The sequence below is a fragment of the Pedococcus sp. P2_F6 genome (assembly GCF_056403675.1).
Genome location: NZ_JBFUEZ010000008.1, coordinates 57,672 through 113,592, shown reverse-complemented (window position 1 = coordinate 113,592; position 55,921 = coordinate 57,672). Strand labels below are relative to the sequence as shown.

Sequence of the window (55,921 nt, the reverse complement as noted above, 5' to 3'; positions counted from 1 at the left end):
CTGTGGCGGCGCCGCGGCCGTGCGCACGAGTGCGGTGAGGGCCGTTGGCGGGTTCTGGGCCGACCTGTTCCTCTACTACGAGGACGTCGACCTCAGCTGGCGGCTGCGGCGCGGCGGTTTCCGCGTCACCTACGTCGCGAGCGCTGTCGCCGTGCACCGGCACGGCGCATCGTCACACCACGGCAGTGACCGGTTCTACTTCTACAACCTGCGCAACCGGCTCGCCGTCCTGCTCGCCAACGCTCCCCTGTCGAGCCTCCTGGCGCAGGCCGCGCACCGTCGCGGGACGGATGAGGGTGAGGTGTCGCAGGGGCCTGCGCCCGAGCGACCGGCGCCGAGTACCCGGGTGCGTGCACGTGCCCTGGGGGGCCTGGTCCGCATGTTCCCCTCGGTCTGGCGGCGTCGCAGGAGCCTTCCGTCGGCTGCCGATAGGGTCGGCCCATGAAGGGGATCATCCTGGCTGGCGGTTCCGGCACGCGACTGCACCCGATCACACTCGGCATCAGCAAGCAGCTCATGCCCGTCTATGACAAGCCGATGATCTACTACCCGCTGTCGACGCTGATGATGGCTGGCATCCGCGAGGTCCTGGTCATCACGACGCCGGACGACCAGGGCCAGTTCCAGCGGCTGCTCGGGGACGGTTCGAAGTGGGGCATCGAGCTGTCGTATGCCGCGCAGCCCAGCCCCGACGGCCTGGCCCAGGCGTTCATCATCGGAGCCGACTTCATCGGGGACGACTCGGTCGCCCTCGTGCTCGGCGACAACATCTTCTACGGCACCGGCCTCGGCACCGCGCTGCGGTCGAACACCACGGTGAGCGGCGGCAACATCTTCGCGTACCACGTCACGGAGCCCTCGGCCTATGGCGTCGTGGAGTTCGCCGACGACGGCCAGGTGCTCTCGATCGAGGAGAAGCCGGAGCGGCCGAAGTCCTCCTACGCCGTGCCCGGTCTGTACTTCTACGACAACGACGTCGTCGAGATCGCGCGGAACCTCGAGCCGAGTCCGCGGGGCGAGCTCGAGATCACCGGGATCAACGACGCCTACCTCCAGCGCGGTGACCTCTCGGTCACGGTGCTCCCCCGGGGCACCGCGTGGTTCGACACCGGCACCTTCGAGGGGCTGATGGACTCGGCGCACTTCGTCCACGTCGTCGAGGCGCGCCAGGGGCACAAGATCGGCTGCGTCGAGGAGATCGCCTGGCGCAACGGCTGGCTCAGCGACGACGAGTTCGCCGCCCTGGCCGCATCGCTGGAGAAGAGCGGCTACGGCGCCTACATGTCGGGGCTGCTCGAGGAGAAGCGGGGCACGCTCTAGTGGAGATCCGACCGCTGAGGATCGCGGACGCGTTCGAGATCACGCCACGTCAGTTTCCCGACGACCGGGGTGTCTTCCTCGAGTCCTTCCGCGGGGATCGGCTGGCGGAGGTGATCGGGCACCGTCCGGAAATCGTGCAGACCAACGTGTCGGTCTCCTCGCGCGGCACGGTCCGTGGCATCCACTTTGCCGACGTCCCGCCCTCCCAGGCGAAGTACATCACCGCCCTGAGCGGCTCCCTGGTCGACTACATCGTCGACATCCGGGTGGGGTCTCCCACCTTCGGTCAGTGGGACTCGGTGCTCCTCGACACGATCGACCGTCGCGCGGTCTACCTGCCGGAGGGCATGGGGCACGCGTTCGCCGCGCTCGAGGACAACACCACGGCGATGTACCTCGTCACCGCTCCCTACACCCCGAGCCGCGAACACGGCATACACCCGCTGGACCCGGAGGTGGGGCTGCTGCTCCCCGAGGGGATGGAGACGCCGCTGCTCTCGCCGAAGGACGCCGAGGCGCCTAGCCTCGCCGAGGCCAAGGAGCAGGGACTGCTCCCGACGTATGCCGCGTGCCGCGAGTTCTACTCGTCCCTGGGCTGACTCCCGGAGCCGGCCGCAGATGGTCGATAGGTGGACTCCTCCGTTTGGTTGCATTTCACACCTACACACTTCGAAAACAACCACTGACCTGCACAATTGCCCAGAGGACACGGGTGTGGCTGACGTCGTGGTGTCAGGCGTTTGCCCCAATTGACGTTAAACTCACGATCGTTTGGGCCGACTACCAGCGGGAGGAGATCGGATGTCTGCCGTCCGTCGGGTGCGCCGTGAGCGCGCCAACCGCTGGATGTGGGCTCTGGTCGACGCAGGTGTCTGGGTCGTCGCGGTGTTCATGGCTGCGTGGCTGAGGTTCGACCTCCAGCTGGCGCCCACCGTCGCCCCACCCCTGCTGTGGTTCACCGCGGTCGCCGTCGTGGCCCAGCTCGGCTTCGGCACCTTCTTCGGGCCCTATGCCGTCGGCCACGACCGTGGCTCGTTCGAGGAGACCTACGACGTGGGCCGCACGGTGCTCCTCACGACGCTCGTCCTGATGACCCTGGTCTTCGGCCTGCACTTCGGACCCGTGCCCAGGAGCGTCCCCTTCACTGCCCCGGCCTTCGCCATGCTCGGCATGTTCGCGGCCCGCTTCATCATCCGCACGATGCGCACGAGCAGGGCTGCCAACGCCCCTGAGGAACAGCGGGCCATCGTGTTCGGCGCCGGCGAGGCCGGCCGCCGCCTCACGCGGAGCCTGATCCGCGACGTGGGCAGTGGCTACCAGCCGGTTGCCCTCCTCGACGACGACCGCGCCAAGGCCAGACTTCGCGTCGAAGGCGTCCGGGTGCGCGGGTCGCGGGCCGACATGGGAGGGGTCGCGGCCAAGTACGACGCGCAGACGTTGGTCATCGCGCTTCCGCGGGCCGAGGCCAGCACCATCCGTGAGCTCACCGCCCTCGCCGAGGACGCCGGGCTGAAGGTGCTCACCCTCCCGCCCGTCCGGGACATCATCGATGGCCGGCCGACCGCTGGGGACCTTCGCGACGTCGACGTCGCGGACCTCCTCGGCCGACGCCCGATCGAGCTCGACATGGCGGCCATCGCCGAGCAGATCGCCGGCAAGCGCATCCTCGTCACCGGTGCCGGCGGCTCGATCGGCTCCGAGCTGTGTCGCCAGATCGCGCGTTTCGGACCCGCCAAGCTGTTCATGCTCGACCGTGACGAGTCGGGCCTCCAGTCGACCCAGATGAGCATGCACGGCAACGGCCTGCTCGACAGCGACGAGCTCATCCTGGCCAACATCCGCGACGTCGAGGCCATGGACCACGCGTTCACTCGGGCCCGCCCCGACATCGTCTTCCACGCGGCCGCGCTCAAGCACCTGCCGCTGCTCGAGTCGCACCCGCTCGAGGCATGGAAGACCAACGTCCTCGGCACCATGAACGTCCTCGAAGCAGCCGCCCGGGTCGGGGTCGGCACGTTCGTCAACATCTCGACGGACAAGGCCGCCAACCCGATCTGCGTTCTCGGCTACAGCAAGCGGCTCGCCGAGCGAATCACCGCGGACTTCTCCCACCGGTTCCCCGGTCGCTACGTCTCGGTGCGGTTCGGCAACGTCTTGGGCTCACGCGGGTCGGTGGTCCACGCCTTCACCGCCCAGATCGAGCGCGGTGGCCCGATCACCGTCACCCACCCCGAGGTCGAGCGCTTCTTCATGCTGATCCCGGAAGCCTGCCAGCTCGTGCTGGAAGCCTCCTCCATCGGCCGCGATGGTGAGGTCATGGTGCTCGACATGGGCGAGCAGGTGAAGATCGTCGACGTGGCCAAGACCCTCCTGCGGATGTCCGGGCGGCGCGACATCGACATCGTCTACACGGGCCTGCGTCCGGGCGAGAAGCTCGGCGAGGAGCTGTTCTCCTCCACCGAGGAACGCAAGCCCACCACCAGCGTGTTGGTGTCCAGCGTCGCCGTGCCCTCCATCGACTGCTCAGATGTGTTGGAGGTGCGGCTGACCAGCCACAGGTCAGCAGCGGACTGGATGCGCAGGGAAGCGAATGGTCGAGCACCAATGGGTGCGATTATCTGATGGACCGAATCTTCCTCTCCAAGGCGGACATCACTGACGTCGAGGAGTCGTTCGTCCTCGATGCCATCCGCTCGGGTTGGGTGGCTCCGCTCGGACCCCACGTCGACGCCTTCGAAGCGGAGGTAGCAGAGCGTCTCGGAGTCGCCGGCGCCCTCGCCCTCTCGTCCGGCACCGCTGCCCTCCACCTGGCCCTGCTGCACGTGGGGGCCAAGCCAGGCACGGTCGTCGTGGTCTCATCGATGACATTCGCCGCGAGCGCCAATGCCGTCGCCTACACGGGCGCCGAGCCGGTGTTCGTGGACTCGCAAGCCTCCGACGGCAACGTCGACCCGACCCTGCTGCTCGAGGCGGTGGACACGCTCCGCCGCGAGGGCAAGCAGATCGCAGCGGTCATGACGGTCGACCTGTTCGGCCGTGCCGCCGACTACGCGGCCATCGTGGGCGGCCTCGAGGAACGCGAGATCCCGCTCGTCGAAGACGCAGCCGAAGCCCTTGGCGCCACGTACGAAGGGGCAGCGGCCGGATCCTTCGGTCGTGCGGCAGCGCTGTCCTTCAACGGCAACAAGATCATGACAACGTCGGGCGGGGGCATGTTGGTCAGCAACGACCTCGAGCTCCTCGACCGTGCTCGGTACCTCTCCACGCAGGCTCGCCAACCCGTCCCTTGGTACGAGCACACCGACATCGGCTACAACTACCGCCTGTCCAACCTGTTGGCGGCCTTGGGCCGAGGTCAGCTGTCTCGCCTCGACGACATGATCGCCCGTCGCAGGGAGATCCGGAAGACGTATGCCGCTGGATTGGCAGACGTGCCCGGCCTTCGCCTCCTGGGCGAAGATGGGCCGCGTGGCTCAGAGGCAGACAACTGCTGGCTCACCTGTGTGGTACTTGACCCTGACGAAGCGACCGCTAGTGCGGGCGATGTGATCGCCCATCTGGAACGGGAAGACATCGAGGCCCGTCACCTGTGGAAGCCGATGCACGCGCAACCGGTGTTCGCCCAGCAGCGCAGCTTCCTGACCGGGGTGTCGGACCGCCTGTTCGAAAACGGGATCACGCTACCCAGCGGCTCGATCCTGTCGGAGCCGGACGTGGAGCGCGTGATTCTGAGCGTGCGGCACGCGCTGAGGGCCTTGTGATCCACTGCCACGACGAGCGGTCGGCACCGAAAGGTTTGGTCTCGCCGGACATCTACTTCACCCCTGCCTATGGCGGCGTCGATGCCTCAGAGGCCAACGCCACGTGGGTCCTGCTGGAGATGTTCGACGGCGGGTGGCTGATCCCCCTTGCCGTTCGTTCCCTGGCAAATGGCTTGAAGGACGCTACATCGCCCTATGGATACTCCGGCGTCTATGCCGCCGAAACTCTGTCCGACCGCGACCTCGTCACTGCCTGGCGCGAGACCACCCGTGCGTTGTCTGACCTCCGGGTCGTGAGCGTCTTTCTTCGTCATTCCCCTCTCGTCGAGCAAGCTCCCCGAACCGCGAGCCAGGTCTCGGTGGTTGAGGACCACCCCACGACTGCGGTTGATGTCGGCCCCGATGAACGCATGTGGGAACGCATGGAAGGCCGCAGCAGGACCGCTGTGCGCAAGGCACTCAAGGCGGGATACACGAATGTCGTGCGCGCCGTGGCAGGCGAGGACCTGGTCGAGGGGAGCCCGTTCCGCACCCTCTACGAGAGCACGATGGCGCGCAGAGAGGCGGCGCCCTCGTACACATTCTCGGACGGCTACTACACCAAGTTGCGAGCAGCACTCGGTCCGAACTTGGCGATCTCCGAGGTCATCTCCCCTGAAGGCACGACTCATGCTGCTGCCTTGCTCATGCGACACGGTCGCTTCCTGCACTATCACCTGTCAGGTTCACAGGTCGAAGCAGCGCGGTTGGGTGTCAACAACCTCCTCCTTTGGGGAGCGCTCAAGTATGCGGGCACCATCGGCGTGACGCAGTTTCACCTCGGCGGCGGGGTCAGGGGCGAGGACGCCCTCTTCAAGTTCAAGCGGGCCTTTGGTGGACGCCGATTCACCTATTCGGCCACGGGACTGGTCGTGGATGAAGCTGCGTATGACGACCTCGTTGGGCGCTCCCGAGGTTCAGCTGCCCCCAAGGTGGACAGCCGCCACTTCCCGGCGTATCGAGCGGGAGGCTGAAATGCCTGGCCCCAACTCCGCTTACGCGAGGCACGTCAAGAGGCCCTTGGACGTCATCGGCGCCGTTGCTCTGATCGTGCTTGTCTCACCGGTCTATGCGACCTGTGCGCTCCTCATCCTGTTGACGAGTGGTCGACCGATTCACTTCCATCAAGTGCGGGCCGGCAGGCAAGGGGACCTCTTTCGAGTCCACAAGTTCCGCACCATGCCGGTGGGAACGGAGGCCAAGTCGAACAACTATCCGACCGCTGCGATGGTGACGCCGATCGGCAGCCTCTTGAGGAGACTGAGCCTCGACGAGTTGCCGCAGCTGCTCAACATCGTGAACGGCCAGATGAGTTTTGTAGGCCCACGACCGGCTCTTCCATCCCAGGTCGAGAGGTATTCGCCGCGACAACTGGGACGGTTGGAGGTCCGCCCCGGCCTGACGGGCCTCGCCCAAGTGCGACACAGGAACAGCGCACCGTGGTCTCAGCGGATTGAGTCGGACCTCGAGTACATCGAGACCCTTTCCTTCCGGCGTGACCTTCTCATCGTTGCGATGACCCTGCCCAAGGCCCTGCAGGGCGAAGGCGTCATCATCGGTCAGTCGGCCGTGGACGTGGACGACCTCAAGGACGGTCCACGCATGAAGAGCGGCCCTAATGGGTAGCGGTGACCCACAGGCGGCTCCTACGTCTTGGCCAACTGAGATCGGATCCGACTTCGAGCTCGTGGGCGGTGAGTACCTCACGAGGCCGGCAGGGGTCCTCCCCTGGGACGGCCCGCTCACCACATACGTTGCCAACGGCCGTCAGGCACTTTCGCTGACTGCAGAGTCGCTGTGGCGTCGCGGCCTTCGGACAATCCACGTGCCGGGTTACCTGTGCGACAGCATGATCGAGCCGTTCACAAAAGACTGGAAGGTTGTTGCACTTCCAACGACGGCCGACCTGGAAACGCCGCCTGACGCGGTCGGATCACTGAAGGCCTCAGTCCTCTTGAATGCCCCATACTTTGGACGCAGTCCTTCGAGTGACATGGTCACGGCATTGCGCACTGCTCGAAGAGCTGGTGTTGTGGTCGTCACCGACGAGACCCACAGAGTGCTGGACGAGCCCTGTATTGAAACGGATATTCGAGTCGCCAGCCTACGGAAGCTTCTCCCGGTATTTGATGGTGGCTACGCCATTGGGCTTCCCACCGAGGACACGCACGTCGGACCGTCGAACAGTGACGCAGTTGCCCAGCGACATAGAGCAATGAGCACCAAGACGGCCAACCTGTCCAAGCCCGGGCCACAAAGCAGCCACCTGGCCATGTTCCACGAGTCCGAGCGCGCGCTGACGGTCGACCTGACCCCTCGCGCGATGAGCGCGCCTACGCTAGACCTCCTCCGACGACTGAATCTGCCCGAGCTGGCAGTGCGTCGCCGCCAGAACGCCGAAGCACTCGTCAAGGCGCTGTCCCGGCAGTCAGCCCTCCGCGTCCTGAATCCACCGAGCGCCACAACCAACCCCTCGCATATCGTTCTGGAGGTTTCGGATCCACAAGCCCTCCGTGAGTGGCTGGCCAGAAGGCGGATCTACTGCCCGATTCACTGGCCGCCTTCGGAGCTACTGCCCCACAGATCAGACTGGCCCCAAAGGTTTCTCTCCGTCCCCATAGACCATCGCTACGGCGTGGAGGACATGCACCACATAGGCGCTGCAGTGCATGAGGGCCTTGAATCGCTCAAAGCCCCCCGAAAGACGAGGAGTCGCTGATGTTGGGCAAGTACGTTCGCCTTCGTCCCATCGAAAGCACCGACCAGGCATTCATCACCGACCTCAACAGCGACCCTGTGGTTCGCTCGAACGTGGTCGGTTGGGACTGGCCGACATCCCTGCAAGAACAGGAGAGGTGGTTCAGTTCACCCGGGCAGCCCAACACTCGGCGCTGGATGGTTGATCAGCTCAAGGGTGGGCCTATTGGACTCACCGGACTATGGGACATCGACTGGCACAATCGCACTGCCCTGACCGCCCTCAAACTGGGCGGGCACGACGCGATCCGAGGTCGTGGTTTCGGCACCGATGCGATCATGACGGTGATGGCCTTCAGCTTCTACGACGTCGGACTGCAGCGCATCCACAGTTCGATCCTCGCAAACAATGTCGCCTCATTGAGGGCGTACACAGAGAAATGCGGGTGGACCGTCGAGGGGACCGCTCGTCGGCATGTGTGGCGACACGGCGAGTACCAGGACCTCCTGTATGTAGGGATCCTCAAGGAGGAGTTCGACGCGCTTCCTGACGCAGCGGGCTACGTTCAGCGGCTCACTGACGGCACGACCCCGGACGATCCCTCGCTCCCGTGATAAACCGACGCAGTCGTCACCTGCGAACTTCGCGGGTGGCGTACTTCACCCAATGGTTCACCCCCGAGCCCGTTCTGATTCCGAGGTGGATCGCTGACGCGATGAAGGAGCGCGGACTAGACCTCCGAATCCATACCGGGATTCCCAACTTTCCTGACGGCCAGGTGCATCCCGGCTTTCGTGCACGACGATTCTCACGGGATCGCGCGGGGGGCCACAACGTGCTTCGATCGCCGTTGTACCCAAGCCATGATCAGTCCTCGCTGCGCCGCATCCTCAATTACTCTTCGTGGGCGTTCAGTGCGAGTCTGGGCGCCTTGGCGACATGTAGGGGATTTGGAGCCAGCGTCGTTTACAGCTCGCCCGCAACTGCCGCCCTGCCGGCCATGGTGGCGAAGGTGGCTCACAAGGTGCCGTACGTGCTGATCGTCCAGGATCTGTGGCCCGATTCGGTGACCTCGACGGGCCTGGTCGCGTCAGGATGGAAGCTGCGTCTGGTCGAGGCGGTGCTCGAGAGATTCACGCAGCTCGCCTACCGAATGTCCGCCCATGTGGCCGTGATCTCGCCCAGCATGCGTGGTGTCCTGGAGCAGCGCGGAGTGCCCTCGAGCAAGATCTCTCTGATCTACAACTGGGTTGATGAGACGGCCCTGCGACCCTGCTCGCCCGACCCTGACTTCAGGCCCAGCCTGGGCCTGACCAGCGAGTTTCTTGTCATCTACGGTGGAAATCTGGGCGCCGCACAATCTCTGGATGTCGCCATCGCCGCAATCGCGATGCTTCCGCCGGACGTGCACCTTGCCCTCGTCGGTGACGGAATCGAGAAGCCGAAACTCCAGGAGCTAGCTGCTCAGCGATGTCCCGGGCGGGTCCACTTCGTCCAGCCCGTCCCACCCACCCAGTTTGCCGGGATAATGGCCGCCGGAGACGTACAGTTGATTTGCCTACGGGATGATCCGCTCTTCGCGATCACGATGCCAAGCAAGGTTCAGGCCGTGCTCGCGGCTGGTCAACCTGTGGTCATCTCAGCTCGCGGAGATGCGGCGCGACTGGTTGACGACTCAGGTGCCGGGTGGTCCTCACACCCCGGAGATATCGAGGCCTTGTCGAGGAACATCAGTGCGGCCCGCGAAGAGGGTGCCGAAGCTTTGAGACAACGGGGCGCAGCGGCTCGGACCTACTACCACGCCCACCTGAGCCAGGAAATCAACGCCGGAGCCCTCGTGGCCTTGGTGAACCAGACCATGACGGAAGGACTTAGATCTCGTGGCTAGCCACATGCAGGGAGCGACCGTAGCGATCACGGGAGGGACCGGCTCATTCGGGTCGACGATGGCCAGACACCTTTTGACCGAGGGTGCCGAGACCGTCCACATCCTCAGTCGCGACGAAGCCAAGCAGGACGAGATGCGCAAGAGGTTCGGCGACTCGCGGCTGCGGTTCTTCCTGGGTGACGTGCGCGACCGTGAATCCGTGGCCAGCGCATTCGTGGACACCGACTTCGTCTTCCATGCCGCTGCACTCAAGCAGGTGCCCTCATGCGAGTTCTTTCCCGAGCAGGCTGTGAAGACCAACATCGTCGGTAGCCACAACGTCATAGAGGCGGCCGCGGCGGCCGGGGTGCGCTCCGTCGTCTGCCTCAGCACCGACAAGGCCGTCTACCCCGTCAACGCCATGGGGATGTCGAAGGCTCTCATGGAGAAGACGGCCCAGGCGTACGCCCGCAACAACCCACACTCGAAGACCACCGTCTCGGTGACGCGATACGGCAACGTGATGTACTCCCGCGGATCTGTCATTCCACTGTTCGTCCAGCAAATCGAGCAGGGTCGCCCCCTGACCATCACGGAACCGGGCATGACTCGCTTCCTCATGACTCTTCAGGAATCCGTTGATCTGGTGGAGTACGCCTTCACCCAGGCCGAAGCGGGTGACCTGTTCGTGCGCAAGGCTCCGGCGGCCACAGTCGAGGTGCTCGCCCGCGCAGTCGCAGCACTGCTTGGCCACGACGACCCCGAGATCAAGATCATCGGTACCCGTCACGGCGAAAAGCTCCATGAGACCCTCCTCAGCCGCGAGGAGATGCTCAAGTCAACAGATCAGGGCGACTACTTCCGGGTCCCCCTCGACGCACGGGGCCTCCAGTACGAGGTCTACGTCGAGGAGGGCGAGAAGGAAGCCGCCGAGGTCGACGACTACACGTCTGCCAATACCGAGCAGCTCGACGTCGAACAGACCAAGGCGCTGCTGCTGAAGTTGCCCGAAATGCAGCAGCTGCTGGGGGCCGTCGCCTGATGCGCATCGTCCTGACCGGCGCAGCCGGCTTTCTGGGGTGGCATACCAGGACCCGTCTGCGCGCCCTGACCGATCACGAGGTCGTCCCCGTCACCCGGGAGAGTTGGGACCAGCTCCCAATGCTGCTCCATGGTGCCGATGCGGTGATCCACATCGCTGGCGTCAACCGTGGCGAGCCGGACGACGTCGAGGCCGCGAACGTGCGGCTGGCGAGCGAGCTCGCGCATGCCGTGAGGGAGGCGGGTAGGCCCGTCCGCCTGGTATTCGCCAACTCGATCCAGGCTGGCAACGGGACACCGTACGGCACGGGCAAGAAGAGGGCTGGGGCCCTCCTGTCCGAGGCCGCCGCTGCGGTCGGCGGCCACTTCGTCGACGTGCTTCTCCCCAATATCTTCGGCGAGCACGGCAAGCCGGCTTACAACTCGTTCGTCGCGACCTTCGTCGATGCCGTGGTGCGTGGCGACCAGCCCCAGATGAACGACCGCGAGGTTTCCCTGTTGCACGTCCAGGGCGCCGCCCAGGAGCTCATGAACGGACTCGTGACGTCCAAGGCGACCCTCACGCCCGCCGCGACACCGACGTCAGTGGGCGAGGTCTTCGACCTGCTGAGCGAATTCCACGACCTCTACGCTTCGGGAGACATCCCGGTCCTGGACACAGCCCTGCGAGTGGACCTGTTCAACACTTATCGCGCGGCCCTATTTCCTGCCCACTACCCGATCGCGCTCACATCGCACTCGGACGAGCGGGGCCGCCTCGTGGAGACCGTTCGCGCCCATGGCGGACAGGGCCAGACCTTCGTGTCGACGACCCGACCCGGGATCACGCGCGGGGAGCACTTCCACCTGGGCAAGGTCGAGCGCTTCGCGGTGCTCAGTGGTCAAGCCAGAATCTCGCTGCGACGCGTGTTCCATGACGAGGTCGTGTCCTTCGACGTCTCGGGTGACGCCCCGACTGTGGTCGACATGCCCACAATGTGGGTGCACAACATCACGAACACGGGCGACACCGAGGTCACAACGCTGTTCTGGACCCACACGCTCTTCGACGCTAACAACCCCGACACCTACTGGGAACCAGTGGCTGACGTTGCAAAGGCAGACGCATGACGAAGGTGATGACAATTGTCGGGACCCGACCGGAGATCATCCGGCTCTCGCGGGTCATCGCCCGACTCGACGCAACCGTCGACCACGTGCTGGTCCACACTGGACAGAACTACGACTACGAGCTCAACGGCATCTTCTTCGACGAACTGGGGATCCGTAAGCCGGACCACTTCCTCGAAGTCGACACGTCGAGTCTGGGTCGAGTGCTGGGCGAGACCCTCATCAAGGCCGAAGAGGTTCTCCTCGAGGAGCAGCCGGATGCTGTTCTGGTCCTTGGCGACACGAACAGCTGCATCGCCGCGATCATGGCCAAGCGGATGCGAATTCCGGTGTACCACATGGAAGCCGGCAACCGTTGCTTCGACGAGAACGTGCCAGAGGAGACGAACCGGCGCCTCGTGGATCACGTCGCTGACTTCAACCTCGTCTACACCGAGCACGCTCGCCGCAACCTGCTCGCCGAGGGGCTGCACCCACGTCGCATACTCCTGACCGGGTCCCCCATGAAGGAGGTGCTGATGCACCACATGGAGCAGTTTGCCCAGAGCTCGATTCTCACTGACCTCGAACTCGAGCCTCAGCGCTACCTGCTCGTCTCGGCGCACCGAGAGGAGAACGTCGACAACCCCCTCCGTCTCGGCGCCCTTCTCGACTCCCTAGTCGCTGCCCACGAGCACTTCGCGGTCCCCGTCCTCGTCTCTACACACCCGCGGACCCGCCTGCGTCTCGAAGCCCTGGGGCGTGAACTTCCCGAGGGCCTGATCTTCCACAAACCTTTGGGGTTCATCGACTATGTCCGTCTCCAGCAGGACGCTCTGTGTGTGCTGTCAGACAGTGGGACCATCAGCGAGGAGTCGTCCGTCCTCGGTTTCCCCGCAGTCACCCTCAGGGACTCGATCGAGCGACCCGAAGCTCTCGACACTGGAGCAATCATCATGACTGGCCTCGACCCCGAGAATGTTGTCGAGGCGGTCAACGTCGTGATCACCGATCAGAGCGCCGGGCAGCACGTGCCTGCGGACTACGCCATCGACAACTGCTCCGAGCGCGCTGTTCGGTTCGTCCTGTCCACCCAAAGAAGGCACAGACAATGGCTGGGGCTGCGATGAGTAAGCGGGCCTGGACACACGCACGATTGCGCGAAGTGCGGAATCTGAGCTTCGCACTCGTCAAGAGGCGGCGAGGCTGGTCAAAGAGCTCGTTTGTGCACCCAAGCGCCCTCATTGCCAAGGGAGTAAGGGCCGAGGAGTACGTCTTTATCGCCCGCGGGTGCTCGCTCTGCCCGGGAACGTCCATCGGTCGATACACGATGTTCGCTCCTGGGGCCTCCGTGGTTGGTGACGACCATTTGTGGGACAACCCACGAGTCCCGATCCAGTTTTCTGGGAGACCAGCCCAGCGAGAGACGCGAATCGGCAGGGACGTCTGGATCGGCCAGGGCGCCATTATTTCGCGTGGACTCACAATCGGTGATGGCGCCATCATCGGGGCGGGATCCGTCGTGACGTCAAACGTCCCAGCGAGGGAGATATGGGCGGGCGTCCCGGCGCGACTCCTCCGCCGTCGATTTGAGAATGAGGAGTTCGACAGGGCCCACCACCTCATGACGCAAGGCCCCCTATCTGCTCCAGTGTTTGCTGCGTCGCAGGAGAAACTATGGGGCGCCCGTGAATAGTAACAACCATCCTGCGGCTCTGGTCGTTTATCAACACCTTCCGCATTACCGGTACGGCGTCTTCTCCGAACTCCAGAATTCGCATGAAATAACGTTTGCCTTTGCCTCTGACACCATTTCCCAAGAGGGCAACATCGCGTTGATACCTCTAGAAGCTATCAATCACCATATTCGTTTGCGCAACCTCTGGTTCGGCCCCATACTCTGGCAACGAGGCTTGCTCACTACAGTGGCCTTTGGGAACTACGACGCTTTTGTATTCCTCGGTGACTGGCGTTACGCATCAACCTGGTTGGCGGCAAGCGTCGCACGACTAAGACGCAAACGAGTGCTGTTCTGGACAATTGGGTGGCATAGGCTCGACAGCGGTCTTCGACGTTGGGTGCGCAACCGCTTCTATTGCCTAGGCAACCGCGTGCTGGTGTACGCCCCGCGAGGAGCAGCGCTTGGTGCTGCCTCCGGCTTCTCTCGAGGGCGGCTTACCGTCATTGGGAACAGCAGCTCGGAGGTACCTGCTGACACGGGCACAGGAGATGCTTCACGAATCGGCCAGCACAACACATCACCGATCATCGCTGTGGTCCGTCTGAATTCCTCGAAACGCCTGGACCTGCTCCTGCGGGCCGTGGCACAGATTTCCGAGGAACATCGTCCTTCTGTAACGCTGGTTGGCGACGGTCCGGAAAAGGAGAACCTCGCCCAGCTTGCCAAATCGCTTGGAGTTCTCCTTTGGATGCCGGGTCCAATACACGACCGAGAGTCCCTTGCCCAGTTCTACGCAAACGCACTCGTGTGCGTGATCCCCGAGGCCGCGGGGCTGACCGTAATTCAAAGTCTTCGATACGGCGTTCCGGTGGTGACGTGCGACAGACCCGACCTCCAGATGCCTGAGTATGAGGCTGTCATCGACGGAGTAAACGGCAGTCTCTACGCTGCAGGAGACGTCCAAGCGCTCACAGAGGCAATTAGTCGATGGCTCGATCCATCCGTGGATCGAGCAGCAGTGGCAGTTGAGTGTCGCGCGTCCTTGGAGGCCCTTTGGACTGTCGAGGCCAACGGGCGCAACGTCCTTAAGGCCGTGCTCGGGGAGGTGTCAAATGGCCACCGATGAGGCAAGAGGGAACTCCAAGCTTTCCGACCGAATGGCCATCGGCGCGCTTCTGTGGACTGTCTATTCTGGAGATCTGAAAGGGACGCCGCTCTTGTCGTGGCTTCCCATCGACGCGACGCTGTTGGGGGCGGCGGTGTTGGGCCTTATCGTCGTGAAGCGGTTGGTTGGCTCTCACTTGCGATTCCCTCCCGGCTCGGCTCCTACGATCTGTCTCTGGCTGTGCTTTCTTCCGGGCGTTGTTGTGGCCAGGGCCGACGGCGTGGATAGTTACAAGAGTCTTCTTCTCTACACAGTCACGCTCATGTGTGCTGTGGCTCCATCCTTCATCGTGCACTCGACCGACCAAATGATGAAATGGATTCGAGCTCAGGTTTGGATTGCCGTCGCGGTGGCCCCAGCGCTCTATCTCTTTCCCGCGACTGAGACTGCCGGGAACGTGGGAAGAATCAATCTGGAAGGTGGCACGAGCATAGCCATCGCCAGGATCTTGGCCAACGGTGCCCTTATTTGCGCCTTCTACGCACTAACCGCGCGCCTCACAAAACGACCCCTTTGGTGGGTGGCGTCCGGTGCCCTCGCTCTAGCCATGGCGCTCATAGGAAGTCGTGGCCCATTCGTGGCACTTATTGCCGCTGCCGTGGTCCTGATTGCCTTCGCAAAGATTTTTGCTCGACGACGTGTCATCGTGGTGGCAAGTGCCGCGGTCGCGCTGGTGCCGTTTCTATGGTACGTCTTTTCCAATGGTGGGACTGCCACATCCCGACTGGCGGCCGTGCTAACCGGAGACTCCTCCGACCAATCGCGCGCACTATTGTATTCAACTGCCGCCAATGCCATCTCGCAGCATCCTGAGGGTTTGGGCTGGGGAGGTTTCTCTCACCTGTCCGAGATCGCATCAAACTTCTCAGGGGAGTCCATTTATCCTCACGACATTGTCCTTGAGATTGGGGCAGAAGGCGGATGGATAGCACTCGCTGGCTTCCTGTTGGTGACCGGAATAGCTGGAGTTCGAGCTTGGCGAGAATCGGGCACGGCCATAGTGGCACTGACTATGACACTTGCGACCTTTTGGGGCGTCTCTGCTCTTTTTTCAAGTGATATTAATGGAAATCGGATGTGGTGGTCTTCACTGTCAGTCATGCTCGTTGCTGGCACGGCTTACCGCCATTCACGCCATATGCCTCAGGGAACCGAATCGCGGGTTAAGACATGAGGGGCATACTCATCGTCGAACCCGGTCATAGCGGCCATTTGTATGTCTACGTGAAACTGCTGGCCGAGTGGGCCAAGAGCCAGGGACTCAATCCGGTGCTATTGCTGCGAGAGGAGGGAAGAGGTTCACCCGAGCACTCAACCCACCTATCTGCCGTTATTCAGGAGGTCGAAGTTCACTACAAGTCGGCGATAAGCCTGAAGGATGTCAAGGCGACCGCCGAGAGAGTCGGTGCCGCGCACATCGTCATTCCGCATGGCGACCCTTTTGTGGGCCAAGCTCTGAAGATGTTGCGTTGGGACGGGACCCCCAAGACGACGCTCCTCATCATGCGTGATCCACGGTGGGAGCATCCTGGTTCGATACGCCGGAGGATCCGACTGATCGCCAAGCTCGCTGCGATTCGTCTCTTGAGTATGCGGCGACAGGTTGAGATTGTGTGGTTGCGAGCGCCGTGCTTTGCCCAGACTGCCAGGGAACGTGCGGCCCCGGACCCCGTTCTGGTTCCGCGAGACCACACGGCGGTTCACACGGGCGCGGCTCACGTACGCGGCAGGCTGGGGATGACTGACGACGTATTCTGGTTCGGGATGGTCGGCTCATTGACTCCGCGCAAGAATTTGTCGCTGGTCGTCGCCAGCCTTGAGGCCCTGTCACATCTCAAGCCGAAAGCGTTTGGCTTTGCGTTGATCGGACCACAACACTCGTCAATGCCGGACAGCCCGCAGGACATTGAGGCATTAGCACGCAATCTTCCTTTTCCCATGGTCATCGACAACCGTGTCCTTACTAATGATGAACTGAACGAAGCCGTGGCTGCCCTTGACTGCCTCGTTATGGCATATTCGTCTGAGGCCCCCAATTCAACCTTGGCCAAGTCGGTCGCCCTTGGAGTGCGGGTAGCCGCGGCCGGCAGCACCACCCTGGCTGGCTTCGTCAGCGACCTTGGTCGTGGCCCGACGGCAAAGTTGGACGTGGCCTCGCTGACCCCTCTCCTCATGGACCGCATGGACCAAACCGCCCCATCTGCCCGTGCAGACCTCGGGTGGGAGGAATTCTGCGCCACATTGATTCCACCGACGTCATGAGGCATGTGCGGGCGATACCCCGCTCCCTTATGAATGCGGGCATCCTCACGGTCGCGACCGTGGTTGCGCAGGCCCTCACAGCTGGGACGATGCTGTTGGTTGCGCGGGGTACCGCCGTCGCAGCGTTCGGCCAAGTCATGACAGTAATCGCCGTAACGACTGTCGCCAGTAATCTGCTCAATTTCGGAAGCAACGCTCTCGTGGTTCGAGAAATGTCAAGCGGCCGGTTCGATGCAGCCGAGTTCGCTTCGAGATTCGGGGGTAAGATACTCGCCGCCTTGAGCATCTCCCTAGTCCCGCTCGGAATTGCCGTGATTGACAAGGGATCCGAACGCCTTCTTATGGGCGGTGGGCTGCTCCTCGTGGCCCTCACAGCCAGTCAAATGAGCTTGACTCCCGTCTCGGCTTCACAACAGTTCGGTCGTCTCAGCCTGGTCATCATCTTGGACAAGGCCATGGCGCTTTGCTGCGTCTTGACTCTGCACCGGGCCGGTATTCGTAGCCCTGACGCGCTACCTTTTGCTCTCGCGGCCGGGGCAAGCGTCTCTTGCTTGTTAGCCATAGTCAGTTGGAGCTCTAGTCTGCATGGCTCCCTGGGCAGCCTTCTCCGTGGGCGAATTCGACTCACGAACCCTTGGAGCGGAGGTATCCATATTGGCGTCTCTTCCACCCTGCTGGCCCTTACACAGGCCGACGTGGCAGTCCTCAACATCATCGCGGGTGGACATGCCGCCGGCCTCTACTCTGGCGTGAATCGCTGGACCCAGCCCATGAACCTCGTGGCATCGTCCTACGCTCAAGCGCACTATCCCGAAGCCTCTGCCGCTGGTTCCAGCAGCACGGCTTGGCGAGAGATGGCGCGGGGGCGTTGGCTACTCGTACCATTGCTCGCCGGCGTGGGAGCTATTTGGTTCTCCGCTCCCAGCCTTGTTGTGTGGCTTCTAGGGGAGCAATACGCCGCATCGGCGAATGTGCTCCGGTTTCTCGCTCTTGGAACAGTGCCGGGGGCCGTAAATCAGATCCTCTATGCGTTCCTCAATGCACGTCGCCACGAACGGTCAGCTGCGCAGGCCGTCGCTGTCTCCGTCGTGCTCCAATTCGTGGCTCTCAGCGCGTTGGCGACGTATCTGGGCGCCAACGGCGCCGCCATCGCATATTGCTTGGTCCAAGTCATCATGTTGGTGATTCTTGGTCGCACCAGCCGCAGAGTCGTCGCAGCAGACCGAGACGTGGTTGACCTGCTCCGACCGCCGTCGCCCTGACGCACGGAGCCGAAATGGGGTTCGAACCCTGCGTCATTCCAGACGGTGGCCGAGCACACCCGCGGGCCCTTGGTGCTGAGATCGACAGTTCCAGGACCAAATGGGCCGCGTGCCTCACCCATGACCCGCTTGACCAAACTCGCAGTCAACCCGCCTAGCGGCGAGTCGTTGTGACCGTAGATCAGGGGCGTCGGGCAGTGCCGACCGGGCTGAGCCCCGGACAAGGCTGCGACTGGTCCACTCGGCCCGACGTTGCCGGGGGCGAGTAGCTCCAGACACGATCTGCCGTCCTGTCCGCGTAAGCGACTGCCCGCCCTTCCGTCAACATGCGAGGGACCCGCTGCTGCCGAGGAACTCCTGTCTAGATGAGGCCAGGCCCGTGCGCCCCAACAGAAGGGGGCGACAAGGGAGACTTGCGCCCGGGTGTACATGAGGCTGACCAACACACGGTGGACCACCTCAGGGCCAGACCTCACGCAGTCGAGCTGACCCGTTACTCTCGGCCATATGGTGTCGAAATGGCGAAAGACGGCTTCCTCAATCCGGCGACGTTCGCTCGGCATACGCGACACGCATACGACCCCATTCGCGACTCACCTCCCTGTGCTGGCCGGCCTCGCGACGATGGCACCGGTGACTCGAGTGCTGGAGTTGGGGAGCGGGCCCTACAGCACCCGCCTCTTCCTAGAGATCGCGGCCTTTCCCCACTTGGAGGCGCTGCGATCCTTCGAGGATGACCCAGATTGGGAACGGGTCGTGCGCGATGCAGCTGGAAACGATGCGCGCTTAACGTTGACGCTGGTCGACGCGGTACGAACTTCCGTGCCGCGTCCGTTGGAGGGCTTCGACCTGATCTTCATCGACGACTCGAGGACCTTTAGCGAAAGGGCACAGACCATCACCGCGGTGTGCGAGCAATCTCCTTCTGCTCCGCTGGTCGTGATCCATGATTTTGAGCACCGCGAGTATCGACGGGCGTCGAAGCCCTTCAAGCATCGATTCGTCTTCGACAGTTTTACGCCACAGGTCGGGGTCTGCTGGAATGACGCAGTCGTTGACATTCGCGCCTTGGAAGCCTTGCGCGCCACGATTACGGCAAATAACCATCTCGACCCCACGGATCAGGCGGGGTGGGCCCGTGTCTTCGAGCAAACTGCGAGATCGGCGTCCTAGCGCAGCGTTGCCACGGCTGCTGCCACCGCGTCAGTCACACCGGGCTCGAACACGCTAGGAACGATCTCGTCCGCGGTCGGCTCAGACACCAGGCTGGCGATGGCTGCCGCCGCCGCAAGCTTCATAGCCTCGGTGATCTGCGGCGCTCCTGAGTCCAGCGCACCGCGGAAGATCCCGGGGAAGGCCAACACGTTGTTGATCTGGTTCGGGAAGTCCGAGCGGCCGGTGGCGACCACCGCGGCATACCTGGACGCCACGTCGGGGTGCACCTCGGGATCGGGGTTGGCGAGCGCGAAGATGATCGACGACGGCGCCATCCGCGCGATCTCGGCTTCGGGCACCTGGCCGCCGGACACTCCGACGAAGACGTCGGCGCCCACCAGCGCGTCGCCGAGCGACCCCGAGAGGCCACGGGGGTTCGTCGTGGCGGCGAGCCGCCGCTTGTGGTCGGCGAGGTCCGGCCGAGCCGGGGACACGATCCCCCGGGAGTCGCAGACGACGATGTCGGCGACGCCGGCCCGAGCGAGCAGCTTGGTCACCGCGACACCCGCGGCGCCGGCTCCGGAGACGACCACCCGCAGCGACTCCAGGGTGCGGCCCACCACCTTCGCGGCATTCATCAGACCGGCCAGCACGACGATCGCGGTGCCGTGCTGGTCGTCGTGGAACACCGGGATGTCCAGCCGCTCCTGCAGCTGCCGCTCGATCTCGAAGCACCGCGGTGCTGAGATGTCCTCCAGGTTGATGCCGCCGTAGGTCGGCGCGATCCGCACGATGGCCTCGACGAGCTCCTCGACCGAACCCGTCTCCATGCACACAGGGACCGCGTCGACCCCGCCGAAGTGCTTGAACAGCACCGCTTTGCCCTCCATGACCGGCATCGCGGCGAGTGGACCTATGTCGCCGAGGCCGAGGACGGCCGTGCCGTCGGTGATGACGGCGACGGTGTTGCCGCGGGCTGTGTAGCGCGCGGCGAGTGAGGGATCGGCGGCGATCGCCCGGGAGACGTCAGCCACGCCCGGCGTGTAGAGCATCGCCAGGTCGACGCGGTCCCGCAGGGGCTGCGTGGCGTGTACCCCGAGCTTGCCGCCCTCGTGCGCCCGGAAGACCGGGTCGGACGGGTCGAACAGCGGAAACGACGGGAACGCAGACATGGACGATTCACCTCAAAGGAAGACAAGAAGATGCGTGGGGCACACCGCGCACGGATAGATCCGCGGTCGAACGACAGCCGGGTGTGGCCTCTCAGACGCAGAGCGCGGGGGTTACCCGCGAGTTCATGGTGGCACACCCGAGCGCCCGAAACCACCGTCGTAACGCGAGTGTGACCCGCATCGCGTGCCTCCTAGAGGCTACAAGGACGCGCGAGTCCGGACGAGCGGACATTTGCGCGACTGGCGTGGCTTCGCCACGGCTACGCCGGACGCCGCACCCGGGGCCTAAGAAATGGTCTCTCAAGATAGCGATAGCTCGCTGCCGCAAGCGCCAGGGCCGAGACGCCACCAATTGCGGCTACGGCAAGGAGGTTCATGTCCGGAAATGTCTGCCTTGTGATGAAAGCAATAGGAACCTGATGCCACAGGTAGACGCTGTAGCTTGATCGACCAAGAAACTCTAAGGGACGCCAACAAAGGAGAGTATTATTCCAGCTTGACTGTTGTCTGGTCCCAAACCAAATCAATGTGACAGTGGCAACCACGGCAAGAGGCAGTCCCGCCCAGCGGTAGATGGGGGAGTATTGGTTTGGCCCAAAAATCGTATATCCCAATAGGAATCCAAGCGCCGCGAAGGAGGCCATACTGGTCAACCGATCTGGCTTAGGCCTGGGCCCAGGTGCGGTTGGCTGGATGAGCCAAAGCGCGAGACTTGCTCCCACGAGGATCTCGGGGATCCTCGCCAAGGGTCCGTAGTAGAACCAACTTGGACTCTGTACCAAGGAGAACGCGAACATGACGGTAGCAACAACCATCAAGATCTTGGCAACGCTCCTGGGGCCCTCTGAGCGGCGTCGAAGGTATCCAAGAACCAGCGGCCAGGGAAGGTAGAACATCCACTCGATGGACAAAGACCAAGCGACGCCCAGCGGCCCGAACTCCAATGAACTTCCTGCATGAATCGGAGAAACCAGCTGAGACAAGGTGAGCGCGCTGGCAGTGAGCATTTCCATGGGCGAAAATGGTGAGCCGGGGAGCACAAGCGAGAGTGCTATTACGCCCAGACATGCGCCCACCAGCGCAGGATAGAGCCGCCTGACCCTGCGACTGAGGAACCTTCGCCATTCGCCAGGAATACTTGGAGACGGACCGTCCAAGCGTGGCCACAAAAGCAACGTTATGATGTATCCGCTCAACACAAAGAAGACGTCGACACCGATGTAGCCGCCGTACGCAATTGGAACCTGGGACGAGATCCAATGGACGATCAGCACCGAAATGATCGCAACTGCGCGAATCCCGTCCAGATATCCGATCCGATCACGACCCCGAGGGTGCCCCTCTTGAGGCCCCTCCACATCCGTGCTCACGGCATGGTTTGTGTCCGCTGCGTCGCCAGCTGTGTTGAGTTGCACGCCCAGATTATGGGGCCTACGCCAACGACCGGCGAACGGCACGACGCGTGAGTCTGAGCGCGGCACTCGTCAGGGCCGCCGCCTCGGCCGCCGAGCAGTGACTGGCTGCCTCCAGCTGACCAGACGGCGTGACGCGAGTGTGACCGCATCGCCCCGAGTGATGGCCACAGGCCGGCCAGGCACCGCGGAGCGGGTGGGTAGGCGAACGCCTGCCCTCCCACCAACGGTTGCGATGGCACCGCTAGCAGGCCGTGCCGTGCCTAGACCCCTACCCAAGTGGGACATCTCGGATTCGAGACTGTTTCGGAACATCAGATCTAGCCCGGTTCCCGATCCTTGCTGGCAGGATGCCCCTAACCCCCAGCGGGTGACCTGGGAACCTCCCCAGGTGACCCGGCATACGAGGAAGGAACCTCACCGCATGACCCATCGCTTGCGCCCCACCACTCTCCTGATCGCGGGGCTGGCCACTGCGGGACTTGCACTGTCCGCCTGCGGCTCGGATTCGCTCTCCACCAACACGAGCAGCTCGAGCAGCAGCTCCACGACCAAGGCCGCGGTCGACCAGGCCCTGGTCGCGAAGCTGCCCGCCAAGGTCAAGAGCGCCGGCAAGATCGTGATCGGTACGGACGCCACCTACCAGCCGAACGAGTACCTCGACGCGGACGGCAAGACGGTCATCGGCATGGACGTCGAGCTGTTCGACGCGGTCATGGCCAAGTTCGGCATCAAGACCGAGTGGGTCCCGACCGGCTTCGACCAGATCATCCTCGGTGTCAAGAGCGGCAAGTACGACGTGGGTGTCTCCTCCTTCACCGTCAACGCCGAACGCATGCAGCAGGCCACGATGGTCAGCTACTTCACGGCGGGCACCCAGTGGGTCACCCAGAAGGGCAACCCCAAGAAGGTCGACCCCAACAACGCCTGTGGACTGAACATCTCGGTCCAGAAGGCCACCGTCCAGTCCGACGAGGACCTGCCCAAGCGGAGCAAGGCCTGCACCGACGCAGGCAAGCCGGCCATCAAGGCGATCGTGGACGCCGACCAGGCCAAGGTGACCTCGGCCGTGCTCACGGGCAAGGCCGACGCCATGCTCGTCGACCTGCCGCCGGCCATCAGCGCGGTCGACACGACGCAGGGCAAGCTCGAGCTGCTCGGTGAGCAGTACGACTCGGCTCCCTACGGCTTCGTGCTCCCGAAAGACCAGACCGACTTCGGTCAGGCCATCGCCGACGCGCTCAAGGCGATGGACACCGACGGCAGCTACAAGGCCATCCTCACGAAGTGGAAGACCGAGGGTGGAGCGATCAGCGACTTCGCCGTGAACCCGCAGCCCTGATGTCCACCACACCTGCTGAAGACCGGCCGGGCAAGATCCACGCCCGGCCGGTCCGGCACCCCTGGCGCTGGGTCGCCGTTGCCGTGATCGTCGTCCTCGTCGCGATGATGGTGAGCTCGGTCGTCACCAACGAGAACTGGAACTGGTCCTTCGCCTTCGAGATCATGCAGCAGCGGCCGGTCATCGACGGGCTGTGGAAGGGCACCATCTTCGGCACCATCGGGGCCATGGTGCTCGGCATCACCATCGGCATCACCCTCGCGGTGATGCGGCTGTCCACCAACCCGGTCCTTCGGGGGGTGGCGTTCGTCTACACGTGGTTCTTCCGGGCCATGCCGCGCTACGTCCTGCTGGCCATCCTGGGCGGTGCCATCGCGGTGCTCTACAACCCGATCCACATCGGGATCCCCTTCGGCCAGCAGCTGTCCCACGCGCTCGGCCTGTCCAACGACCTCACCTTCTTCAGCTTCAGCTGGAACGACATCTCCTCGTCGATCTGGATCGGCATCCTCGGCCTCGGTCTCTCCGAGGGCGCCTACATGGCAGAGATCGCGCGGGCCGGCATCCTGTCGGTCGACAAGGGCCAGATCGAGGCGTCGCACGCGCTGGGGATGCCCCCGGGCAAGACGATGCGCCGCATCGTGCTTCCGCAGGCGATGCGGGTGATCGTGCCCCCGACGGGCAACGAGACGATCGCCATGGTGAAGGACACCTCGCTGTTCATCGCCGCGTCGATCATCACCGAGCTCTACTTCCAGGCCTATGGGTTCGGCCAGCGCTCGTTCCAGATCGTCCCCGGCTTCATGGCCGCAACGCTGTGGTACCTCATCGTCTGCTCGATCCTGATGGTCGGTCAGTACTACCTGGAGCGCTACTACGGACGCGGCTTCGGGGCCCCGTCCAAGGCGACCAGGCGCAAGCTCGACACGATCACGGCAGGCCACTGATGACCAGCGACACGACCACCCGCACCCGCTCAGCGGAGCAGGACAGGGGCGCTCCCCTGGTCCACGCCGTCAACGTCACCAAGGCGTTCCACGGCAACCAGGTGCTCAAGGGCATCGACATGGACGTCCACCCGGGCGAGGTCGTCTGCCTGCTCGGCCCCTCGGGCTCGGGCAAGACGACCTTCCTGCGGTGCATCAACCAGCTCGAGTCCATCGACGGCGGACGCATCTGGGTCGACGGCGACCTGATGGGCTACGACGACCGCGGCGGCACGCTGCACCACCTCACCGACAAGCAGATCGCCGCCCAGCGCCGCGAGATCGGCATGGTGTTCCAGCGGTTCAACCTCTTCCCCCACATGACCGCCCTCGAGAACATCATGGAAGCCCCGATCCAGGTCAAGGGCGAGAAGAAGAAGGCCGTGCGCGAGCGCGCCCTGGCCCTCCTCGAGCAGGTCGGCCTCAAGGACAAGCCCAGCGCCTATCCCGCTCAGCTGTCCGGTGGGCAGCAGCAGCGGATCGCGATCGCCCGGGCCCTCGCGATGCAGCCCAAGCTGATGCTGTTCGACGAGCCCACCTCCGCCCTCGACCCCGAGCTCGTCGGCGAGGTACTCAAGGTGATGCGCCAGCTCGCCAAGGACGGCATGACGATGATCGTCGTCACCCACGAGATGAGCTTCGCCCGTGAGGTGGCCGACCGGGTCGTCTTCATGGACGGTGGCGTCGTCGTCGAGGAAGGCCCGCCCAGCGAGGTCATCTCCAACCCCCAGCACGCTCGGACGAAGTCCTTCCTCAGCCGCATGCGCCAGGAGGAGCAGGAGCACGAGCAGACCACTGAGTCCGACGAGGATGTCTGAGCCCCACGGCGGCTCAGACGCTGACACCCGGATGCGCGACGGCTTCCTGGTCGGCATGATGGCTTCAGGCAACGACGAGCGGGAGGCTGCGTGACGGTGATCGGTGTAGTCCGCGTCAAAGGTCGCTCCATGGAGCCGACCCTGCACACCGGAGACCGGCTCCTGGTCCTGCGAGGGGCGCCGCCGCGCCTCGGCCGCCTGGCGATCGTGCGCCTCCCTGACGACCCCGACGGGGTCCGCCGCCCGCTCGCCATCAAGCGCGTGACCGGGCGCGACCCGGCCGACCCCACCCGCTACTGGGTGGAGAGCGACAACCAGACCGCACCCGGCGTCACCGACTCGTGGACCCACGGCATCGGCTCGCTCGCCCGTGACCAGATCCGGGCCCTGGTCCTGTTCCGCCTGCCCGCGACCTATCCCGGACGTCGCCTCGCCCGCCGGGTGGTCCGCCGCTTCACCCGCTGACCCGGCTCGGCACCCGCGCGCACCGCGCCTCGCATGGGCGCCCGGGCGGCATACCTGCTCGTATGCCGGTCACCCGCCGGGGGTGCCGTGCGGCCCGCTGACCTGCCGGGTAGGGTCGAAGACGCACGAGATCATCCACCTCGCAGAAGGGATTCGCATGCTCTCCCGCCATTTCCGCCCCACTGAGGTCAGCGCCCACTGCGACCTGCCCTGTGGCGTCTACGACCCCGCCCAGGCACGCATCGAGGCCGAGTCGATCAAGGCGATCATCGCCAAGGTCGCCGACAACGACGACCCCGACTTCCGCACGCGCGCGGTGCTCATCAAGGAGCAGCGCTCCGAGCTGGTCAAGCACCACCTGTGGGTGCTGTGGACCGACTACTTCAAGCCGCCGCACTTCGAGAAGTACCCCGACCTCCACACGCTGTTCAACGAGGCCACCAAGCTGGCCGGTGCGTCGGGCACCAAGGGTGAGTTCGACGCCGCCAAGGCCGACGAGCTGCTCGCCAAGATCGACCAGATCGACAAGATCTTCAAGGAGACCAAGGCAGCCTGAGCCACCCGCTCAGCAGAGGGTCGCCCMCCGCTGGTGGGCGACCCTCTGTCGTGCCCGGACGTCGCGGCACTCAGCCGGCGGACGGGTTCCGGGTCTGCTCCCCCACGTCGGCAGCCGTGCCGGCCATGCCGATGGTGACCGAGGTGCGCAGGTGCGCGTCCAGCTCGGTCCAGACCACCGACAGCAGCCGCAGGTCGACCACCTGGCCGGTCCCTTCGACCGGCGCCTTGACGACGACGCGCGGACGCTTCTTGTAGAGCCGGGCCGACTCCGCGATGAGCGCGCTGATCGTCGTGCACTGGCCGGAGGCGATGATCTTGGTGACGACGCGCGACGGCTGTCCCTCGACGCGGGCGCGCACGCCGGCCAGGCCCGCCGCCACGAGGTTGCCGCAGTCCTCGGCATAGACGTAGTCGCGCATGGTGTCGAGGGGGACGTAGACCGTCAGCGGGAGCCCGGTGGCGTGGGTGCGGCAGAGCTGGGAGATGAGGCCCTGCGGCTTGGTGAGGTCCTGCCCCGGCCCGTAGAGGTTGCCGATGCGCCCCACCAGGACGGCCGTCCCCGTCCGCCGCGAGAAGTCCTCGACCGCCGCCTCCATCCTCAGCTTGGCTCGTCCGTAGGCGACCAGCGCAGCGGTGGGCGAGTCCTCGGTGAACGGCGCCCGGACCGGCGACCCGGCATACACCCCACCGGCGGAGGAGGCGAGGAAGAAGGCTCCGGCGCCGCCCTCGGGCAGCGCGGCGGCCAGGTCGGCGAGGAAGCCCTCGAAGAGGTCCACCTCGGCGATCAGGTCTGCCTCGGCCGTGGCGACCACGCCGGCTCCGGCGCACCAGGCCACGGCCCAGCTCCCACCGTCCGCGCGCTCGACCAGGGTCGAGATGCCCTCCCGCAACGCGGCGCGCGCGGCGACGGGGTCCGACCACGGCACGCGTGCGGTGACCACCTCGTCGCCGCGCCGCCGGACCGAGGCTGCGACGTGCGAGCCCAGGAGCCCGCCTGCACCGACGACCCAGGTGGTCGTCCGCGTCATGCGGACCGGCGTCCTAGCGGGCCGCGCTGGGGATCTGTGGTGATGAGGTAGAGCGGCTTGCCCATGGCCATGTTGACGACAACCCCGAGGTACTCGGCCACGATGCCCAGCGAGAACAGCACCGCGCCCGTGCCCACGATGACGAACACCATGACCGACGTCCAACCGGGGACCACGATGCCGCCGAAGAGCCTGCTGACCACCAGCACCACCGCGACGACGACGCCGAGCAGCGCGAACCCGGCCCCGATCATGCTGACGACGCGCAACAACCGGGTCCCGCTCGTGAGCACGAGCCTCCAGAAGTGCGACATCAGGCTCCGCAGCCGGTAGCCGCTGCGACGGTCGCCCTCCTCGCGCATGGGCAGGGGACAGCTGGTGACCCGACCGGCCACCCAGCCAAGGGCCACGTCGAGGTAGACGCCGGCACCGGCATAGGCCGCCAGCCCGCGAGCCACCTCACCCAGGACGAGACGGTAGGAGTGGTAGAGGTTCGCGCCGCTGTTGCCGGTCAGCCGTTCGACCAGCCACTTGGAGCCCTTCGACGCGGTGTTGCGCAGCGGACCGTGCGGCGGCTTGTTGGTGGGGCGGGCGTAGACGACGGCGACCTGCTCGGCCATCGCGCGGTCGAGGAGCGCACCCAGATAGGCCGGGTCGTGCTGCCCGTCCTCGTCCATCGTCACGACCCAGTCGCCACCGGAGGACGACATCCCGGCCAGTGTCGCCGCGTGCTGGCCGAAGTTCCGGCTCAGCCACACGGGGCGGACGAAGTCGTACTGCCGGACGAGCTCGCGGATGGTCTCGTCCGAACCGTCGGGGCCGTTGTCGTGCACGAGGAACAGCTCGCTCACCCGCGCCAGGTGGCCGTCCTCGGTGCGGAAATCGCTGGTGTACTCGGCGATCTCGGCGACCACCTCAGGCAGCGTCGCGCGACCGGCGTAGACCGGGATGACCACTGAGATCAGGTGGGCGGCGGACTGGGTGGGGGGTGCTGCCGACATGCCCGCACTATAGTCATCCAGTCCCCCGCCCCTGGGGGCGACCATTCCGAGGAACCGGGTGCCATGGCCAACCTCCCCGCCCCCGACGCGACGCAGCCGCACCTGCCACCTGCAGGTCCGCTGACCCAGCTGGTCCACAACCAACAGGTCGCCTACCTGCTCGTCGGCGGCATCAACACCGCGGTCGGACTCGGGTTCTTCGCGCTGGCGCACTGGCTGCTCGGCAGCACGATCGGCTACATGGGGTCCCTGGTGCTGGCCTACGCCCTGGCGATCCTGGTGGCGTTCGAGCTGCATCGGCGGTTCGTCTTCCGCGTGAAGGGCCACCGCGCGCGTGACCTGGCGCGGTTCGCGGGGGTGCAGTCGACCTCACTGGCGATCAACGCGGGACTGCTGCCACTGCTCATCGAGGTGGCCGGGCTGGGTCCCCTCGTGGCGCAGGCGATCGCCACCGGGCTGACCGTCGTGCTCAGCTACTTCGCGCACAAGTACTTCAGCTTCGCCCGCGACCTCGGGCCGGGTTATCCCGGCGACCTCATCGAGCACGAGTCGGACGACCCGAACTCGTAGCTGCCGCGCACCGGGCTGCCGCCAGGCTCGCGCCGGGCTGCCACCAGAGCGCCGCTTCGGGCTGCCGGCTCAGGCGGGCTTGCTCGCGGCGACGACCACCGAGGAACCGAACGGCAGGTCCATCCGCGCCAGCAGGGCACGGTCGACCCGGCTGAGCCCCATCAGCACCCGCTCCACCGGCTTGGGGACCTGCGGGAGGCTGACGACGTCGGCTGCCTCGTTCGACGAGGGCCGCACCCGGCGGGCGAGGCGCTCGGCGACGAAGAACGGGAACACCGAGGTGAAGGCGTAGGTCGCGCGGTCCACGGTCAGCCCGCTGCGCTCGACCGCGGCAACGGCCCGGGCACGGGTGTAGCGACGGTGGTGGCCGTTCTGGTCGTCGAAGTCGGTCCAGGCCCACTGGTAGGCAGGGACCGACACGAGCAACCGTCCGCCGGGTGCCAGGACGCGAGCGACCTCGCTCAGCGCCGTCTGCTCGGGCTCACAGTGCTCGATCACGTCGAACGCCGCCACGATGTCGAACGCGGCGTCCTCGAAGGGCAGGGCCAGGGCCGAGCCGCAGACGCCGTCCGTGCCGAGACCACGCGGGTCGAGGTCGAGCGACACGTGGCGGTCGCCGCCTCGCAGCCAGGCCACGCTGGGGCCGTCGGCGCTGCCCACGTCCAGGATCCGCGCGTCCCGGTCGACATACTCCTCGAGCACCTCTCGGAGCAGGTCCGTGCGCGCGCGGTACCACCAGTACGTCGGCGCGACGATCGAGGCGGAGCCGCCGTGAGCCACAGTCATGGGCGACACCCTAACCGGATCCTGTGGCTGCCCGCGGCACAGGTCAGAGCCCTGTCCCCGGCAGTCCGACATCCCACGGTTACTGGCGAGTCGGGCATAACGTACATCCGAACTGCCCATCGGCAGTCGCTCCATCTTCCACTCGGAGGTCCGAAGGTGAGTACCGACAACGCTGTCGACCACGACACCGTCCCCCCGGCCAACAAGGGACTGCTGGCAATCGCCGGCGTGCTGCTGGCCATCCCGATGATCGCCCTCCTCTGGGTGGGCAGCTACGCGAAGAAGGACCCCGAGCTCTGGGGCTTCCCCTTCTTCATCTGGTACCAGTTCCTGTGGGTCTTCCTGTGCTCGGCGCTGACGTTCACGGCGTACAAGCTGGTCCTGAAGGCCCGCCCCCACCGCCCGATGACCGGCGACGACCGTGGCAACGATGCCCGCCGCGACAGCTGGGAGGCCGGCCGATGAGCGCCCTCGCACCCGCCGCAGCAAACACCGGGGTCAACGGGGTCGCCCTGACCGTCCTCATCCTGCTGTTCGCCCTCGTCACGGGCATGGGCTTCTGGGCCTCTCGCTGGCGTCAGGCCGACAGCATGGAGTCCCTCGACGAGTGGGGCCTGGGTGGCCGACGATTCGGCACCTGGGTGACGTGGTTCCTCCTCGGAGGTGACCTCTACACGGCATACACCTTCGTCGCGGTGCCCGCGGCGATGTTCGCCCTCGGCTCGGTCAGCGGGTTCTTCGCGGTGCCCTACACGATCGTGCTCTACCCGATCATCTTCATCTTCATGTCTCGGCTCTGGTCGGTGAGCCACCGGCACGGCTACGTGACCCCGGCGGACTTCGTCAAGGGCCGCTACGGCTCGCGGGGGCTGTCCCTCGCGGTGGCGATCACCGGCATCCTCGCGACGATGCCCTACATCGCCCTTCAGCTCGTCGGCATCCAGGCCGTCCTCGAGGTCGCCGGCGTCGGCGGCAGCAACGCCCTCGCCAAGGACCTGCCGCTGTTCATCGCCTTCGCCCTGCTCGCTGCCTACACCTACTCCAGCGGTCTGCGGGCGCCGGCCATCATCGCGTTCGTCAAGGACGCGCTGATCTACCTCGTCATCATCGTCGCGGTCATCTACCTCCCCTCGAAGGTCGGCGGCTGGGACCACGTCTTCAGCGCCGCGGAGGCCAAGATGGCCAAGCCGAGCGTCGCCAACCCCGCCAAGCCCACCGGTGCGTTCATCCCGAACAGCCAGCAGTACTGGGCCTACGCAACCCTGGCGTTCGGCTCGGCCCTGGCCCTGTTCATGTATCCCCACTCGATCACGGCGACCCTGTCGAGCTCGAGCCGCAACACGATCCGCCGCAACGCCTCGATCCTGCCGGCCTACTCCTTCGTGCTCGGCCTGCTGGCCCTGCTCGGCTGGGTGGCCATCGCCGCCGGCACCAAGCCGATCGGCCTCGACGGCAAGCCGAACGCGCAGCTGGTCATCCCCCAGCTGTTCGAGGACAAGTTCCCCAGCTGGTTCGCCGGAGTGGCCTTCGCCGCGGTGGCGATCGGAGCACTCGTCCCGGCAGCCATCATGTCGATCGCGGCAGCCAACACCTTCACGCGCAACATCTACCGCGACTGGATCAAGCCCGACGCGACGCACGCCCAGGAGGCCAAGGTCGGCAAACTGGTCTCGTTGCTGGTCAAGGCCTTTGCGCTCGTCTTCGTCCTCACCCTGGACAAGCAGAACGCGATCAACTTCCAGCTCCTCGGCGGCATCTGGATCCTCCAGACGCTCCCGTCGATCGTCTTCGGGCTCTACACCCGGTGGTTCCACCGGTGGGCGCTGCTCGGCGGCTGGGCGGTCGGCATGGTCTACGGCACGATCGCTGCCTACAACGTCATCAACCCGACCACCAAGGGCCACTTCGGCGGCTCCCTGGCGATGATCCCCATGCTCGGCAAGATGGGCTACATCGCGATGACGGCCTTCGTGATCAACCTGGTCATCGCCATCGTCGCCACGCTGATCCTCCGGGCCCTCAAGGTCGACCCGGGCACGGACGACACGATCAAGGGCGACTACTTCGCCGACGCCGGTGACCCCCGCGTCGAGAAGAACCTCGCCATGGACGCGCACCTCACCACGGGCTCTCCGTAGCGGCTGCGCACACTCCACCGCGTCGGGCGGTGTCGAGACCGGTTCGCCACGGTCTCGGTACCGCCCGACTCGCTTGTGCCCCAACGCCATCCCGCGGGCCAGGGCCAGGACGACCGGGTATGCCGCGGGTCAGGAACCGCTTGCCGCGGACCGTCCTCGTCGACGTTCGAGCACCCGGGTGAGCGAGTCGACGACCCGGGGGTCGTACTCGTAGCCCAGGCCGAGGTGGATCCGCTCCATCGCCCTGTGGTCGCTCCCACCCGCGTCGCAGAGGTCGTCGTAGGCGTTGGCCACCTTGATGATGCGGCTGGACATCGGGAGGTCCTGGCCGAACTCGCGCACCTGCCGGTAGGGCGTTGTCTGCGCCTCCAGGATCGCGGCGACGCTGTCGAGCACACCGGTGGTCCGGACGATCTCGGCGCCGTCGTGGGCGATCCGCTGCTGGTCCGCGGGGGCGGCCATCACCGTCGCCCCTGCCGGGATCGGCTCGCGCAGGGCGACCTGCCCCAGGTCGTGCAGCAGGGCGGCATACTCCAGGTCCGTGAGCTCGCGCTGGCCCATGCCCAGGTCCCGACCGATCGCCAGGGAGACGTCCGCGACCCGCTGGGCGTGGTTGGAGGTGGTGTAGCCGGCCCGGTCGGTCAGGGACGACAGCGCCCCGATCGTCTGGCGATACGTCGTGCGGATGCTGGCATTGCGCTGCACCGCGAAGGACGTCAGGACCAAGGGGAAGAGGAACAGCGGCAGGGCCGCGATCCCGATGGCCACGTCGGCCAACGCGATCAGGGCGCCCGAGGTGACCAGAGCAGTGCCGAGGGCCAGGGTCGACCTGACCTCGTCGATGACGGCGGGGATGAGGGGCGCGTGGTCGCGTCCGGCGTGCGCAGCGGCCTCGAGGGTGAGCTGGGCGACCATGGTCAGGCCACCGACCAGCAGCATCACGACGCCGACCAGCCAGCGCTGGCCGGCCCAGGTGCCCTGCCACTCGACCAGGGTCTGGCCGTCGAACTGGACACCGCGGTAGAGCACCGGGGCCAGGGACACGCCTGCGACCCGCGCAGAGACTTCCACCCAGGAGACGGTCGCGCCGGACACCCTCAGGACAACGCCTCCCACGATCATGGCGACAGCCACCACCAGCACCACCGGGGCAGCGCTCAGGTGCGATCCACCGGGCTGAGGGATCGAGGACAGCGCGAGCCCCAGGGCAGCCGCGGTGGACATCGGCGCGGTCTCGCGCCCCGTGAGGATCCGGAGTCGGGCCGTCTCACCGAGCGCGATGGCGACGCAGAACAGGGAGACCGACACCAGCGAGGTGCCACGGAGGGACATCAGCTCCTGACGCCCGGACACGAAGGCCTCGCCGACCACGAAGAGGGCCAGCAGGACCAGTGGCCACCGGAGGTCGACGGTGACCCGCCGCAGGGTTGTCACAGAGCCCCTCCTACCGGCATGGCCACGGAGGCCGTCGCACCTTTGACCTTGGCCCTGAGATCGTGGCGCTGGGCAAAGAGGTCGGAGACCTCGGGCTCGTCGTGGTCGAGGGTGACCGTCGCGCCCGCGAGCTCCTCGGGGGTGCGTTCGGTCATGGTCCACACGTGCCGGGCGAGCACCCGCCTGAGCGCGTCGACGACCGCCGGGTCGAACTGCGTGCCGGCGCGGGCGGCGACCATCTCCAGCGCGGCGTCCACGTCGACGGCAGCACGGTAGGTGCGGGAGGTGGTCAGCGTGTCGAAGGTGTCTGCCACCGCTACCAGTCGCGCCGTGAGGGGGATGTCCTCACCCTTGAGCCCCGCGGGGTAGCCGCGGCCGTCGAACCGCTCGTGGTGGTGGGCGATGCCGTCCACCGAGCCCGCCACGAAGTCGATCCCCTGGACGAGCTCCACGGCGCTGAGTGCGTGCTCCGCAAGGACCACCAGCTCGTCGTCGGTCAGCGGCTGCCGAGCCCGGAGCACCTTGCTGGGCACGCACACCTTGCCGATGTCGTGGAGCATCGCCGCCGTCCGGACGTCCTGGATCTCCTTGTGCCCCAAGCCAAGGGTCTCGGCGAGCCACTGCGCGAGCTGGGCGGTGCGATCGCTGTGACCGCTGTTGGCGGGGTCCTTGGTCTCGACGGCCGTCACCAGGGCTCGCAGGGTGCGGTCGTGGGCACGCAGCTCATCGCCGTACTGGACGAACGCCCAGCGGGCGACGAACAGGGGCGCAAGGACCAGGACGGCGCTGAACCAGCCGACGCCGGCAGGCAGCCAGAGCACGACGAAGAGGAAGCCGATCACGCCGTACCCGATGTAGGCGGCGCCGGAGGTGGTGAGCAGCTTGAAGAACTGGGTGCGCATCGGGGTTCCGGCGGAGAACCTCACGACACCGGAGATCAGTGCGGCGTTGAGCAGGCACTGGGCCACGTCGGCCACGATGAGGGGCAGCCCCACCAGGAGCAGGATGCGACCGGCCGAGTCGGTGTCGCCGGGATCACTCAGCCCCCCGGCCCACACGTAGACCAGACCACCAAGGGATCCGATCGAGCTGCAGAGGGCGACGTTGAACAGTCGGACGATGACCGGCTGTGACTCCTTCTGGACCACAGCGGCGGCGGCGCCCACGATGGCTGCCCCCACGGGGCCGACCACGACGGCAGAGGTGAGCAGGATGATGCTCAGGAACGACAGCTGGATGCGCGAACCGACATCGATCTCGCGCAGCAACCAGCTGGTGATGCCCAGGCCGGACAGGACGCACACTGCGTAGATGTCACCCAGCTGACCCGTGGCCAGCCAACCGATCGACGCAAGGCCCATCGCGAGGGCAACGACGACGGCCACATAGATGATGGTCGCGCGGTTGTGCAGTCTGCGCTGAGACGCTCCCGGGTCAGGACTTGTGCTCACGGCACCAATCTAGGCCCGGGCGGCACTCGGGGTGGGTCAGCCGCCCCAGCTCCACACGGAGGTCATGCCGGTGGCGGAGTCGACGTCCTCGGGGGCCCAGACGATGTTGTCGCTGCCGGAGAGGATGGACTCGAAGATGGTGGTGATCGCCTTCATGGCGGTGCTCCTTCTGTCTGATGCCCGACTCATACGTTCGGTTACTTCAGACCATCAGTTGTCCCTAGCCGCCAGGGGTGCGGGTCGGTGACAGGACTATGATGCCGGTCAACCTGCGCGCTTGGGACTTTCCTTGCCTCTTCTTTGCCAAACCTTGAAGGTCGTATCCCACGTTTGCCAGCGTTGGTTCACACCTTTGGGCCGCGTTTGCATGCAAGTCACCCGGTTATCTTCCGTGGGCACGTTGTCCCCTCTAGGCTGTGAGAGACTGGCCCCGCACCCGGTGCATAATGCGCCACACCACCACTGACGGAGTGACTCCCATGAGCAAGCGCGCCCGCAAGCGCCGCTCGCGCAAGGGCAACGCGGCCAACCACGGCCGCAAGCCCAACGCCTGAGCCCGCGCCACGACGCATCGAAGGGGCGGTCGAACCAGCTGGTTCGACCGCCCCTTCGTCGTGCGCCGCCGTTGTCGGCTACTCCGAGATCTCGTAGCGGATCGTGGTGATCCTGGCCATGATCTGGGTCCGCAGCTCCACAGGAGCCTCCTCACAGGCGCAGGACCGCTTGACCAGCGCCTTGAGTGCCTGGTCCAGGTCGTACTCCTGCAGGCAGGGCCCGCACTCGTCGAGGTGGTGCTTGATCTTGACGGTGTCGTCCTGCGTCATCTCACCGTCGAGGTACTCGTAGACGCGGTGAAGGACCTCCGAGCAGTCCGAGCCCGCCACTTCTCCCGCTCCCTGACCTTCGCAGCTCATGAGTCCGCTCCCTGGGTGGCAAAGCCGCGCTCGGCGGCATACTCCGTCAGCAACTCCCGCAACTGGCGTCGGCCGCGGTGCAACCGCGACATGACCGTCCCGATGGGGGTATCCATGATCTCGGCGATCTCCTTGTAGGCGAAGCCCTCGACGTCGGCAAGGTAGACCGCCAACCGGAAGTCCTCCGGCAGCTGTTGCAGTGCCCTCTTCACCTCGGTGTCGGGCAGGTGGTCCAACGCCTCCGTCTCGGCCGATCGCAGCCCGCTCGACGTGTGCGACTCGGCACGCGCGAGCTGGTAGTCCTCGATCTCGGCGGCATCGGACTGCAGCGGCTCGCGCTGCTTCTTGCGGTAGGTGTTGATGTAGGTGTTGGTGAGGATGCGGTACATCCACGCCTTGAAGTTCGTGCCGGGGCGGTACTGGTGGAACGCGGCGAAGGCCTTGGTGTAGGTCTCCTGGAGCAGGTCCTCGGCGTCGGCCGGGTTCCGCGTGGTCCGCAGCGCCGCTGAGTAGAGCTGGTCCAGCAGCGGCATCGCCTCGCGCTCGAACCGCGACTGCCGCTCGGCAGGGGTCTCGCTCGCCACGTCGACGGTGGCGTCAGGGGTGGCCTCGTCGATGATGGTGTCGGTGGCAGGTGTGTCAGTCATTGCCCTCCAGCCTAGCCCGGCATCGGCCGTGGCCGGCTTGTCGGTCGGTGCGGAGAAGCCCAATGCGACAGGCGCCGAGAGCGCGGTGTCGCCGGGCTGCACGGTCAGAACGGGCACTGGCGGACTCCTGGTGGTGAATGGGGTGGGTTTCGACCGCGTCGCGGTCGGTCCCTTGGTCCAACGGGGCGCCTCGCGCCGACATTCCCAGGCACTACGGTTTCCGGTATGCCGCGCCCTTCCGAAGCCTCGTTCGTCGAGCTGCTCACGCAGCAGGTTCGCCACGAGTTCACCGCCAGCCAGCAGTACATCGCGATCGCCGTCTGGTTCGACGGCCACGACCTCCCCCGGCTGGCGACGCACTTCTACCTGCAGAGCGTCGAAGAGCGGAACCACGCGATGATGATGGTCCAGTACATGCTCGACAGGGACTGGGCCGTGGCCGTGCCCGGCGTGGACGAGGTCCGCAACGACTTCGACGAGCTCACCGCGCCGATCAAGCTGGCCCTGGCCCAGGAGAAGGCCGTCACCGGCCAGATCGAGGCGCTCTTCCGGGCGGCACGCGCCGAGGGCGACGTGCTCGGCGAGCAGTTCATGCTGTGGTTCCTCAAGGAGCAGGTCGAGGAGGTCGCGGCGATGAACACCCTGCTGACCATCGCCGAGCGCGCCGGTGACGACTGGTTCCAGATCGAGGACCACCTCGCCCGCGAGGCCGTGGGCGACGGAGGCAAGGACGCGTCCGCGCCGACCGCCGCCGGGGGCGCGCTCTAACCCAGAGAGTTCACGAAGGCCAGGGCGGCTGCCACCAGGTCGTCCGGCTTCTTGGTGAAGCCGTGGCCACCCTTGACCACGCTCACCCAGGACGGGTCGGGCAGCTCGGCGCGCACCTCACCGGGCGTGCCGAAGGGGTCGGTCTCGCCCTGGACGACATGCAGCGGTATGCCGTGCGGCACCGGTGCGCGCAGCTCCTCGGCCCGCGACAGCTCGGGCTTGCCCGGCGGGTGGAGGGGGAAGGCGAGGGCGAGGACCGCGTCCGCGCCGGTGTCCTTGGCCGTGCGGAACGCCACCCGTGCGCCGTTGCTCTTGCCCCCGACCACGAGGGGCCTCGGCAGGGCTCCACGCCCTGCCGTCAGGTGGGCGAGCACTGGCAACCACGACGGGTCTTGGGTGGCAGCGGGTGGCGGCATCTTGCGGCCGGCGATGACCCAGGCCTGCTCGACCAGGGCAACGGCCCAACCGGCATCGACGAGGCCGGTTGCGACGGCTGTCACGTCGCCGGCTCGGATGCTGCCACCGGCGCCGTGGGTGAGCACGACGGAGCCCTGCGCCCGCGGTGGTCGGGTGACGTGCGCGCGCGCCGGTCCCAGTGGGGTCTCGACCTCGACGACTCGGGTGGTGCTCATGCCGGGTTCGGTCCCCCACTGGTCTCGTCGGCCCTGGGCGGGGCCTGACCCCCGATGATCTCGCCGGTCATGGGGTCGACCACGCCGTCGAGCTCGTCGAGCCCCGCCGGCTCGATCAGCTGCGGACCGTTGCTGCGGTTGGACGACACGGCCGTTCCGACCGGATAGGCCTCGAACCGCCCCGGCGCCGAGAACGCCAGCAGCCGCGCGACCTCGTCCTGGTCGCTCATCGACGGGTCGAGCCAAGTCGCCCAATCCTCACGTTCGAGCACCAGGGGCTGCCGGTCGTGGATGCGGTCCAGCCCGGCCTCGGCCTCCGTCGTGATGATGGTGAAGGTCGTGAGCCACGCCTCTGGATCGTCGGAGTCGGCGATCTCGCGGTCCCGCCAGAACTCGTAGAGCCCGGCGAACGCCACCACGTCGCCGTCTGCCCGGTGCATGTAGAAGGGCTGCTTGCGCGGGTTCCCCTTGGCGTCGGTGCTCACCGGGGACTTCTGCCACTCGTACCACCCCTGGGCCGGCACCAGGCAGCGACGTGACGCAGCGGCCTTGGCGAACGACCCCTTCTCCAGGACCGACTCCGCCCGCGCGTTGACTATCCGCATGCCGATCTTGGTGTCCTTGGACCAGCTGGGCACCAGGCCCCACGTGAGCAACCGCAGCTGGCGCACGGGCGCCGGGTCACCGGCATACTCCTCCGCGGTGTCGCGCGGGAGGCGGGTGAGGACCACGGGGGCCTGCTTGCTCGGCGCCAGGTTGAAGTCGGGGGTGCCCGCCGGCGGCGACTGGGGGTTCTTGAGGATGCTGCGGGCCGGCTCGGCCGTCCGGTCCTGGTCGACCTCGAACTCCTCGACGAGCTCGTCGGGGTTGGCTGTGGCTGCATATCGGCCGCACATGGTGGACAGGGTACGCAGGGACGCTGACCTGCCCATACGGTAAGAAGGGAGACGACCGCGAACAGCCCGCACCCAGCACACACCAGCCCGCACCCAGCCCGCACCAGCCCGCACCAGCCCGCACCAGCCCGCACCCAGCCCGCACCCAGCCCGCACCAGCCAGGAGTGAACATGACCGTCGTCCGCCGCGTGGCCCGACCGTTGCTCGCCGCGATCTTCGTCGTCCAGGGACTCGAGCAGCTGCGGCACCCTTCGGCGCTGACGCCCAAGGTCGCGCCCCTCGCCGAGCGGCTCGCCCCGCTGGGTCTGCCCAACGACCCCGAGCTCCTGGTGCGCGCCAACGGCGCGACCATGGTCGGCGGCGGAGCGCTCCTCGCCGCAGGTCGTGTGCCCAGGCTCGCCTCGCTGGCCCTCGTCGGTGCCATGGTGCCGACCACCTATGTGGGACACCAGTTCTGGGCTGAGACCGACCCCGCGGCCAAGCGCGCCCAGCGGATCAACTTCCTCAAGAACCTCGGGCTCATCGGCGGCCTGCTGCTGGCCAGCGTCGACACCGAGGGCCGGCCCGGACTGGTCTACCGCGCAGGGCTGGCCGGCGACACCGCCAAGCGCACCGCCAAACGCGCCAAGCGCGAGGCCAGGTACGCCACCCGTGCTGCGCGCCGCGAGGCCAGGCTGGCCGCATCCCAGGCCCACGATGCCCTCACCTGACCCATCGCACGCCGGAGCCACGGGCTCCGTCTCCCACCTCGCTGGCTGGTCCACCCCTGCAGCCCTGCAACGGGTCGACGCGGACGTCACCCTGCCCGGCAGCAAGTCCCTGACCAACCGCTTCCTCGTGCTCGCGGCGCTGGCGAACGGTCCGTCCCTGCTTCGTCGGCCGCTGCGTTCCCGCGACACGCTGCTGATGGCGCAGGCCCTGCGTGACCTCGGGGCAGAGGTCGAGGACGCTGTGGCGCTCGGTGCGACCGCGCCTGACTGGGTGGTCACGCCCGCAACCCTGGACGGTGGCGCGCACATCGAGTGCGGCCTGGCCGGCACGGTGATGCGCTTCCTGCCGCCGGTGGCGGCGCTCTCCCGCGGACTCGTGACGTTCGACGGCGACCAGCAGGCACGGGTGCGTCCGATGGGCCCCGTGCTGGAAGCCCTTCGCGTCCTGGGCGCGCAGGTCGAGGACGAGGCACGCGGCACCCTGCCGTTCACGGTCCACGGCACCGGGCAGATGCCGGGTGGCTCGGTCACCCTCGACGCCTCCTCCTCCTCGCAGTTCATCTCGGCACTCCTGCTGGCCGGTCCGCGCTACGACAGGGGGGTGACCATCCACCACGCCGGCAAGCCGGTCCCCTCCGAGCCGCACATCGAGATGACGGTCGAGACCCTGCGCGACGCCGGGGCGATCGTCGACGACGGGGACGCCAACACCTGGCGGGTCGAGCCGTCCGAGATCAACGGGCTCGACGTCCAGGTGGAACCCGACCTCTCGAACGCCGCACCCTTCCTCGCCGCGGCCCTGGTGACGAGCGGCCGGGTCACCGTGCCGGGCTGGCCGCAGCACACCACCCAGGCCGGTGACGCTATCCGCGACATCCTCGACACCATGGGCGCCGACGTCTCGCTCGCCCGCGAGGGGCTCACCGTGTCGGGCACCGGCGAGATCAACGGCATCGACATCGACCTCCACGACGCCAGCGAGCTCACACCGGTCATCGCAGCACTGGCAGCCCTCGCCGACTCCCCCAGTGTCATCCGCGGAGTCGCCCACATCCGGGGGCACGAGACCGACCGGCTGGCGGCCCTGGCGCGCGAGCTCGGGGACCGCGGAGCCGAGGTGAGGGAGACCGAAGACGGCCTCCGCATCACGCCGCGACCCCTGACCGGTGGGCTGTTCCACACCTACGCCGACCACCGGATGGTCATGGCCGGCGCCCTCCTGGGCCTTCGGACTCCCGGCCTGGTCGTCGAGGACCCCGACACGGTCGCCAAGACCCTCCCCGAGTTCGTCGAGCTCTGGCACGGCCTCGTCGACCCCGACGGCCCCACGCCATGAGTCGGCGCACTTCGGACTACGACGAGAGCGATGTCCGCATCCGTCCCAGCAAGCGGGGCTCACGCCCGAGGTCCAAGGATCGCCCCGCCCACGAGGACGCCGTCCCGGGTTTCGTCATCGGCGTCGACCGGGGTCGCTACACGGTCCTCGTAGGCAATGGCGTCGGCGGCAAGAGCATCGGTGTCAAAGCCGTTGCTGGCAAAGGCGTTGCTGGCAAGGGCGGCGGTGGCAAGGGCGGCGGTGGGAAGGCCTCGGCAGAGCGCATCGTGACCGCCATGAAGGCACGCGAGCTGGGGCGCAAGGGAATCGTGGTCGGTGACGACGTCGAGCTGGTCGGTGACACCTCGGGCAATCCTGACGGCCTGGCCCGCGTGGTCCGCCTCACCCCTCGACGCTCGGTGCTGCGACGCACCGCGGACGACACCGACCCCGTCGAGCGAGTGATCGTCGCCAATGCCGACCAGCTCGTGATCGTCACCGCGCTGGCCAACCCGGAGCCGCGCCCGCGCATGATCGACCGCTGCCTCGTCGCCGCCTACGACGCCGGCCTCGACCCCCTGCTCGTGCTGACCAAGGCCGACCTCGCCGACGCCGACGCCTTTCTCGCCAACTACGCGCCACTCAACGTCCGCTACGTCGTGACCGCGACCGGGGAGTCCGGCTTCGAGGGTCTGGAACTGCTGCACGAGCAGCTCCTCGACCGGATCAGCGTCTTCATCGGGCACTCCGGAGTCGGCAAGTCGACCCTCGTGAACGGCCTGGTCCCGGACGCCCGCCGAGCGACGGGCATCGTCAACGACTTCACCGGTCGCGGCCGCCACACCTCGAGCTCGGCCGTCGCGTTGCGACTGCCGAACGAGGCGGGGTGGGTCATCGACACCCCCGGGGTGCGGTCGTTCGGCCTGGCCCACGTCGACCTCGCACGGATCATCCAGCACTTCCCCGACCTCGAGCCCGGCACCGCCCAGTGTCCCCGCGGCTGCGGCCACGACGAGGAGGAGTGCGCCCTCGACGCCTGGGTGGCCTCAGGTCAGGCCGGGCCTGCGGGCACCTCCAGGCTGGAGTCCCTGCGTCGGCTGCTGCGGGCACGCTCGGGCGACGGCGAGTGACCGCGGTCTGCCAGAGGTCCCATGACCAGATGGCCGGCAAGCGCCAATGCCGTTGCCACCACAGGCATTCCGATCAGCAGGCCGATCTGCACGTGTAGTGGAGCACTGAGCATCGTCTCTTCGTTCAGGCGCTCCGACCACCAGAGCAACACGCCCGGCCCGACGATCGCCACGACGGCGCCCAGCCGCGCCAACGGTCCGCCACGACGCAGCAGCGGCCCCGCGACGAGGAACCCGGGCGCCAGCGGCAAGCCCTGTCCGGCGAACAGGATCAGCCCTGGCACGAACAGGAACCGCAACCACCGTCGCCACCCGGTCGCGTGACGAGCCAGCCACGAGAGGCCGACGAGCAGCCCGAAGACCGCGCCCAAGAGGACGATCATGAGGGTGCCGGACCAGTTGAACTCAGGACTCGTCGACACGATGCGCATCCACACCCTCGCGGCCACACCCCACACCGCCCCCAGGCCGAAGCCGATGAGGGCGGTGCGGAGCACCGCGTGCCGTGAGAGCACTGTCATCACCACTCCACTGGCAGGCACGCGAGCCTTGCCCCAGCCGTGCCGTCAGGTGCGGTCGGGTTCGCGTGGATGACGACCGAGCGGGCACCTGGCACCGGGGCCCAGTCGACTGCGGCCGAGCTCTGTGCGTTGCCCTCGTCATCGACGGTGAAGTCGAGCCAGATCTCGGTCTGGTCGTTGACCGTCAGCGGGCTCGTGGTCGAGTGGTTGTAGTGCCCCAGTGCTGACGCGCCGCTGCCCGCGACACACGGTCCGAGGTGCAGGTGCGCACCGAAGGTCCGTCCGGCCACGGCCGGGTCGACGCCGTGCACGACGAACACCGCCTTGGTGGAGTCCGTGGCGACCAGCGTCAGCTTGGCACGCGCTCCGTCGAACGGTCCGGTGGCGGCGGGCGCGAAGTCACGCAGGTCGCTCTTGAAGTTGAAGGCCACCCCCGCGATGGCCGGTGCCACCGCTGCGCCGACGCCGAGTACCGCGGCACATGCCACGGCTGTGGCAGACCTCCGCCAAAGAGGTGATGACTGCGAATGTTCCATGGTGCTCTCCTTACGCTTGTGAAACCGTGGTGCTGACACCTGACTGACGCGGCACAACGGCGCAGCGGGTGACACTGAAATCATCGAAATTGGTTGTCACCCAACGCCTCTGCTCGTTCGTCTGTCTAGGTGATGGAGTCCGTGGGAATGCTGACAGGGAGCATCGGGGAGTCGACGGCGCAGGCCGACGTCGACGCCTTGGTCTCGGCCCTGTTCGTTGCCGAGGGCGCACGACTGGTGACCCTCGCCCGCTTCTTCGTCCAGGACCGCACCGCGGCCGAGGACCTCGTCCAGGAGGCGTTCATCCGCTTGTCCCGCAGCGCCCAGCGCATCCGCGACCCCGAGCGAGCCGCGGCCTACCTGCGCTCGATCGTCATCAACCTCGCGCGCGACCACAACCGGCGCGGCCTGGTGTCCCTACGGCACCGGCCCCCGGCCATACCGGACGAGCCCTCGGCGGAGGAGACCGCCGCCTCTCGTGAGTCGCGCCTCGAGGTGGTCGCAGCACTGCACGACCTGCCCCGGCGACAGCGGGACTGCGTGGCTCTGAGGTACTACCTCGAGCTGTCCGTCGAGGAGATCGCCAGGACCCTGGGGCTCTCACCCAACTCGGTCAAGACCCATCTGCAGCGCGGCCTGAGGTCCCTGGCTGCCACCTTGGAGGAGACGCGATGAGCGCGCTCGAAGATCGCCTCCATGATGCGCTGACCGCCGAGGGCAGCGTGCACGCCCCCTCCCCCGACCTGTTCGCACGCGTCGTCGAAGGCATCGACCACGACCGCGCCCGGCGACGGCGGGTACGCCGGGTCGGGGCGGCCTGGGTCGTGGCCCTGGCCGGCTCCGTGACCACACTGCTGACCCTCACCCCCAGAGACGAGAGAGGACTGCACATGCCCTGGTGGATTCTCGAGGTGGGGACCAACCTCGCCCTGCTCGGCATCGCCTTGTGGCTCGGCCCGTTCATCAAGCGGTTCGGCCGGGCCTACGCTGCTGACGTCTTCCACGACAACCCGCTGACCGGCAAGAGCTACATCGTGCTCACCGACATCGTCTACTACCTGATCTTCGCCGCCTACATCCTGTTCTCGTTGCACGTGGCCCCACAGGAGAGCTGGCACAACGCGATCAGCCAGGAGGTCACCGCAGAACAGGTGACGTTCGAGCTCGGCCGGCTCGGCGGCATACTCCTCATCATCGGCATCCTGCACGGCCTGAACATCGTGCTCATGCCCCTGCTGGGTCGCGTGTTCTCCCTCAACCGGCGCCTCTGAGGAGGGGACGGCGACGGCGCCGCCCCCCTGGTGGGGAACGGCGCCGTCGTCGTGTGCTGTGCGCTCGCGGTCAGGAGTCCGTCGGGCCGTCACCCACGGGCTCGAGCGACGAGTCGTCGCGCAGACCCGAGCCGAACGTGACCGAGGCTGCGCCGGAGACGTCCACGGTCTCGATGATCTCGCGAGGCGACGCGAAGTGGCAGGCCGACAGGTGCTCGCCCGCGCCGTCGGGGCGCAGCTCGAGCATCGGGATGTCGGTCTTGCACTTGTCCTGCGCCTTCCAGCACCGGGTGTGGAAGCGGCAGCCCGACGGCGGGTTGGCCGGCGAGGGGACGTCGCCCTTGAGGACGATCTGCTCCTTCTTGTCGCGCAGGGTCGGGTCGGGCACCGGGACGGCCGACAGCAGCGCCTGGGTGTAGGGGTGGGTGGGACGACCGTAGATGTCGTCCTCCTCGCCCAGCTCTGCCATCTTGCCGAGGTACATGACGCCGACGCGGTCGGAGATGTGCCGGACCACGGACAGGTCGTGCGCGATGAAGATGTAGGACAGGCCGAGCTCGTCCTGGAGCTTCTCCATCAGGTTGACGACCTGGGCCTGCACCGACACGTCGAGCGCGGAGACCGGCTCGTCGCAGATCAGCACCTTCGGGTTCAGGGCGATCCCTCGGGCGATGCCGATGCGCTGCCGCTGTCCACCGGAGAACTGGTGGGGGTAGCGGTTGATGTGCTCGGGGTTGAGGCCCACGAGGTCGAGCAGGTCCTGAACGGCCTTGCGGCGGCCCTTCCTCGGCACCACATCGGGGTGGATGTCGAACGGCTCCCCCACGATGTCGCCAACCGTCTTGCGAGGGTTGAGCGAGGTGTAGGGGTCCTGGAACACGATCTGGATGTCGCGACGCAGCTTGCGCATCGCGCGACCCTTCTGCGCGTACATGTCGACACCGTCGAACACGACCGAGCCAGAGGTGGGCTCCTCCAGGCGCATCAGCAGGCGGCCGAGCGTTGACTTGCCACACCCGGACTCACCGACGATGCCCAGCGTCTCACCCTTGAGGAGCTCGAAGCTGACGCCGTCGACGGCCTTCACGTGACCCACGGTGCGGCGCAGCACGCCGCCCTTGATGGGGTAGTACTTGACCAGGTCGGTCGCAGTCAGAATGGCCTCAGCCATGGAGGACCTCCTCGGCGAAGTGGCAGGCGCTCTCTCGGCCGGGAGCGACCTCGAGCAGGGCAGGACGGTCCTCGCGGCACACGTCCTGGGCGAACTTGCACCGCGGGTTGAAGGCGCACCCGTCCGGGATCCGCATCAGGTTCGGCGGCAGGCCACCGATGGCAGCGAGCTGCTGTCCCTTCTGGTCCAGGCGCGGGATCGACTCCAACAGGCCCTTGGTGTAGGGGTGGCCCGGTTGGCGGTACAGGTCGTAGACGTCGGCGCGCTCGACGATCCGACCGGCATACATCACCGCGATCTTGTCGGCGACGTTCGCCACCACACCCAGGTCGTGCGTGATCAGGATGAGCCCCATCTGGCGCTCCTCCTGCAGCTCCTGCAGCAGCGCCATGATCTGCGCCTGGACGGTGACGTCCAGGGCGGTGGTCGGCTCGTCGGCGATGAGGACCGCCGGGTCGAGCGCGATGGCCATCGCGATCATGATGCGCTGGCGCATGCCGCCTGAGAACTGGTGGGGGTAGGCCCCCACGCGCTCCTTGGCCGCCGGGATCTGGACCCGCTGCATGAGCTTGACCGCACGCTCGAGGGCGTCGGACTTGTTCATGCCGCGGTGCACGCGGAACATCTCCGCGATCTGCCACCCCACGGGGAACACGGGGTTCAGCGAGGACAGCGCGTCCTGGAAGACCATCGAGATCTCCGGGCCACGGGTGCGGCGACGCTGCTCGTCCGGCATCGTCAGCAGGTCCTGACCGCAGTAGCGGATCTGGCCCTTGGGGATGACTGCCGGCGGCATGTCGAGGATGCCCATGATCGCCTGCGCGGTCACGGACTTGCCCGACCCGGACTCCCCGAGGATGGCCAGGGTCTGGCCCTCGTGGAGGTCGAAGTTGACGCCGTTGATCGCCCGGGCGATGCCGTCGGGGGTGTGGAACTCGACGTGGAGGTCCTCCACCTCCAGCAGCAGCCCGTCCTGGGGGGCGTAGGTCTGGCCGGAGGACTTCGCAGACTCCCGGGCCATGGTTTCAGAGGTTGTCATGTGTCGTCTCTCCCGCTCAGCGCGACTTCGGGTCGAAGGCATCGCGCACGGCGTCGCCGAGCATGATGAAGGCCAGCACCGCCAGACTCAGGAAGAGGCTGGGGAACAACAGGATGTGCGGGGTCGTCCGCAGCGCCACGATGGCGTCGGAGATGGCCACACCCCACGAGATCGCCGGCGGGGTCAACCCGATGCCGAGGAAGCTCAGGGTCGCCTCGACGGCGATGAACACACCCAGGTTGATGGTCGCCACGACGATCATCGGCGCCAGTGCGTTCGGGAGCACGTGCGCGCGGATGATCCGCCACGGCGTGGCTCCGAGGGCGCGGGCGGCCTGGACGTAGTCGTTGGGCTTGACCTGCAGGACGCTGGACCGCATGAGGCGCGCCAGTCCCGGCCAGCCGAAGATCGACAGCACCAGCACGACCTTGCCCACCACGAGCAGGTAGGGCGAGTTCACGTCGTTGGGGAACGTCGCCATGAAGAGGATGCCGCCGAGCAGCAGCGGGATGGCGAAGAAGATGTCCGTGACACGGGACACCAGGGCGTCCAGCCAGCCACCGTAGTAGCCGGCGACGATGCCCATGGCACCACCGATCAGCACGGTCGCGATCGACGCGAAGACGCCGACGAGGATCGACGCACGAGCACCGTAGATGGTGCGCGAGTAGATGTCGTAGCCCTGGATGTCGCGACCGAACCAGGCGCTGCCGCTGGGACGCTGACGCGCCTCCTTGAGCACGGCAGCGGCGGGGTCGACGTTGGTGAACAGCGCCGGCCACACGGCCATCAGCAGGAACACCACGATGAGGGCCATCGAGACCCAGAAGATGGGGTTCTTCTTGAGCGAGCGCCAGGCGTCGGAGGTGAGCGAACGCGCCTCGTCGTGCCCTGCGGCGCCGGCGCCGGTCTCGGCGCCAACGGCAATGGTCGATGCCTCAGTCATGGCTGATCCTCGGGTCGAGCACGCCGTACAAGAGGTCGACGAGCAGGTTGACGAGCAGGAACACCAGCACCAGGACCGTCACCGTCCCCACGACGGACACGCCGTCGCGGTTGTGGATGCCGGTGAACAGGTAGCCGCCCACGCCCTGGATGTTGAAGATGCGCTCGGTGACGATGGCGCCACCGAGGAGACCACCGAAGTCGGCGCCGATGAAGGTGACGACCGGGATCAGCGAGTTGCGCAGGGCGTGCAGGCCGATGGCCCGCCGACGGGTCAGTCCCTTGGCGATGGCCGTGCGCAGGTAGTCGGCGCGCAGGTTCTCCACCAGGTTGGTGCGGGTCAGTCGGGCGACGTAGGCGATCGAGGCGCTGCCGAGCACGAAGGCGGGGAGCAGCAGCTCGTTGAACGTCGCCTCGGACGAGACCGTCACTGGTCGAAGGCCCCACTTGACACCGAGGTAGTACTGCAGCGTGGCGCCGATGACGAAGATGGGGATGGCGATGACGAACAGGGTGCTCACGAGGACGAGGTTGTCCATGAACTTGCCCTTGCGTATCCCCGCCAGCACACCCGCGATGACGCCGATCAGCGTCTCGAAGAGGATCGCCATGCCAGCCAGCTTGGCGGTGGTGGGGTAACGCTGCTTGAGCTCGTCCGCCACCTTGATGTTGCGGAAGGTGGTGCCGAGGTCGCCCTGGGCGATGTTGCCCATGTACTTGGCGTAGCGCGTCGGCAGGGGGTCGTTGAGGTTGTGCTCGGTCCGGAACTTGGCCACGAAGGCCGGCGCGCAGGGCCGCTCACCGCACATGCCAGCTGTGGGATCTCCGGGCAGGGCGAAAACCATGGCAAAGATAATGAACGTGGATCCAAGCAGCACCGGGATCATCTGGAGAAGTCTCCGAAGGATGTACTTGTACACGTCACCTCCCTCTATATGACGCCGTCGGGTGGGGTGTTCCCGGGTGGCGTGGCTGGACAAGCCGTGCGGGGCCAGACGTGCGCGCCCGTGCTTGTCACAACATAGTCGTTTTGGACGGTGGGGGGTCATCAGGAGGGTTGCTGCCGGCACTGGGCCGGCAGGCCGACGACGCTATCTGGATTCGCTCACCGGCGAGGTGGGCGGTCCGGGCGACTTTACTTGAGCGAGAGGCTCTCGAAGTCGATCGTGCCGAATGCGGTGATCTTCACGCCGGTGACCTTGTTGGACCAGCCGAAGGTGGCCGTCGAGTACCACATCGGGATGGCCGGCATGTCGTTGGCGAGCAGTGCCTCGGCCTCCTGGTACTTGGCGTTGGCCTGAGCCGGGTCCGTCTGGGCAGCAGCCTCGTTGAGGAGCTTGTCGAACTCGGGGTTGCTGTAGTCACCATCGTTGGACGAGGCACCAGTCTTGAAGATCGGGGCGAGGAAGTTCTCGATGGACGGGTAGTCCATCTGCCATCCCGTGCGGAACATGCCCTTCATCTTGCGGCTGGCGATCTGGGTGCGGAAGGTGGCGAAGTCCACGACCGGGGTCGCGACACAGTCGACACCGAGGGCGCCCTTGATCGAGTTGCAGGTTGCCTCGGTCCACGCCTTGTGCGAGGAGTCAGCGTTGTAGGCGAGGGTCATCTTGCCACCCTTGAAGCCACCGGCCTCGTCGAGCTTGGCCTTGGCCTTGGCGGCGTCGAACGTGCACCACTCGCCACACTGGTTGGCCTTGTAGCCGTCAACGACCGGGGAGACCCAGCCGGTGGCGGGCTGACGCGTGTTGTTGAAGATCTGCTTGATGATCGTCGGACGGTCGATGGCCATGGAGATGGCCTGACGGATCTTCGGGTCAGAGTAGTTCGGGTCGACCTTGGTCGGCGCGAAGGTGATGGTCTGGATGACGCCGACGGACTTCTGCGAGTTGCGGTCCGGGAGGTCGGTCTTGTACTTGTCATCGATCATCGCGGACGAGGGGACCTGGTCCGTCACGTCAAGCTGGTTGGCGATGACGTCGTTGTAGGCGGCGTCCTCGTCCTGGTAGATCTTGAACGTGATGCCGTCGAGCTTGCCGGGGAACTTGCCCGAGTAGCTCGCGTTCTTGCTGAGCTTGATCTCGGTGTTCTTGGTCCAGCTGTCGAGCTTGAACGGGCCAGCGCCAACCGGCTTCTCGCCATAGGCGGCCGGGTCGGCCTTGAAGGAGTCCGGCAGCGGCGCGAAGGCCGAGTAGCCCAGGCGGACGGCCATGTTGGAGACCTTCTCGGTCGTCTTGATCGTGAAGGTGTAGTCGTCCTTCACCACCAGACCGGTGAGCTTGTCGGCCTTGGCCTTGCCGGAGCCCTTGCACGGGTCGTCGCCGGTGCCGGTGCACTGGGTGTCACCGAAGCCCTCGATGGGCTCCATGAAGTAGCCGGAGGACTGGGCGTTCGGGCCGTAGGCGGCGTAGTTCCAGGCGTCGACGAAGTTGTGCGCCTTGACCTCGGTGCCGTCCGAGAACTTGTAGCCCTTCTTCAGGGTGACGGTGAAGTTCTGGTTGTCCGTCGAGTCGATCTTGTCCGCGATGTCGTTCTCGGGGGCAGCGGTCTCGGCGTTGTAGTGCACGAGCTTGGCCGTGATGGCCTCAAGCACGTTGCCACCACAGGTCTCGGTCGTGTTGCTCGGAATGAGCGGGTTCTGGGGGTTGCACCCGCGGACCGTGACAGTACCGCCGGCCTTGCCGCCGGCACTGGAGCTGGTGTCATCCTTGCTGTTCCCGCCACCGCAAGCTGCAGCGAGCAGCGCGACGGACGAGATTCCAGCAACCATGGCCACCGTGCGAGTAGTTCCTCGCATTGACGTCCTCCTACTTAGGGTCTGCCGCCCAGATGATGAGCGGTCGTTCCGGGCTGTGCCCGATTTGGGCGCAGCCCTGTAACGCACAGGGCGTTCGTGTGTTGTGGCCCCTATGAAAGAGCACGGAGGGAGCAAAGGCGACGCTCTGGGCCAACCCGAGACAAAAACGTGATCGTCCCGCAGCACAGTTGAGAGCAGATCTTCGGTCGAAGTGGCTTTTGCTGCCATTTGATGGTGTTTCGTGTATTACGCCCGGAGGTCGCCCCCAACCGCCCGGGAGACGCCCTCGCACCTGTCGGGAGATGCCGTCGCACCTGCCCGGAGAGGCCCTAGCCCCCGCCGGGCGACGTGGCATCCCGCGTCCCGACCAGCCGACGGGCTAGCGTGGGAAGGTGCCCTACGACGATGATCTGCGCCTAGCCCATGTCCTGGCGGACGCCGTCGAGCGGATCACCATGGCCCGGTTCCGCGCCCACGACCTCGTCGTGGAGTCCAAGCCAGACCTGTCCCTGGTGAGTGACGCCGACAAGGCTGCCGAGGAGATGGTGCGCATGCAGCTCAAGCGCACCCGCCCCCGTGACGCCGTAGAGGGCGAGGAGTTCGAGACCACCGGGCACGGCCCCCGTCGCTGGGTGATCGACCCGATCGACGGGACGCACAACTTCGTCCGCGGCGTACCCGCGTGGGCGACCCTGATCTCGCTGGTCGACAACGACATGCCGGTGCTCGGCCTCGTGGCCGCTCCGGCCCTCGGCCGGCGCTGGTGGGCAGCCAACGGGTCCGGCGCGTGGTCGGGCCGCAGCCTCTCCGCGGCCAAGCAGATCCACGTCTCTGCCGTCTCGAACCTGTCGGACGCGTCGTTCTCCTACTCCGACCTCAAGGGCTGGCGGCACCTCGACCGGCAGGAGGAGTTCCTCGAGCTGACCGATGCCTGCTGGCGGACTCGGGCGTTCGGCGACTTCTGGTCCTACATGCTCGTCGCGGAGGGCGCGGTGGACATCGCCGCCGAACCCGACCTCGCCGTCTACGACATGGCGGCGCTGGTCCCCATCGTCACGGAGGCCGGCGGCCGGTTCACGTCCCTGGCGGGCAAGGACGGACCGTGGGGCGGCAACGCCGTCGCCACCAACGGCCTGCTGCACGACGAGGTCCTGGCCCGACTGGGCACGGACGCCCGCGTCTGACCGTCGCTCAGGCGGGGACGACCGTCACGTCGCCGATCCCCAGCTCACGCACCCCGTCGGCATACGTGCTGGCATCGCCGACGATGACCACCGTCCACTCCCCCTGGACCCAGTCGCGGTAGGCCGCCGTCAGGCGCTCACCGTCGAGGTCGCGCATCGCGTCGAGCGTCTGGGTGGTGAAGTCGGTGGTGAGTCCGTCGAGGGCCATCGTCGCGGCTTCGTCGGCGACGGCATCGGCCGTGGCGAAGCGCCCCGGTGCGGTCTTGCTGATGAAGTCGACCCCGGCCTGCACCTCCTCGGGGCTGAACCCCTCGCGCCCTGAGGCAAGCAGGTCCAGAAGCAACCGCACCGACTCGACGGTCGCATCGGCCCGCACCGAGCCGGACGTGAGGAACAGCCCGCCGACGCGGCGCGGCCGGAACACCGAGCGGATGCCGTAGGTGTAGCCCTTCTCCTCGCGCAGGACCGCGTCGACGCGGGCGTTGGGCGACCCACCAACCATGAAACCGAGGACGGGGTATGCCGCCCAGCCGCCCGGGGCGCGACGGTCCGGGCCCGTCCACCCCACCAGCAGCTCGCTCTGGACCGAGCCAGGTCGGTCGACGAGCACGACGCGAGCTGCGTCGGCCGCGCGACGGGCCTCGGTCGGCCCCGGCGAGGGCACGTGGGTCGCGCTGACCCACGTGCCGAGCGTGGTCTCGGCCAGGTCGCGGACGTCGAGGCCCGACAGGTCGCCGGCGATGACGGCCGTCATCCCCGTGGGCCCGACGCGCTCGGCGTGGAAGTCCACGATGTCCTGGCGGGTCAACGCCGTGATGCTGGCCGTCGTCCCCGCCGTGGGCCGTGACGCCCTGTCCGCCTCGTCGAAGTGGGTGGCGATGAACTCCTGGGCTGCCCGTTGTGGCGCGAGGGCGCGTTCCTGCTCGATCTGGGCAAGCCGGGTCTTGCGGTGCCGGTCCACCTCGGGCTCGGGGAAGACCGGCTCTGCGAGGGCCTGCCGCAGCAGGTCCAGGGCGTCGCCGAGACGACGTTTGGGCACGTCCAGGTCGACTCCGAGGCCACCGTCGGTGACCGACGCACCGAGCGCAATTCCCTTGCGCTCCAACAACTCTGCGAACTCCTCGGGCGAATGCTCCGCCGTGCCCTCGTCGAGCAGCCGAGCCATGATGGTGGCCACGCCCTCGACCGGCCGCGGCTCGACCGACAGCGCGAGGGGCAGGACGGTGCGCACGGAGATGACGTACTGACCGGGGATGTCATAGCTCAGCAGCTCGATGCCGTTGGCCAGGACGTGCCGCTGCGGCGTGGCGAAACGCCACCGCTCCGGCGGGTGCACCTCCGGGCGTGGCGGGGTCCGGTCCTCGAGCCGGTCGGCAGTCCCACTCACCGAAGTCATGCCACCTCCTCCTCGTCGCGGACGGCGAGGTGACGCACCACGACGCGGCTCTCGGGCCGCAGCCACCTGGCTGCGGCGGCGCGCACGTCCTCGACGCCGACATCCCCGATCCGGTCGAGGAAGGTGTTGACGAACTGTCCGTCAGAGTGGAGCAGGACGTGCTGGCTGATCAGGTCGGCCCGCTCCTCCTGTCCGGCGAGGGCAGAGAGCCACGAGCGTTCTGACTGCGCCATCGCGGACTCCATCTCCACGTCGGTCGGACCCTCCGCCGCGAACCGCACCAGCTCCTCGACCACCGCAGCCTCCACGGCCTCGGGGTCCTGGCCGTCAGCGACGTCGATGACGAGGAAGCCCAGCGAGACGCCGTCGACGAACCCCATCGCGTGGGCCTGCACCGCGTTGGCGACCTGCTCACGCCTGACCAGCCGCTGCACCAGGCGCGAGGTGGACAGGCCTCCGAGGGCGTCGATGGCCAGTCCCGCCGCGAAGAACTCGTCGGTGTTGTCGACCGGGAGCCGGAAGGCGATGTGCATCCGGTCGTTCGGGACGTTGCCCGGCCGGTCGACCCGCACCGGCTCGCTGACCGGGGCCAGCGGGGCAACGGGGGGCCGGGCGGGCTCCGCGGACGCCGGGAGGTGGCCGAAGTAGCGCTCGGCTGCCGCGAAACCCTCGTCCGCAGTGAGGTCACCGACGAGGGTCAGCACGCTGTTGTTCGGCCCGTAATAACGACGGAAGAAGGCGTGCACGTCCTCGAGGCTTGCGGCGTCGAGGTCCTCCATCGACCCGATCGTGGGGTGGTGGTAGGGATGGCCGGGAGGGAACACCGCGGCATACACCTCGATCAGGGCCGTGCCGTAGGGCACGTTGTCGTAGCGCTGGCGCTTCTCCTCCTTGACGACGTCGCGCTGGTTGTCGAGGTTCTCCTGCGTGACGGCGTCGAGGAGGTGGCCGTGCCGGTCTGCCTCCATCCACAGGGCCAGCTCGAAGGCGCCCTTGGGGACGGTCTCGAAGTAGTTGGTGCGGTCGAACCACGTCGTCGCGTTGAGCCGACCGCCCTCGGCCATCAGCCGGGTGAAGTGCTCACCGCTGGCGATGTGCCGTGACCCCTGGAACATCAGGTGCTCGAAGAGGTGGGCGAAGCCGGTGCGTCCGCTGAGCTCGTGCCGCGATCCGACGTTCACCCAGATGTTGACGGTCACCGTGGGCACGGAGGCGTCCGGCGACACGACGACCCGCAGGCCGTTGGCCAGTGTCTTCTCGTGGATCGGATAGTCCAGCGGCATGGCGCAACCCTAGGCGAGAGGCCCGCGGAGCACGCGGAATCTCACGCACCGGTCACCCTGCGGACGGTGCGGGGTGCGCTGTCGAGCTCGTCAGAGGGTGCGGCTGCCCTCGTCGCGGGCCTGGGCCACCGACTGGGCGGGGGCCTTCTTGTCGGCCGGGACGCGCGGCAGGGACGGCGCGTAGCTCGAGCCGAGCTGCTCGATCGCCGTGCGGGCGAACACCTGCTGCTCGGTGACCGTGCGTTCCGAGCGACCTCGGCCGAGGAAGCTCACCGCCCAGTGCAGGAGCGTGGTGAGCCGGTGCTTGAACCCGATGATGTAGACGAGGTGGACCGCCAGCCACAACAGCCACGCGATGAACCCCGTGAACCGCAGGCTGCCGATCGAGGCGACCGCGCTGAACCGCGAGATCGTCGCCATCGAGCCCTTGTCGTGGTACTCGAAGGGGCCCCTCGGCTCCTTCGCGGCGAGGCGCCGCTTGATCTGGTCGGCGGCGTAGCGCGATCCCTGGATGGCCACCTGGGCGACGCCGGGGTAGCCCTTGAGCGAGGCCATGTCGCCGACGACGAACACCTCGGGGTGACCGGGCAGCGTGAGGTCGTCGTTGACGGCGATGCGCCCCGCGCGGTCGAGCTGCGCCCCGGACTGCTCGGCCAGCTGGGCACCGAGCTCGGAGGCCTGCACGCCGGCCGCCCACACCTTGCAGACCGACTCGATGCGGCGCTGGGTGCCGTCGGCGTCCTCGACGTCGATGCCGGTGGCGTCGACACCCGTCACCTTCGCGCCGAGCTGCACCTCGACCCCGATCTCGGCGAGCCGCTTGGCGGCCTTGGCGCCGAGCTGGTCGCCGAAAGCGCCGAGCACGGTCGGGGCGGCGTCGAGCAGCACGATGCGTGCCCGGCTGGTGTCGATGTTGCGGAAGTCCTTGCGCAGCGTGCGGCGCGACAGCTCCGCGATCTGGCCGGCCATCTCGACCCCGGTGGGTCCGGCTCCGACCACGACGAACGTCATCAGTCGCTCGATCTCCTTGGGCGTGCTCGCGAGCTCGGCCCACTCGAAGGAACCGAAGATGCGGCCGCGCAGCTCGAGGGCGTCGTCGATCGACTTCATGCCGGGGGCGAACTGGGCGAAGTGGTCGTTGCCGAAGTAGGACTGACCGGCGCCGGCCGCGACGAGGAGCGTGTCGTAGGGCGTCACCGTGTCGCGGTCGAGGACGCGCGAGGTGACCGTCTTGGCGGCCAGGTCGATGCTCGTGACGTTGCCGAGCAGGACGCGCGCATTGCGTTGCCGGGCAAGGACTTCGCGGGTCGCCGGCGCGATCTCGCCCTCGGACAGGATGCCCGTCGCGACCTGGTAGAGCAGCGGCTGGAAGAGGTGGTGGGTGGTCTTCGCGATCAGCGTGATGTCGACGTCGGCGCGCTTCAGCGCCTGGGTGCCGAAGAGTCCGCCGAAGCCGGAGCCGACCACGACGACGCGGTGGCGGTGCGTTGCGGGTACCTGCTGCGAGGTCATGCCAACACTCTCCTGTGAAAGACGAAGGACGGCCACCCCGTGGGTGTGCCCTCCTCGCTGACGCGTGCTCTACGGATATCCAGGCTGCTGTGAGTCAAGCAACCTCCTACGTCAACCACCCTAGCCGCGTCGGTATGCCGCCTCGGCGCACCTGAGCACGGAGTGCGACGCGCATCACGCTGCCCGTCTCACGGAGTGGTGGCTGTCGGCTCCGGGACGGGATCGGGAGTGGTCGTCGACGGGGAGGGCGCCGGCGTCGGGTCCGGAGAGGGCGTGGCGGGGGGCGTAGGCGTGGGGGCATCGGTCGCCGGAGTCGTGGGGGTGCCCGTCGGTGTCGCCGTGGCGGCCGAGCCGGTGGCGGCGCCGGATCCGGTCGACGGCGTCCTCGCGGCGGTCGTCGTCGGCGCGCTCTTGGGCGGGCTGGGATCCGGGGTCTGGACGGTCATGGCGCTGGCCCGTCCCCCCGACCCCACCCGGAACGCCACGGTGACCAGCGCGGCCAGACCGTGGCGCTGGAAGTAGGAAACCCACTCCAGCACGGCCGAGTGGTAGGCGCCCGACTGGTTGTAGGACAGCACGGCGCTGCGCAGGTCGCCGGGGCGAGCGAGGTTGCGGCCGCCCTGGCACAGGTATCCGGCCGTGGCGGACGCCGCGTCGAAGACGTTCTGCGGGTCACGTCGGCCGTCGCCGTCCCCGTCGCGGCCGGCCCAGCTCCACGAGCCGGGCAGGAACTGCAGGGGACCCACCGCCCG

The 55,921-nt window shown here is 66.7% G+C and carries 57 protein-coding genes (2 of these 57 only partly in view); 35 read left to right on the top strand and 22 right to left on the bottom strand.

The annotated features are described in order from the left end of the window. From AC1DWP_RS18600 to AC1DWP_RS18510, 19 genes are all read left to right on the top strand, one after another. Nucleotides 1-445, top strand: partial view of a glycosyltransferase family 2 protein gene (locus AC1DWP_RS18600; RefSeq protein ID WP_477615973.1) — the end only. Its footprint begins 503 nt before the window's first position; the window shows 445 of its 948 coding nt (coding positions 504-948); its start codon lies off the left edge, out of view; the stop codon is at nt 443-445. Then, nucleotides 442-1,320: a glucose-1-phosphate thymidylyltransferase RfbA gene (gene rfbA, locus AC1DWP_RS18595; RefSeq protein WP_477615972.1), complete on the top strand. Its 879-nt coding sequence runs from the start codon at nt 442-444 to the stop codon at nt 1,318-1,320. Before AC1DWP_RS18600 ends, rfbA begins: the two co-directional genes overlap by 4 nt. Then, on the top strand, nt 1,320-1,919 hold the full coding sequence (locus AC1DWP_RS18590; RefSeq protein WP_477615971.1) for a dTDP-4-dehydrorhamnose 3,5-epimerase family protein: 600 nt from the start codon (nt 1,320-1,322) through the stop codon (nt 1,917-1,919). The genes rfbA and AC1DWP_RS18590 overlap by 1 nt, the downstream gene beginning before the upstream one ends. 202 nt (nt 1,920-2,121) lie before the next feature. Continuing rightward, complete coding sequence (locus AC1DWP_RS18585) at nt 2,122-3,942, top strand: polysaccharide biosynthesis protein (protein WP_477615970.1); 1,821 nt, start codon at nt 2,122-2,124, stop codon at nt 3,940-3,942. Then, nucleotides 3,942-5,081 (top strand): DegT/DnrJ/EryC1/StrS family aminotransferase, encoded by a 1,140-nt coding sequence (locus AC1DWP_RS18580; protein WP_477615969.1) that lies wholly within the window; start codon nt 3,942-3,944, stop codon nt 5,079-5,081. Before AC1DWP_RS18585 ends, AC1DWP_RS18580 begins: the two co-directional genes overlap by 1 nt. Continuing rightward, complete coding sequence (locus AC1DWP_RS18575) at nt 5,078-6,094, top strand: GNAT family N-acetyltransferase (protein WP_477615968.1); 1,017 nt, start codon at nt 5,078-5,080, stop codon at nt 6,092-6,094. The genes AC1DWP_RS18580 and AC1DWP_RS18575 overlap by 4 nt, the downstream gene beginning before the upstream one ends. Nucleotides 6,095-6,140: 46 nt before the next feature. Beyond that, entirely contained in the window at nt 6,141-6,746 is a 606-nt protein-coding gene (locus AC1DWP_RS18570) for a sugar transferase (protein ID WP_477615967.1), read from the top strand. 223 nt (nt 6,747-6,969) lie between these two features. Then, the gene (locus tag AC1DWP_RS18565; RefSeq protein ID WP_477615966.1) at nt 6,970-7,839 is read left to right on the top strand and encodes a hypothetical protein; all 870 of its coding nucleotides are present in this window, start codon (nt 6,970-6,972) and stop codon (nt 7,837-7,839) included. Next, the gene (locus AC1DWP_RS18560) at nt 7,839-8,432 is read left to right on the top strand and encodes a GNAT family N-acetyltransferase (RefSeq protein ID WP_477615965.1); all 594 of its coding nucleotides are present in this window, start codon (nt 7,839-7,841) and stop codon (nt 8,430-8,432) included. The genes AC1DWP_RS18565 and AC1DWP_RS18560 overlap by 1 nt, the downstream gene beginning before the upstream one ends. Before the next feature lie 35 nt (nt 8,433-8,467). Beyond that, nucleotides 8,468-9,706: a glycosyltransferase family 4 protein gene (locus AC1DWP_RS18555; RefSeq protein WP_477615964.1), complete on the top strand. Its 1,239-nt coding sequence runs from the start codon at nt 8,468-8,470 to the stop codon at nt 9,704-9,706. A gap of 4 nt (nt 9,707-9,710) precedes the next feature. Next, nucleotides 9,711-10,727, top strand: coding sequence for an SDR family NAD(P)-dependent oxidoreductase (locus AC1DWP_RS18550; protein WP_477615963.1), 1,017 nt, complete (start codon nt 9,711-9,713; stop codon nt 10,725-10,727). After that, on the top strand, nt 10,727-11,836 hold the full coding sequence (locus AC1DWP_RS18545; RefSeq protein WP_477615962.1) for a polysaccharide biosynthesis C-terminal domain-containing protein: 1,110 nt from the start codon (nt 10,727-10,729) through the stop codon (nt 11,834-11,836). The genes AC1DWP_RS18550 and AC1DWP_RS18545 overlap by 1 nt, the downstream gene beginning before the upstream one ends. After that, entirely contained in the window at nt 11,833-12,945 is a 1,113-nt protein-coding gene (gene wecB, locus AC1DWP_RS18540) for a non-hydrolyzing UDP-N-acetylglucosamine 2-epimerase (RefSeq protein WP_477615961.1), read from the top strand. The genes AC1DWP_RS18545 and wecB overlap by 4 nt, the downstream gene beginning before the upstream one ends. Beyond that, nucleotides 12,927-13,511, top strand: a complete 585-nt coding sequence (locus AC1DWP_RS18535; RefSeq protein WP_477615960.1) for an acyltransferase — start codon at nt 12,927-12,929, stop codon at nt 13,509-13,511. Before wecB ends, AC1DWP_RS18535 begins: the two co-directional genes overlap by 19 nt. Beyond that, nucleotides 13,504-14,622, top strand: coding sequence for a glycosyltransferase family 4 protein (locus AC1DWP_RS18530; protein ID WP_477615959.1), 1,119 nt, complete (start codon nt 13,504-13,506; stop codon nt 14,620-14,622). Before AC1DWP_RS18535 ends, AC1DWP_RS18530 begins: the two co-directional genes overlap by 8 nt. Continuing rightward, nucleotides 14,609-15,835, top strand: a complete 1,227-nt coding sequence (locus tag AC1DWP_RS18525) for an O-antigen ligase family protein (RefSeq protein ID WP_477615958.1) — start codon at nt 14,609-14,611, stop codon at nt 15,833-15,835. The genes AC1DWP_RS18530 and AC1DWP_RS18525 overlap by 14 nt, the downstream gene beginning before the upstream one ends. Before the next feature lie 50 nt (nt 15,836-15,885). Further along, nucleotides 15,886-16,923 carry a hypothetical protein gene (locus AC1DWP_RS18520; protein ID WP_477615957.1) on the top strand — a complete coding sequence of 346 codons (1,038 nt, stop codon included), beginning with the start codon at nt 15,886-15,888 and terminating at the stop codon, nt 16,921-16,923. Continuing rightward, on the top strand, nt 16,881-18,185 hold the full coding sequence (locus AC1DWP_RS18515; RefSeq protein WP_477615956.1) for a lipopolysaccharide biosynthesis protein: 1,305 nt from the start codon (nt 16,881-16,883) through the stop codon (nt 18,183-18,185). Before AC1DWP_RS18520 ends, AC1DWP_RS18515 begins: the two co-directional genes overlap by 43 nt. A 603-nt stretch (nt 18,186-18,788) precedes the next feature. Next, complete coding sequence (locus AC1DWP_RS18510) at nt 18,789-19,358, top strand: O-methyltransferase (protein WP_477615955.1); 570 nt, start codon at nt 18,789-18,791, stop codon at nt 19,356-19,358. Here AC1DWP_RS18510 and AC1DWP_RS18505 read toward each other — a convergent pair. Both AC1DWP_RS18505 and AC1DWP_RS18500 read right to left on the bottom strand, forming a co-directional pair. Further along, nucleotides 19,355-20,512 carry an NAD(P)-dependent malic enzyme gene (locus tag AC1DWP_RS18505; protein ID WP_477615954.1) on the bottom strand — a complete coding sequence of 386 codons (1,158 nt, stop codon included), beginning with the start codon at nt 20,510-20,512 and terminating at the stop codon, nt 19,355-19,357. The genes AC1DWP_RS18510 and AC1DWP_RS18505 overlap by 4 nt on opposite strands. Nucleotides 20,513-20,772: 260 nt before the next feature. Further along, a complete protein-coding gene (locus AC1DWP_RS18500; RefSeq protein ID WP_477615995.1) occupies nt 20,773-21,870 on the bottom strand; it encodes an acyltransferase family protein in 1,098 nt (365 codons plus the stop codon). Between the two features lie 478 nt (nt 21,871-22,348). Between AC1DWP_RS18500 and AC1DWP_RS18495 the strand changes: the two genes are divergently transcribed. The 5 genes from AC1DWP_RS18495 to sodN all read left to right on the top strand — a co-directional run bounded on the left by AC1DWP_RS18495 (nt 22,349) and on the right by sodN (nt 26,091). Continuing rightward, nucleotides 22,349-23,266: an ABC transporter substrate-binding protein gene (locus AC1DWP_RS18495; protein WP_477615953.1), complete on the top strand. Its 918-nt coding sequence runs from the start codon at nt 22,349-22,351 to the stop codon at nt 23,264-23,266. Further along, nucleotides 23,266-24,213 (top strand): amino acid ABC transporter permease, encoded by a 948-nt coding sequence (locus AC1DWP_RS18490; RefSeq protein ID WP_477615952.1) that lies wholly within the window; start codon nt 23,266-23,268, stop codon nt 24,211-24,213. The genes AC1DWP_RS18495 and AC1DWP_RS18490 overlap by 1 nt, the downstream gene beginning before the upstream one ends. Continuing rightward, complete coding sequence (locus tag AC1DWP_RS18485) at nt 24,213-25,070, top strand: amino acid ABC transporter ATP-binding protein (protein WP_477615951.1); 858 nt, start codon at nt 24,213-24,215, stop codon at nt 25,068-25,070. The genes AC1DWP_RS18490 and AC1DWP_RS18485 overlap by 1 nt, the downstream gene beginning before the upstream one ends. A 90-nt stretch (nt 25,071-25,160) precedes the next feature. Further along, the gene (locus AC1DWP_RS18480; RefSeq protein WP_477615950.1) at nt 25,161-25,535 is read left to right on the top strand and encodes a S24/S26 family peptidase; all 375 of its coding nucleotides are present in this window, start codon (nt 25,161-25,163) and stop codon (nt 25,533-25,535) included. Between the two features lie 157 nt (nt 25,536-25,692). Beyond that, a complete protein-coding gene (gene sodN, locus AC1DWP_RS18475; RefSeq protein WP_477615949.1) occupies nt 25,693-26,091 on the top strand; it encodes a superoxide dismutase, Ni in 399 nt (132 codons plus the stop codon). Between the two features lie 70 nt (nt 26,092-26,161). Here the strand turns inward: sodN and AC1DWP_RS18470 are convergent, their stop codons facing one another. Next, nucleotides 26,162-27,121, bottom strand: coding sequence for an NAD-dependent epimerase/dehydratase family protein (locus AC1DWP_RS18470; protein ID WP_477615948.1), 960 nt, complete (start codon nt 27,119-27,121; stop codon nt 26,162-26,164). Beyond that, nucleotides 27,118-28,122, bottom strand: coding sequence for a glycosyltransferase (locus AC1DWP_RS18465; RefSeq protein WP_477615947.1), 1,005 nt, complete (start codon nt 28,120-28,122; stop codon nt 27,118-27,120). The genes AC1DWP_RS18470 and AC1DWP_RS18465 overlap by 4 nt, the downstream gene beginning before the upstream one ends. A gap of 63 nt (nt 28,123-28,185) precedes the next feature. Between AC1DWP_RS18465 and AC1DWP_RS18460 the strand changes: the two genes are divergently transcribed. After that, entirely contained in the window at nt 28,186-28,692 is a 507-nt protein-coding gene (locus AC1DWP_RS18460; RefSeq protein WP_477615946.1) for a GtrA family protein, read from the top strand. Nucleotides 28,693-28,761: 69 nt separating this feature from the next. Here AC1DWP_RS18460 and AC1DWP_RS18455 read toward each other — a convergent pair whose 3' ends face one another. Next, nucleotides 28,762-29,478, bottom strand: a complete 717-nt coding sequence (locus AC1DWP_RS18455; RefSeq protein WP_477615945.1) for a class I SAM-dependent methyltransferase — start codon at nt 29,476-29,478, stop codon at nt 28,762-28,764. 156 nt (nt 29,479-29,634) lie between these two features. Here AC1DWP_RS18455 and AC1DWP_RS18450 point away from each other — a divergent pair, with 156 nt between their 5' ends. Together AC1DWP_RS18450 and mctP are read left to right on the top strand one after the other, a co-directional pair. Beyond that, nucleotides 29,635-29,943, top strand: a complete 309-nt coding sequence (locus tag AC1DWP_RS18450) for a DUF3311 domain-containing protein (RefSeq protein ID WP_477615944.1) — start codon at nt 29,635-29,637, stop codon at nt 29,941-29,943. After that, complete coding sequence (mctP, locus tag AC1DWP_RS18445) at nt 29,940-31,616, top strand: monocarboxylate uptake permease MctP (protein WP_477615943.1); 1,677 nt, start codon at nt 29,940-29,942, stop codon at nt 31,614-31,616. Before AC1DWP_RS18450 ends, mctP begins: the two co-directional genes overlap by 4 nt. Before the next feature lie 129 nt (nt 31,617-31,745). On the opposite strand, the gene AC1DWP_RS18440 is transcribed toward mctP, so the two are convergent. Together AC1DWP_RS18440 and AC1DWP_RS18435 are read right to left on the bottom strand one after the other, a co-directional pair. Further along, nucleotides 31,746-33,050 carry an HD-GYP domain-containing protein gene (locus AC1DWP_RS18440; RefSeq protein ID WP_477615942.1) on the bottom strand — a complete coding sequence of 435 codons (1,305 nt, stop codon included), beginning with the start codon at nt 33,048-33,050 and terminating at the stop codon, nt 31,746-31,748. Further along, nucleotides 33,047-34,501, bottom strand: a complete 1,455-nt coding sequence (locus tag AC1DWP_RS18435; RefSeq protein ID WP_477615941.1) for an HD-GYP domain-containing protein — start codon at nt 34,499-34,501, stop codon at nt 33,047-33,049. Before AC1DWP_RS18435 ends, AC1DWP_RS18440 begins: the two co-directional genes overlap by 4 nt. A gap of 479 nt (nt 34,502-34,980) precedes the next feature. Here AC1DWP_RS18435 and AC1DWP_RS18430 point away from each other — a divergent pair, with 479 nt between their 5' ends. Then, entirely contained in the window at nt 34,981-35,055 is a 75-nt protein-coding gene (locus AC1DWP_RS18430; protein WP_369791897.1) for a 50S ribosomal protein bL37, read from the top strand. A gap of 78 nt (nt 35,056-35,133) precedes the next feature. On the opposite strand, the gene rsrA is transcribed toward AC1DWP_RS18430, so the two are convergent. Together rsrA and AC1DWP_RS18420 are read right to left on the bottom strand one after the other, a co-directional pair. Then, nucleotides 35,134-35,415, bottom strand: coding sequence for a mycothiol system anti-sigma-R factor (gene rsrA, locus AC1DWP_RS18425; RefSeq protein WP_477615940.1), 282 nt, complete (start codon nt 35,413-35,415; stop codon nt 35,134-35,136). Beyond that, complete coding sequence (locus tag AC1DWP_RS18420) at nt 35,412-36,062, bottom strand: sigma-70 family RNA polymerase sigma factor (protein WP_477615939.1); 651 nt, start codon at nt 36,060-36,062, stop codon at nt 35,412-35,414. Before AC1DWP_RS18420 ends, rsrA begins: the two co-directional genes overlap by 4 nt. 225 nt (nt 36,063-36,287) lie before the next feature. Here AC1DWP_RS18420 and AC1DWP_RS18415 point away from each other — a divergent pair, with 225 nt between their 5' ends. Next, nucleotides 36,288-36,830, top strand: coding sequence for a ferritin (locus tag AC1DWP_RS18415; RefSeq protein ID WP_477615938.1), 543 nt, complete (start codon nt 36,288-36,290; stop codon nt 36,828-36,830). On the opposite strand, the gene AC1DWP_RS18410 is transcribed toward AC1DWP_RS18415, so the two are convergent. Together AC1DWP_RS18410 and AC1DWP_RS18405 are read right to left on the bottom strand one after the other, a co-directional pair. Further along, complete coding sequence (locus tag AC1DWP_RS18410) at nt 36,827-37,462, bottom strand: alpha/beta hydrolase family protein (protein WP_477615937.1); 636 nt, start codon at nt 37,460-37,462, stop codon at nt 36,827-36,829. The genes AC1DWP_RS18415 and AC1DWP_RS18410 overlap by 4 nt on opposite strands. After that, nucleotides 37,459-38,358 carry an SOS response-associated peptidase gene (locus AC1DWP_RS18405; protein ID WP_477615936.1) on the bottom strand — a complete coding sequence of 300 codons (900 nt, stop codon included), beginning with the start codon at nt 38,356-38,358 and terminating at the stop codon, nt 37,459-37,461. Before AC1DWP_RS18405 ends, AC1DWP_RS18410 begins: the two co-directional genes overlap by 4 nt. A gap of 171 nt (nt 38,359-38,529) precedes the next feature. On the opposite strand from AC1DWP_RS18405, the gene AC1DWP_RS18400 reads away from it, so the two are divergent. From AC1DWP_RS18400 to rsgA, 3 genes are read left to right on the top strand one after another with little or no spacing between them, the layout of a single operon-like run. Beyond that, a complete protein-coding gene (locus tag AC1DWP_RS18400; RefSeq protein WP_477615935.1) occupies nt 38,530-39,069 on the top strand; it encodes a DoxX family protein in 540 nt (179 codons plus the stop codon). Then, nucleotides 39,056-40,405, top strand: coding sequence for a 3-phosphoshikimate 1-carboxyvinyltransferase (gene aroA / locus AC1DWP_RS18395; protein WP_477615934.1), 1,350 nt, complete (start codon nt 39,056-39,058; stop codon nt 40,403-40,405). The genes AC1DWP_RS18400 and aroA overlap by 14 nt, the downstream gene beginning before the upstream one ends. Then, nucleotides 40,402-41,514: a ribosome small subunit-dependent GTPase A gene (rsgA, locus tag AC1DWP_RS18390; protein ID WP_477615933.1), complete on the top strand. Its 1,113-nt coding sequence runs from the start codon at nt 40,402-40,404 to the stop codon at nt 41,512-41,514. Before aroA ends, rsgA begins: the two co-directional genes overlap by 4 nt. On the opposite strand, the gene AC1DWP_RS18385 is transcribed toward rsgA, so the two are convergent. After that, entirely contained in the window at nt 41,436-42,035 is a 600-nt protein-coding gene (locus AC1DWP_RS18385; protein ID WP_477615932.1) for a hypothetical protein, read from the bottom strand. The two genes, rsgA and AC1DWP_RS18385, sit on opposite strands and share 79 nt — an antisense overlap. Then, nucleotides 42,035-42,523 (bottom strand): hypothetical protein, encoded by a 489-nt coding sequence (locus tag AC1DWP_RS18380; RefSeq protein WP_477615931.1) that lies wholly within the window; start codon nt 42,521-42,523, stop codon nt 42,035-42,037. Before AC1DWP_RS18380 ends, AC1DWP_RS18385 begins: the two co-directional genes overlap by 1 nt. A 195-nt stretch (nt 42,524-42,718) precedes the next feature. Here AC1DWP_RS18380 and AC1DWP_RS18375 point away from each other — a divergent pair, with 195 nt between their 5' ends. Both AC1DWP_RS18375 and AC1DWP_RS18370 read left to right on the top strand, forming a co-directional pair. Beyond that, nucleotides 42,719-43,246, top strand: coding sequence for an RNA polymerase sigma factor (locus tag AC1DWP_RS18375; RefSeq protein ID WP_477615994.1), 528 nt, complete (start codon nt 42,719-42,721; stop codon nt 43,244-43,246). Then, nucleotides 43,243-43,842, top strand: coding sequence for a hypothetical protein (locus tag AC1DWP_RS18370; RefSeq protein WP_477615930.1), 600 nt, complete (start codon nt 43,243-43,245; stop codon nt 43,840-43,842). The genes AC1DWP_RS18375 and AC1DWP_RS18370 overlap by 4 nt, the downstream gene beginning before the upstream one ends. A gap of 70 nt (nt 43,843-43,912) precedes the next feature. On the opposite strand, the gene AC1DWP_RS18365 is transcribed toward AC1DWP_RS18370, so the two are convergent. The 5 genes from AC1DWP_RS18365 to AC1DWP_RS18345 all read right to left on the bottom strand — a co-directional run bounded on the left by AC1DWP_RS18365 (nt 43,913) and on the right by AC1DWP_RS18345 (nt 49,794). Next, nucleotides 43,913-45,013 carry an ABC transporter ATP-binding protein gene (locus tag AC1DWP_RS18365; protein ID WP_477615929.1) on the bottom strand — a complete coding sequence of 367 codons (1,101 nt, stop codon included), beginning with the start codon at nt 45,011-45,013 and terminating at the stop codon, nt 43,913-43,915. Then, on the bottom strand, nt 45,006-46,034 hold the full coding sequence (locus AC1DWP_RS18360) for an ABC transporter ATP-binding protein (protein WP_477615993.1): 1,029 nt from the start codon (nt 46,032-46,034) through the stop codon (nt 45,006-45,008). Before AC1DWP_RS18360 ends, AC1DWP_RS18365 begins: the two co-directional genes overlap by 8 nt. A gap of 34 nt (nt 46,035-46,068) precedes the next feature. Further along, nucleotides 46,069-46,998 carry an ABC transporter permease gene (locus AC1DWP_RS18355; RefSeq protein ID WP_477615928.1) on the bottom strand — a complete coding sequence of 310 codons (930 nt, stop codon included), beginning with the start codon at nt 46,996-46,998 and terminating at the stop codon, nt 46,069-46,071. Continuing rightward, on the bottom strand, nt 46,991-47,917 hold the full coding sequence (locus tag AC1DWP_RS18350) for an ABC transporter permease (protein WP_477615927.1): 927 nt from the start codon (nt 47,915-47,917) through the stop codon (nt 46,991-46,993). Before AC1DWP_RS18350 ends, AC1DWP_RS18355 begins: the two co-directional genes overlap by 8 nt. A 215-nt stretch (nt 47,918-48,132) precedes the next feature. Then, nucleotides 48,133-49,794, bottom strand: a complete 1,662-nt coding sequence (locus AC1DWP_RS18345; protein WP_477615926.1) for a peptide ABC transporter substrate-binding protein — start codon at nt 49,792-49,794, stop codon at nt 48,133-48,135. A gap of 392 nt (nt 49,795-50,186) precedes the next feature. Between AC1DWP_RS18345 and hisN the strand changes: the two genes are divergently transcribed. After that, entirely contained in the window at nt 50,187-50,978 is a 792-nt protein-coding gene (gene hisN, locus AC1DWP_RS18340) for a histidinol-phosphatase (protein ID WP_477615925.1), read from the top strand. Between the two features lie 7 nt (nt 50,979-50,985). On the opposite strand, the gene AC1DWP_RS18335 is transcribed toward hisN, so the two are convergent. The 4 genes from AC1DWP_RS18335 to AC1DWP_RS18320 all read right to left on the bottom strand — a co-directional run. Continuing rightward, entirely contained in the window at nt 50,986-52,374 is a 1,389-nt protein-coding gene (locus tag AC1DWP_RS18335) for a M16 family metallopeptidase (RefSeq protein ID WP_477615924.1), read from the bottom strand. Next, nucleotides 52,371-53,657: a M16 family metallopeptidase gene (locus AC1DWP_RS18330; RefSeq protein WP_477615923.1), complete on the bottom strand. Its 1,287-nt coding sequence runs from the start codon at nt 53,655-53,657 to the stop codon at nt 52,371-52,373. The genes AC1DWP_RS18335 and AC1DWP_RS18330 overlap by 4 nt, the downstream gene beginning before the upstream one ends. 90 nt (nt 53,658-53,747) lie before the next feature. Next, a complete protein-coding gene (locus tag AC1DWP_RS18325; RefSeq protein WP_477615922.1) occupies nt 53,748-55,169 on the bottom strand; it encodes an NAD(P)/FAD-dependent oxidoreductase in 1,422 nt (473 codons plus the stop codon). 188 nt (nt 55,170-55,357) lie between these two features. Beyond that, nucleotides 55,358-55,921 carry the 3' portion of a lytic murein transglycosylase gene (locus AC1DWP_RS18320; protein ID WP_477615921.1) on the bottom strand. It continues 543 nt past the right edge of the window, so the window shows 564 of its 1,107 coding nt (coding positions 544-1,107); its start codon lies beyond the right edge, outside the window; the stop codon is at nt 55,358-55,360.

Excerpts from the sequence above, each read along its gene's own strand:
- AC1DWP_RS18365 (WP_477615929.1), bottom strand. The coding sequence starts at position 45,013 with ATGGCTGAGGCCATTCTGACTGCGACCGACCTGGTCAAGTACTACCCC.
- AC1DWP_RS18385 (WP_477615932.1), bottom strand. The coding sequence starts at position 42,035 with ATGACAGTGCTCTCACGGCACGCGGTGCTCCGCACCGCCCTCATCGGC.
- AC1DWP_RS18355 (WP_477615928.1), bottom strand. The coding sequence starts at position 46,998 with ATGACTGAGGCATCGACCATTGCCGTTGGCGCCGAGACCGGCGCCGGC.
- AC1DWP_RS18405 (WP_477615936.1), bottom strand. The coding sequence starts at position 38,358 with ATGTGCGGCCGATATGCAGCCACAGCCAACCCCGACGAGCTCGTCGAG.
- AC1DWP_RS18415 (WP_477615938.1), top strand. The coding sequence starts at position 36,288 with ATGCCGCGCCCTTCCGAAGCCTCGTTCGTCGAGCTGCTCACGCAGCAG.
- AC1DWP_RS18465 (WP_477615947.1), bottom strand. The coding sequence starts at position 28,122 with ATGTCGGCAGCACCCCCCACCCAGTCCGCCGCCCACCTGATCTCAGTG.
- AC1DWP_RS18535 (WP_477615960.1), top strand. The coding sequence starts at position 12,927 with ATGGCTGGGGCTGCGATGAGTAAGCGGGCCTGGACACACGCACGATTG.
- AC1DWP_RS18375 (WP_477615994.1), top strand. The coding sequence starts at position 42,719 with ATGCTGACAGGGAGCATCGGGGAGTCGACGGCGCAGGCCGACGTCGAC.
- sodN (WP_477615949.1), top strand. The coding sequence starts at position 25,693 with ATGCTCTCCCGCCATTTCCGCCCCACTGAGGTCAGCGCCCACTGCGAC.
- AC1DWP_RS18525 (WP_477615958.1), top strand. The coding sequence starts at position 14,609 with ATGGCCACCGATGAGGCAAGAGGGAACTCCAAGCTTTCCGACCGAATG.
- AC1DWP_RS18505 (WP_477615954.1), bottom strand. The coding sequence starts at position 20,512 with ATGTCTGCGTTCCCGTCGTTTCCGCTGTTCGACCCGTCCGACCCGGTC.
- AC1DWP_RS18545 (WP_477615962.1), top strand. The coding sequence starts at position 10,727 with ATGCGCATCGTCCTGACCGGCGCAGCCGGCTTTCTGGGGTGGCATACC.
- AC1DWP_RS18335 (WP_477615924.1), bottom strand. The coding sequence starts at position 52,374 with ATGACTTCGGTGAGTGGGACTGCCGACCGGCTCGAGGACCGGACCCCG.
- rsgA (WP_477615933.1), top strand. The coding sequence starts at position 40,402 with ATGAGTCGGCGCACTTCGGACTACGACGAGAGCGATGTCCGCATCCGT.
- rsrA (WP_477615940.1), bottom strand. The coding sequence starts at position 35,415 with ATGAGCTGCGAAGGTCAGGGAGCGGGAGAAGTGGCGGGCTCGGACTGC.
- AC1DWP_RS18420 (WP_477615939.1), bottom strand. The coding sequence starts at position 36,062 with ATGACTGACACACCTGCCACCGACACCATCATCGACGAGGCCACCCCT.
- AC1DWP_RS18400 (WP_477615935.1), top strand. The coding sequence starts at position 38,530 with ATGACCGTCGTCCGCCGCGTGGCCCGACCGTTGCTCGCCGCGATCTTC.
- AC1DWP_RS18360 (WP_477615993.1), bottom strand. The coding sequence starts at position 46,034 with ATGGCCCGGGAGTCTGCGAAGTCCTCCGGCCAGACCTACGCCCCCCAG.
- mctP (WP_477615943.1), top strand. The coding sequence starts at position 29,940 with ATGAGCGCCCTCGCACCCGCCGCAGCAAACACCGGGGTCAACGGGGTC.
- AC1DWP_RS18455 (WP_477615945.1), bottom strand. The coding sequence starts at position 29,478 with ATGACTGTGGCTCACGGCGGCTCCGCCTCGATCGTCGCGCCGACGTAC.
- AC1DWP_RS18550 (WP_477615963.1), top strand. The coding sequence starts at position 9,711 with ATGCAGGGAGCGACCGTAGCGATCACGGGAGGGACCGGCTCATTCGGG.
- AC1DWP_RS18580 (WP_477615969.1), top strand. The coding sequence starts at position 3,942 with ATGGACCGAATCTTCCTCTCCAAGGCGGACATCACTGACGTCGAGGAG.
- AC1DWP_RS18565 (WP_477615966.1), top strand. The coding sequence starts at position 6,970 with ATGATCGAGCCGTTCACAAAAGACTGGAAGGTTGTTGCACTTCCAACG.
- AC1DWP_RS18585 (WP_477615970.1), top strand. The coding sequence starts at position 2,122 with ATGTCTGCCGTCCGTCGGGTGCGCCGTGAGCGCGCCAACCGCTGGATG.
- AC1DWP_RS18490 (WP_477615952.1), top strand. The coding sequence starts at position 23,266 with ATGTCCACCACACCTGCTGAAGACCGGCCGGGCAAGATCCACGCCCGG.
- rfbA (WP_477615972.1), top strand. The coding sequence starts at position 442 with ATGAAGGGGATCATCCTGGCTGGCGGTTCCGGCACGCGACTGCACCCG.
- aroA (WP_477615934.1), top strand. The coding sequence starts at position 39,056 with ATGCCCTCACCTGACCCATCGCACGCCGGAGCCACGGGCTCCGTCTCC.
- AC1DWP_RS18485 (WP_477615951.1), top strand. The coding sequence starts at position 24,213 with ATGACCAGCGACACGACCACCCGCACCCGCTCAGCGGAGCAGGACAGG.
- AC1DWP_RS18495 (WP_477615953.1), top strand. The coding sequence starts at position 22,349 with ATGACCCATCGCTTGCGCCCCACCACTCTCCTGATCGCGGGGCTGGCC.
- wecB (WP_477615961.1), top strand. The coding sequence starts at position 11,833 with ATGACGAAGGTGATGACAATTGTCGGGACCCGACCGGAGATCATCCGG.
- AC1DWP_RS18345 (WP_477615926.1), bottom strand. The coding sequence starts at position 49,794 with ATGCGAGGAACTACTCGCACGGTGGCCATGGTTGCTGGAATCTCGTCC.
- AC1DWP_RS18460 (WP_477615946.1), top strand. The coding sequence starts at position 28,186 with ATGGCCAACCTCCCCGCCCCCGACGCGACGCAGCCGCACCTGCCACCT.
- AC1DWP_RS18410 (WP_477615937.1), bottom strand. The coding sequence starts at position 37,462 with ATGAGCACCACCCGAGTCGTCGAGGTCGAGACCCCACTGGGACCGGCG.
- AC1DWP_RS18370 (WP_477615930.1), top strand. The coding sequence starts at position 43,243 with ATGAGCGCGCTCGAAGATCGCCTCCATGATGCGCTGACCGCCGAGGGC.
- AC1DWP_RS18470 (WP_477615948.1), bottom strand. The coding sequence starts at position 27,121 with ATGACGCGGACGACCACCTGGGTCGTCGGTGCAGGCGGGCTCCTGGGC.
- AC1DWP_RS18330 (WP_477615923.1), bottom strand. The coding sequence starts at position 53,657 with ATGCCGCTGGACTATCCGATCCACGAGAAGACACTGGCCAACGGCCTG.
- AC1DWP_RS18325 (WP_477615922.1), bottom strand. The coding sequence starts at position 55,169 with ATGACCTCGCAGCAGGTACCCGCAACGCACCGCCACCGCGTCGTCGTG.
- AC1DWP_RS18560 (WP_477615965.1), top strand. The coding sequence starts at position 7,839 with ATGTTGGGCAAGTACGTTCGCCTTCGTCCCATCGAAAGCACCGACCAG.